This window comes from Paenibacillus sp. sgz302190, assembly GCF_059820445.1.
Genome location: NZ_JBZYAO010000029.1, coordinates 1 through 57,671, shown reverse-complemented (window position 1 = coordinate 57,671; position 57,671 = coordinate 1). Strand labels below are relative to the sequence as shown.

The window sequence follows — 57,671 nt, the reverse complement described above, 5'->3', positions numbered from 1 at the left end:
GCCTCGCCTTTGCCGAGCTTTTCTTCCAGCACTTCGAACACAACCTTATTGTACAACTGCGTGTAGTAGTTGTGCATCTTGACCGGATCGGAGCCGTCATGGTAGACGACATCTGTCGGAATCCGCTCGCCGAAATCCGTCTTGAACGAATCGACGCCCATATCGACTAGCTTTCTCAGCTTGCTTGCATACCACTCGCAGGCCGCCGGATTCGTAAAGTCGACGATGCCCATGCCCGGCTGCCACATATCCCACTGCCAGACGTCGCCGTTCGGCCGCTTCAGCAGGTAACCGCCCTGCATGCCTTCTTCGAACAGCGGGGACCGCTGGGCGATATAAGGGTTGATCCAGACGCAAATTTTCAGCCCTTTATTTTTGAGGCGCTGCAGCATCTGCTCCGGCTCCGGGAAAATCCGTTTGTCCCACTCGAAGTCGCACCAATGGAACTCCCGCATCCAGAAGCAGTCAAAATGGAAAACGTGAAGCGGCAAATTCCGCTCGGCCATCCCGTCGATAAAACCTGTCACCGTAGATTCGTCGTAGTTGGTCGTGAACGAAGTCGTCAACCAGAGGCCAAATGTCCATGCTGGAGGCAGCGCCGGCTTGCCGGTCAGCGTCGTATAATTGCCGAGCACTTCTTTCAAATCGGCGCCGCCGATGAGGAAATACTCCAGGTATTCGCCTTCTACGCTGAACTGCACTTTGGACACTTTTTCCGAAGCCACTTCGAAGGACACATTTTCCGGATGGTTGACAAAAACTCCGTAGCCTTTGTTCGTGATATAAAAAGGAATGTTTTTATACGACTGCTCGGAATTCGTGCCCCCGTCCCGGTTCCAGATGTCGACGCTTTGGCCGTTTTTCACAAACGAAGTGAACCGCTCGCCCAACCCGTAAACGCTTTCTCCGACGCCGAGATCGAGCTGGTCTCTGACGAAAGCCCCTTCATTTTCGGAGATGACATAACCCATATTCTTAAAGCCGCTGGAAGTTAGTTTGCGGCCCTTGTAATCGAATTTCAAATTCCACGGCGTATCCCGGCGAATGCTGGCGCGCAAGCTTCCGCTCGTAATGCTGGCCTCTTGCACATCCTCCCGAACCTCAACTGCCGCCTGGTCATCCGAGTGAATTTGGAAAAACGGCCCGACCTGGCGCTTGCCTTTATGATGAAAAATTTGCACGCGAATCACGTCTTCTAGCGGCGAAGACAGCTTCACCTCGATCAAAGGCGTATCCAGCTCGCCGGAGCGGTTAACGATCGGTTTGGGCGGGCCGAACAGCGTGAGCGAACGATCGGTTGCATATACGTCATGAACTTCAACCGGACTAATAATCTGATACCCTTTGCGGGTCATCCACTGGCCGTCACTAAACTTCAAAGAAGTCATCTCCTCGTCAATTATGCTTATAAAAATATTGATCCAAATGGGGTACCTTAAGTAAAATAGTAATAGCTTCCCTATATATTTGTCTTGCAGAATGCTGATATCGGCATATAACAATTTTGATAATCGAGGAGCCTCCGCCTATGAACTTAGAAGCGCTGAGAGAAGGCCGGATTCACGGCGATCTGATGTTTCCGCTGAGCGTGTACCAGGTGGAAAAAATAAACGAAACGTTCTTCAATTACCACTGGCACCGGGAAATCGAACTGATTTACATGACGGAGGGCAGCGCCCTGTTCCATATCGGAGCCTCCGCCGTGGAACTGCAGCAGGGCGAAGCTCTGCTCATTCCGAGCGGCCAGCTGCATGCGAGCTATCCGCTGGATGAACGGCCCGCCTATTTTCACGCCGTCGTCTTTGATCCGCAGCTTCTCGGCAGCGGCGTCTATGACGCCATCCAGAGCAAATACATCGAGCCCTGGCTGGAGCGCAGGCTTGTTCTGCCGGACATTTTCCGTCCGTCCAGCCCTTGGGAGCAGCGCGTGCTGTTCTTTCTGAGCGATATCATCGAACAGTACAAGGCAAGGCCGAGGGGCTTCGAGCTGAAAATAAAAGCGGATTTGCTGGCGTTCTTCGCAGAACTCCTGCCGCACGGCGAGCGGTCTTCCGACCTGCCCCGCAGCTCCTCGGATTCCGACAAAATCGAGCGGATCAAACCCGTCCTGCAATACATGCACGACCACTGCCGGGAGCGTATTCTCATTCAGGACCTCGCTTCCCTGATTCCGATGAGCGAAGGGCACTTTTGCCGCTTTTTCAAATCGATCGTGAAAAAGACGCCTGTCGAATATTTAAATTTCCTCAGGGTGGAGAAAGCGATGAAATGCCTGGAAAACCCGCATCTCAAAATTATCGACGTCGCCAGCGAGGCCGGCTTTGAAAGTCCGAGTTATTTTATTAAAACGTTCAAAGCGCTCAAAAGCATGACACCGACGGAATACCGGAGAGCATTCACAAGCAAAGGAGCGGAAACGTCATGAATGGCGCATCCCCTTACGGCGTCTACGGCTACCGGTTCTCCGATCCGCTTGAGGGCGCTCTGCACCAGCTCTATGCCGTGGGCTGCCAGTATGTCTCCGCAGAGCAGTCCTACGAATGGGACGGCATGGAGCGGATCGACGGCCCGCTTTTTCTGTTTCAATATACCGTGTCCGGCTGCGGCTGCCTGGATATGGACGGCCGCAGCTTCGACGTCGGGCCCGGACACGCGCTGATGGTGGAAATTCCAAGCAAGCACAAATACTATCTCCCTGAGCATAGCTCGCATTGGGAATTTTATTTTGTGCAAATCCGCCCGTTTCATTTGGAAAAGCACTGGTCCGATTTCGTCCAAAGCCACGGCTTCGTGCCGCAGATCCCGCCCGAAAGCCCCGTTATCCGCACGCTGCGGGATATGTACCACACAGCCAGGAAAGACCGGATCGCCGACGCTTTTCAGGCATCATCCCTGGTGTATCAATTTATGATGGAGCTGTCCAGACATAACCGCGCCGCCAAAAAAGAAAAGTCGGCCTGGCCGGACGGCATCCGGCTGGCGGTAGAAGCGATCGAAACCCGTTACGCCTCGCTGCAAAGCCTGGAGGAAATCGCGCATGTCGCCGGCTTGTCGAAGTATCATTTTACGCGTTCGTTCCATGCTTTGACCGGTTACACGCCGATTGCCTATTTGACGAAAATCCGCATGCAAAAAGCCGTAGAACTTCTGCACAGTACTACGCACAGCGTGGAGCAGATTGCGCAAATGATCGGCTACGCAAGCGGCAGCTATATGATCAAAGTGTTTCGGGAATGGGTCGGCTCCTCGCCGGGCGAGTTCCGCACGAGGTCCGAATTCGCCGCCGTCAGCCGCCTGCAGTTCGACTGAACAGGCAAAGCGCGGCAGGTGTGTCCGGCATGCAGACCGGGGAGCCGTTGGAGCAACGCCGAGAGCTGTTAGGGCAACGTCGGGAAACCGTTAGGGCAGCGCCGAGACAGCAATATTTTACAATCGGCAGCAAAACATTATTGTGGATGAATGCGCCGGGTTCTTTTATCATACGAGAGAACACGCTTATTTGGCGAAGCTCGCTTATTTCGCCTATCTCTCGCCAATGAAAGGAACTGATCCTATGCAGCATCACCGGACCGCACAGACGCCGCCAATGGGCTGGAACAGCTGGGACTGCTACGGCGCCAGCGTCACCGAGGAAGAAGTGCTCGGCAATGCCCGCTATATGGCCGAACATTTAAAACAGTATGGATGGGAATATGTTGTCGTCGACATCCAATGGTACGAACCGGGAGCCAATTCTTCCCGTTACCGGAACTTCGCACCGCTCGAAATGGACGCGTACTCGCGGCTCATTCCGGCGGTCAACCGGTTTCCGTCCGCCCGGGACGGACAAGGCTTCAAGCCGCTGGGCGAGCAAATCCACGCGCTCGGCCTGAAATTCGGCATTCACATCATGCGCGGAATTCCGCGCCAGGCCGTCCATGCCGATACCCCGCTCCTGGGCACGGACCGGACCGCGCGCGAAATCGCGCATCCGAATTCCATCTGTCCGTGGAACACGGACATGTATGGGGTGGATGCCTCCAAGGAAGGCGCGCAAGCTTACTATGATTCCTTGTTCCAGCTGTACGCGGAGTGGGGCGTCGATTTCGTCAAGGTGGACGATATCGCCGCTTCCCGTCTGTACCACATCCACCCGGAAGAAATCACGCTGATCCGCAACGCCATCGACAAATGCGGCCGCGACATGGTGCTGAGCCTGTCGCCTGGCCCCGCTCCGCTGGAACACGCGGAGGATTTGACGGCCAACGCCAACATGTGGCGGATGACGGACGACTACTGGGACCTGTGGCCGCTGTTGTACAACATGTTCGAGCGCTGCGAAAAATGGTACCCGCATGTCGGACCCGGCCATTGGCCGGATTGCGACATGCTGCCGCTCGGCCATCTCGGCATCCGCTCCGTGGACGGGGGCGGCAGCGACCGCTTCACTCGCTTCACGCGGGATGAGCAGGTCACGATGATGACCCTGTGGTCCATCTTCCGCTCCCCGCTCATGTTCGGCGGCGAGCTGCGCGACAATGACGACTGGACGCTGTCGCTGCTGACCAACGACGAAGTGTTGGCCGTTCACCGCGACAGCTTCGGCGGCAAGCCGCTCTACCGAGACGGCGACCGCATCGCCTGGACCGCGCAAGACCGGCAGGGCGGCGTCTACGTCGCGCTGTTCAACGCAGGCGACGAGCCTGCGGACGTACAGGTGACGCCGGAGCAGCTCGGGCTGTCCGGCCCGGTCCAGGCGCGCGACCTGTGGAAGCGCGAGGATCTCGGCAGCTTCGGCGGCGCCATCGCCCGGACTGTGCCGCCGCACGGCGCAGTGCTGCTGAAGCTGGCCTGACGCCGTCAGCCTGCAGGCAGCAGCGCGCAGACGCGCGAACAGAGTGTCGAGAAAATCTCGGCACTCTGTTTTTTTGCCCCGAAGCGCAGCCGCAGGCGAAGCGAAAGACGGTGCAGCCGTTCGCAAAGCGGCTCGACCGCTCGTCAGCCGCAAGCCTGCAAAAGTCACAACGTTGAAAAAGTCTCCACACGCTGTTAGGACCGTTTCATAGACGCCCCGTACCTGGCGCCCGACAAAACCTGCGAAAGTGCAGGCTTTTTCCGCGAAAGTGACTCGTTTTGGCGAAAAGCCTGCGATTGTGCAGGAATTTCCAGTCATTGTGGCACCAAGCGTGAGTTTTGGCGAAAAAACCTGCAGTTTTCAGGCTGTTGAGAAAGTCTAACGGGTTTCCTCTCAGATCAATTTTTATGTGGGGGCACTCATCTTGAAGAGAAAAAATTGATTTAAAACGATCTGAGAGGGGTATTTGGCTCATGCTTTTGGTGCTTTTTTTGAGCATCCAGGAAAAAAGGGGGTTTCTCAACAGCCTGAGTTTTGCAGGAATATTTCGAAGCAAGCGTGTCTGCGGGCAAAAAACTGTACTTTTGCAGGTTTTTCCCCCTTGCCATGCAGAAGTGCTGTCTCCTGGCGGACAAGTTTCTTGAGAAGCTGAAAAATGCAGGCTTTCCGCTGGAAACGGCCCATTTGGCGAAAAATGCCTGCAAGTGCTGCAGGAATTCCCCTTCACGAGGGGGCCTGAGCCCTAAGTGCTAGCAGCAAAGCCTTTTGCAGGTTTTCCTTGCGTGGCCAAAGAATTGCCGGCGCGGAAGGCTTTCCTCGCATCGTCAGGGAGGGGGGACGCCGACGGGCGTAGGCTTTCTCAGCACCGCCAAGCTAAGCCGGCGGGGCGCGGTTTCTCCAGCCCCGCCAGAGATACACTGGCGGGGCGTGCCCCACACTACTCGTTCCAGAGCTTCACTCTGTCTTTGACAAGCTGTGTCCATTGCTCGTTCATTTTTTTCACGCCGGCTTTGTCGAGGTCGGCCATGAACGCATCCCACACTTTATCGAAATTTTCCGGTTTGGCGAGAACCGCTTCCGGAATGCGCTTTTTCATAATGTCCTGGCATTTTTGGTACGTGACCTGCACGTCCGAGCCTGTTTCCATTTGAATGCCCCATGCCGCGCCGTATTTGCGCACCGGGAATTCTTCCGGCTTCGGCCACAGGTCCAAATAAGTGATCGCATTGTACGCCTTAAGCGTGTCATGGTCCGATTGTGAATAGTTTTTCAGGTACTGTTCCGTGAAGTTCTTCGTATAGTAGTTGCCCGTCGGATCCTTCACGCCGTCGCCATAACGGGCGGAGATCCAATAGTTGCCGATGCCGATGTCCTTTTTGTAACCGCTCGGATCGTTGGTCTGTCTGTTTTGCGTTTCCACAGTGGCGATGCGTTTGCCGTTGTCCATTTTGTAGTCGATACCTTCAACTCCCCAGTTGACCAGCACCTGGCCTTCGTCGGAAGCGAGCCAATCCAGAAATTGAATCGCCCGAACCGGGTCCTTGCATTTGGTCGTAATCCCGGTCCCCCATCCGGCCATATAACCGGTGTCCTGGAAGGCGTGATCCTTTATATTTTCGTTCATCGTTACCGGAAAATGCGCATAAGTCTGATCGAACTTGCCTTCCTTCTTCAGCACGTTCTCCCCTTCAACGTAATCCCATTTCTGATCGATCAGACCGAGTACGCGGCCGGAGGCGATTTTGGCTTTGTATTGGTCGTATTTTTGCACGAAGCTTTCGGGATCGATGAGTCCGATGCTGTTCATGTGGTTCAGCCACCTGAAATATTCCTTTTCCTCCGGGCGCTGGTAATGGAATTTGGCTTCGTACGTGCTCTGATCGATATAAAACTCCCCGTCGTCCGGCGCCCCTGTGGCGTAAAATGCAGGGTTCGTCACCGAGATGAGCATGTGCCAATCGTCCGCATTCAGGGACAAGCCGATCGTCGGCTGGCCGTCCGTCATCGGATGCTTATCCTTATAAGCTTTGATGGCGTTTTCATAATCCTGAACCGTTCTGATTTTCGGATATCCAAGCTCTTTGAGCAGGCGATGCTGCAGCTCGAAGCCGCCTTCCGAGTCAAAATATTTCTGATTCACCCCGACGAACGGCAGTACGTAAATCGCATGGTCGTTTTGGCTGTAGCGCAGACGTTTCATGTAGTCGCCGTACACCTTTTTCAAATTCGGGCCGTATTTGTCGATTAGCGGCGCGAGGTCGACCATGGCTCCGGCATCGATCAGCTTTTGCGTGTCGCCTTTGCCCATAATGAGATCCGGGTATTCCCCGCTGGATGCCATCAGGGCGATTTTCTGATCGGCTGCTCCCACCGGAAATTCCACTTTCAGCGTGACGCCCGTTTTTTCTTTAATCACCTTGCCGACCCGGCTCTGCATATCGTCCCAGTCCGGGTTCTGATCCGCGGCGAACATCGTGAAAGTAATAGGAGCCGCCCCTTTCGCTCCTGCCGCCGTACTGTTCGGCGTGGAGCTGCCCTCCGGCGCGCCCGATGAGGACGGCGAAGCGTCCTTGGAGCAGCCTGCTGCGAACAGCATTACTGCGGCAAGCAGTGCGGTCGTAGTTTTTAACGCTTTCTTCATGAACAAAAATCCTCCCTCTATTGTGGTTTTCTCGATTTTTCCAAATTACGTCAGCTTTTTACGGCTCCCAACGTGACGCCTTTGACAAAATATTTTTGCAGGAACGGGTACACGATCAAAATCGGAAAAGTCACGACCATCGTTATCGCCATGCGAACCGACTCGGGCGAAACTTTGGCAATGCTTTGCGAGGCGTTCGGATTGCGGGATTCATTGCCCGTCTGCGTGCTTTGAATCACCTTCGTCAATTCATATTGCAGCGTCGTCAATTTGATGTTCGTACTGTTGTACAAAAACGTGTCAAACCACGAATTCCAATGCGCAACCGCGATAAATAAAGCAATCGTCGCCAACACGGGCTTGCACAGCGGCAAAATGATTTTCCAGAAAATCGTCCAATCGTTGGCCCCGTCGAGCTTGGCCGACTCCTGAAGCGCATAAGGCAGGCCGTCCATATAGGAGCGGATGACGAATACGTTCCAGACGCCGAGCAGCCCGGGAATGATGTACACCCAGAAAGAATTGAGCAAATGAAGGTTGCGCATCAGCATGTAGACGGGAATCAGCCCGCCGGAAAAGTAAAGGGTGAGCGCAAACAGCATCGACATCGGCCTGCGCGCCTGAAAGTCCGTGCGCGACAGCACGAAAGCAACCATCGAAGCGCTTGCTACGCCCAGGATTGAGCCCAGGATCGTGCGCAGCACCGAGTTCTGAAAGCCGATTATAAGTCCCGGGAAGCGGAAAATTTGCTCGTAATTTTGCAAGGTAAACTCGCGGGGCCATATGTGAATGCCGCCTTTTACCGTATCCGATGAGTCGTTGAGCGAAATCGCCAGCACATTGAGAAAAGGGTACAAAGTGGCGGCGGCCGCGAACAGCATGATGACGTAGAGAAGCAGATCGAAGACTGATTCGGTTTTGCTTCTCCCTACGCGCACTGGCATGAGCGTACCTCCTAAATAATCGTTTCTTTGGTCACTTTTTTATAAATCGTATTGGCCGTCAGCACCAAAACGATACTGACCACGGAGCTGAAAATGCCGATCGCCGTACCGTAAGAGAAGCGGCTGAGCTTGATCCCGTAATTCAGCGCGTACAATTCGAGCACTTCCGAATAGTCGGTAACGAGCGAGTTTTGCAGCTGAAACTGCTTTTCAAAGCCGATGCTGATCAGATTGCCGATCGAGAGAATGAACACCACCATGAACGTAGCGCGGATGCCCGGCAGCGTAATATGCCAAATCCGCCGGAAACGGCCGGCGCCGTCCACCGTAGCCGCTTCGTACTGCTCCTGATCGATTCCCGCCATCGCCGCAAGGAAAATGATCGAGTTCCAGCCCGTTTCCTTCCACATGTCCGAAGCGGTAACGATGCCCCAGAACCAGGTCGGCTTGGCCATAAACTGAATCGGCTGGTCGATCACATGCAGCGCCATCAACAATTCGTTGATCGCTCCGTTCTCGACGGCAAGCATCTTCGTGACGATGCTCGCGACGACCGCCCACGATACGAAGTGCGGCAAATACGAAATCGTCTGCATCGAACGCTTGAACAACTGGCTGCGAAGCTCGTTCAAAATGACCGCAAATACGATCGGAACCGTAAAGCTCACGATCAGCCCCATGACGCTCATGCCCAGCGTGTTGCGCAGCACAAGATAAAAGCGCTCGTCGGCAAACAGCTCCTTGAAGTTGTCGAGCCCCACCCACTGCTGGTTGAGAATCGGCTTACCCGGTTTAAATTTTTGAAAAGCCATCAGCCAGCCCCACAAAGGGACGTAGCTGAATATGACGATCCATATGACGAAAGGCACGGACATCATGTACAAATACCGCTGCTGAACCATTTTCCGAAAAAACCGCGAAGACGGCTTTCGCCCCGCAAGAAGCAGTTCCCGATCGGCAGGCAGCGTTTTCATAAACTTCCCTCCCCCTGGTTGTGCGGCCCGCTTTTCTCAAGCCTCCGCTATGTATGTATTCATCATACTGGAAGACGGACATGTAAAAAACCGTATAAATTCGTCATCAAATCATGTCAAAACAGCGCTTGCAAAAAGACAAAAAACCCCGGAGCCTCATTTGCTCCCCGGGGTCCTTTTTATGCAGTTGTCAGTCTCAAAGCAACGCTCATGCATGTATGCTGTTGTCCGCCGGAAACACAAGCCCTATTTGCCTCCTGGCCTCGTCCATAATTTCCAAAGTGATTAAAGAATTCGCATGGGAATTCGTAGCGGATTCCAGCCTGCCGCTTCGGATCAGGCCGATAAATTCCGCAGCTTCGTACATCATCGCTTTGCCGGTTTGCGCCTGCGTCAACTCCTCCACGCTTCCGTTCCGATAGCGGATTTCCACCTTGCCGGGGGTGTTGATCTGATCAATGATCATCGTCCCGTCCTCCCCTTGAATTTCTACAGGGGCATACGAACTGCTAATTTTCGAATGCATGAGCACCGCGTCCATATCCTTATAGCTCAGGAGGAGGCTTCCCTCTCCGTCGACACCGGATTCCAGCAGCAGTCCGCTCGCCTGAACGCGCTCAGGCTTGCCGAACAGAACAGCCAACGGATAAATGCAGTAAACGCCAAGGTCCATCAAAGAGCCGTTGGAAAAAGCGGGATTAAAAGCGTTCAGCACTTTACCTTGCTTATAGGCATCATAACGGGAGGAATACTGGCAGTAGCTTGCAAAAAAGCGGCGGATTGGCCCCAGCTTGTGCAGGTTGTCCCGAATAGCCCGGAAATTCGGCAGCAGCGTCGATTTGAGAGCTTCCATGAATACGACGTTGTTCTTGCGCGCAGCCTCAATTATTAAGGCCAGCTCGGCGGCATTGGAAGCAGCCGGCTTCTCGACCAGCACATGCTTGCCATGATTCATGAGCAAAACGGCCTGCTCCGCATGAAACGAATTCGGGCTGGCAATATAAACCGCGTCGAACTCACCGCTCCCCGCGAACGCCGCCAGATCCGTGAACACGTGCGGAACCTCGTACTTTTCGGCAAACTCCCGCCCCTTCTCCTCCGTACGTGAATATAAAGCAGCCAGCACAAACTCCCCCGTCTGCCTGGCCGATTGAATGAACTCCTCCGTAATCCAGTTGGTGCCGATAATAGCAAATCGTATCATATCTTGGACTTCTCCTTCGCGCATTTGATTAGCATCCTTTCTAAGTTAACTATATCATTTTTTGCGGAAGAAGATGAGATTGCCGGCTTTTCGATATGAACGTTCGCGCCTCTCCGGACAGGGAGCTGAATGCCATTTCACTCCGTTTCAATACTGAAAACAACGAAATAATTCAAGTTTTTTGTATCCCGTTCCTCTTTATCTATAATTCTGAACTCATTTGATGCGGGATCCTGGATAACAAAGTACGACTGGCTATTCTCTCTGAAAAGCTTCTTCGCAATATCGATGGCATACTGCTTGGTCATATAAATATTCCCCCTCAATGAAATTATCGGTCTTGGATATTTTTAAAATAAGCGAAAAATACGGGCAAGCCCCCTTTTATTCATCTATTTTAAATAGTAAGATTATACCATATATTTTAAGAGAGTGGCAGACCGCAGATAAGCACAAATGGGGTGATATTATCCGTTACATAGCAAATAAGCTTGTATATATCTTGGTGTTTTCAGCAATTTTCTATATCCTTTTCAGGATATTTAAAATGTTTGCCCAAGATATGTGGTTCCACTCACTAGCCATGACTTCTTTAATACAGATTATTGCATTATTTGTACTAGCTATTATATCTTTGATTCTTTCAACAACCATAATAAAATTCAGCAGAAAAGATTAGTCATGAAAATAATCGGTATGTGGCAGCAAACAATACCCAATGATTTCAATCAACGTGTCAACGGCATCCTCTGAAACAATATCACGCATAAACTTCATTAATGTGCTCATCGTTCGAGGCAGGATCGTACTTGACAGATTTATGCATTCACTATGATGCTTATACTCTCTGGGCGGTTATTTGTTTAACAGCGACATAGCGGCGGATAAAAAAACCTGCGAGGGTTAGTCGCAAGGTGGTTGAGGATGTATATAACGTAATTTCCTTCTTAATTATTATTAATCACCAGCAACATGAACTTTGAATACATTCCCTTGACTTAGTTCATCGATTACCTCTTGCAAAGCTGCCTTATAACTTGGTGATACGAATATCATAACCTGTCTCAAATCTAAAACAAGCTCCTCCACTTCTTCTTTCTGAAAATATACATCGGTTCTGTAATAGTCTTTAATTTTTCTTAGATACAAATAACTTCGCCAATTCTGATTCTGCGTAAATATTGCATTGTGTAAACTAAAAGGAATTTCGCTTACACTAACTCTAATGTTATTAATATCATACGTAACAATATCTAATCCCATACGCCCTCCAAGGTCACTTTTATTACTTCCGATCTTTTTGAGGAACATAACTTAAAGGATTATACTGCACATACGTATAAAAATTCAAACTTATGGGATTATTAACTTGTCCCTCGTCGTATCTTGGAATATAAAGCTTGATTGTCCAATAGTTATAGTTAAGGCGGGATTGCTCCCGCCCATAAATTCAGTCTGTATGCTGGTGTTGGTGTCTTAATGCTTCAATATAACAAATACGTTTGTCTTCCGAAAACGAATAATACACTTTGTATTTATCGACCAAAATCCTGTACGTTCCCAGCCAAGATGGCTCATTTGCTGGAATAGCCTCCAATAACACAGCTATCTTTTGCTCAATCTTACGAACCAATTCAACTTGATAACGCTTCGTTTCTTCTTGGGTAAAATGGATGCTTTGGATTTGCTTTAAACTCTTCCTTGCCGAAAGTGTCCATTTTATGTTCATTATAACTGCCCTTTTTCAATTGCCTCTATGATGTCCTCAGTAGAATATACCTCGCCGTTAGCGATATCCTGTTTCGCTTGCATAATGAGAGCTTTCAGTTCCTCATCGCTCTCAATGTCCTCTTGGACAATATTTTTCAACGGTTTGACCAAATAATGTTTGCCTTCAATATCTACAATCGTATTCTCATTGTCGTCAATCCACGCCTTAAACAATTCTGCGTGATTGCCTTCAAGCTTTTTCAGCATTGTGGGAGTTCCCCCCTTGGAATGGTTCTTATTTCAATATTATATCACCCTGTATACAGTTTCGATACAGGCACGATATATTCCGTCTTATTCTTCATCATCTTATACAAGATATTGACCAGCTTTCGCATGATACAAACAATTGCCTGCCCTTTCGTCTTGCCTTCCGCCTGCTTCTTGTTATAATACTCCAGAAAGATCGGATTCCGCGGCTCTTGATGTCTTCTGGACAACGCCAATTGACGGCACGCCAGTTGAAAGAACAACTCATGCAAGGCGCGATTGCCCTGTCTCGTCTTCGCATGCTTAACTTTGCCCCCAGAACCGATATCAACAGGGGCTATTCCCGCGAACCGCGCAAGCTGATTGGCAGAAGCAAAGCGGTGAATATCGCCTATTTCAGCCACTAGATTTGCTGCACTGACTAAATCAATCCCCGTCATGCTTTCCAACTTGAAACCTAATTCCTTCATTAACGGCTTGATTTCGCTCTCTACCTGCGCGATTTCCTTCTTGTGGAATCGAATTTCCTTCACTAAACTTTTGACGATGAAATCACGCTTGTCCTGAAAATCATTCTCCTGCTGCCCATCGCTTTGAATCAGGGACATTATTTGTTCTGCTTTTTTCGTAGAACACGCGTAATTGCTCAATTTCCGCAAGAAATGGGTTAGCTCATCCAATTCAATGCTCTGCAAGTGCCTTGGCGAAGGGAAACGGTGAAAGAAGCCCAATGCCGTCTTGCCATCCAATTCGGAGAAAAATTTGCGGTATGTAGGGTAATGGTGCTGTAACTGAGAATGAAGCTTTTTGATGGAAAATGCCTGTCCCTTCATACTCGCATTCCGCCTAGATACCAATTGCTTGATCGCCCAGTAATGGTCAATTGGATTCGCAACAGGTAAACGATCCAAGTCCTCCATCAGCACTGTAGCGATACATTGCGCATCCCATGAATCCGACTTCTTAACCGTGTTTTGACTCTTACGCTTGGCACTCGAAAGCTTGCTGCTGACTTCCTTGACTATGTATTGCTTTTTCTTGAGGAATACGGTCAGCGTTCTTCCGTAGTTCGTTGTATCCTCCAGCCCAAATATGATCTTGGTAAACTCCGTTTTAGTTCGCTGTTTTTCGATGACCTTGAGCAATTTCGGAAAATCCGATGGCTTGTTTGCAAACGTAACCTCAAACAGCTTCTCACGGTAAAAGTTCATACCTACAGCGGTATGCTGATGCTTATGCGGGTCTATCCCCACATATAAATACTCAATTCGTTCTTTCATCCTATCCATCCTTTATATGTAAAATAATTGCATTTGAGTGATTGATAAAGGGCAGTTCGCAACTTCCGATTTCGAGCGTTAACCGTAGCGATTCGCAAAGATACAAGAGCAATACCACCCTTTAGCAATCACTCAACAAGGATTCTATTGTCAAAGAACAGGGTAGAAGGTTGGATTCGCAACTTGGAAACAAGCGTTCACCATGTTTCTTACATGATGCGCAATGATACTACAGCAATATGCCAACCCTCACAGGATTCTTTCAGCTACCTACTGGCTTTCATGTCACAAGCCAAAAAGGCTTTTTCCATTCGCAAATGAAGCAGTTCCAAACGCACATTGGCTTCAATCTGATGAATAGCAAGCAATACTTCTTCCATCAACAGTTTTTCAACATATTCTCCGTACTGAAAAATGTGGTCATACATCGCTAACGTACACATTTCAGCGGTTCTCAGTTGCTTGGAATAGGCATCTTCTTGCTGCACTAATTGACGATACTTTTCAATCAAAGCCTCCATCCTATGACCACCTTTCATATAATGGCTTGATGCTTGCCAACCGCTTGAACATTGGCATAACGGTACATGCCGCTATAGAAATCTTTGCGGTCAAGAATACGTTTGACTTGGACTTTGGTAAAAGAGTTCCCTTGCCGGGTAGTTAAGTTTTCAAGGTTCAGTTGACTTGCAATTTCCGACAAACTCCATGTCGGGTATAATTCCTTTAATTCAAATACACGTTGTACAACAGCGGCTTGTCTCTCGTCAATCTCAATGACTTTAGAACCTTTTTTTGCTGTGTAGCCAAATGTCGCCCTTCCTCCTGCATAACCGCCTTCCTTGGCTTTCTTGTTGCGGCCTTTGCCTAATTTCATTGCAATTTCTAAGCGTTGGTAGGCGTCTAACAATTCCATCAAGCCATTAATCAGGAAGTCGGAAGGGTCTTTCTTATAAATGCTGTAGGTTGGCTGCTCAATGGATTTTACATCGACGTTATGTTTCTTAAACTCCCGATGAACCAACACTTTAACAATATCGCTGCGCCATAGACGATTCGTGTTCAAAACGACTACAGCATGAACGGATTGAGTAGAAATGAGGGAAAGCATGTCTTGGAACCCCTGACGATCAACCTCCAAAGTATCCTCATCAACTTTTGCGCCGCTGATACCTTCATCACTAAATACATGTAGCAGGTTCCAGCCTTGTTGCTGGCAATAGGATTCAATTTCTTCTTGCTGATAAGATAAACTGTAACCATCCTTGGCTTGTCCTGATGTTGAGACTCGAATATAGCCGATGACATTCATTGAAATTGCCCTCCGTTACAGAAATTAGGATTTATGTAACCCTTAAAAGATATAAATCAATTATATATCCTTTAAGAGATATACACAATGTTTTTTTCTCTGTAACGTGATATATTTATGCTAAGATTTATACTGGAGGAAACAATAAATGAAAGTTAAAATTCGACTTAGAGAGATTTTAGCGGAGCGGGGCATGTCTCAACGCCAATTAGCTCTCTTAATGAATATAAGACCAAATACAATCAATCACCTATGCTCTGACAACGTTGATAGAGTTTATATTCGTACACTCGAACACATTTGCGAAGCGTTGAATATTAGCATTCATGAATTAATCGAAGAAGAAACCGAATCGTCCAATTCCTAACGTCGATAAATGTAAGCATCAGATACGGAGTATACAGCCATTTTCAAGCCTTCAATCGATGTAAATTACCCCCGACTATCAATTAGAAAATAAAATTATTATTTTAATGGTCATACAATCGCGGAAATCGTTTGTTTACTCGTGTTTACTATTGATTACAAACGTTTACTTATGTTTACTTGCAATTCATATGTATGTTCAAGATAGGTCGAAAAAACCTTTTAAACATTGGCTTTATGCTCATTTCAAACGAATTTGAAATCGCAATCGTATCGCTAACAAATCGGTATGTATAGATGACTTCTAACTCAATTTTGAATAGTCTATGTACAATGGTTTCAACTGAGTCTGGCTTGGGAATTGCATTTTCCCTGCCTGACTTTTTTTGCTTGCATATGTAGAAACCCGATAAATTTGTTTTAATTCGGTTTCACTGAACTGAGCATGAAGAACTTTGAACCCAAGTATACGTTCAATTTGATTAATTTGATGCGAGTGAGATTGCAGCCAGCTAATCGTGAGACCTTCTAAAGTTTCGGGCAATTTGATATGTTTCAGAGTCTGCTTCGTCGTATGCTGGAAAAATTCTTTGGTCAGCAGGTCTATAGCCCGTCTTTTCGATGAATATTCCTTCATCTCCTTATAACTTGGACTGATTTCCATTCGGAGCAATCCATGAGCTTGTTCTATAATTTCCCGCGGCGTTTTACGAACGATACATTCCTTTTGCTTGTTGTAGAATGTAACGCGTCTGCTTTCGTTTTTATGAGTTACAGTTTCCATATAGCCATCCATATGCGGCTTTATAAATGGAATTTGGATCATGCTAATTTGCTTCACATATTCAGATACTTGCTCATGGACTTGAAAATTCCAGCATACGTCAATTCGTGTTAAATACCAGTCCTCCGTTCTAACGTGAATGTCAAACAATTCGTGTAACCTTTGATGCAACCTTTGGAAGAAAAGGGGGATATCGCTTTCTTTCAGGAGGCGTACATTGTTACCGTAGAGAAACTTGGGGATGGAAATTTGAATTTTGAGCAGTTGAATATGTTCTTTGTATTCGATGTACGGCAGATATGTGTCATGAATGATGTATGTAGATTTATGTAGACCTGTATCATGATCGTAGTAAGTTATCGGTTTATTTTCGTATGTAAAGAGTAACTGACGGTCAATAGGGATATTCGTTTTCAAAGTTATGGTATCGAACAAAGGCATCCTCCAAGAGTTTGATAGATTCTAAAAAATGAGAGAAGATTCGGCATGTTATAAGAACTCTCAATACGCATCACCCCTTTCAATGTTTTTACTGTACTTGACGCGGGATACGTTATATCAACTCAATAAAATTAACTTATTTTATTTTTAAATTTAACATATTTTACGTTTAATCATAAAAGTAACCTTCGGCAAATTTCCCTAACATCTTCTCTTACTTTCCTCTTGCTGGTAAGTTTATCCTAACAAATTGTGCATGTACAAGTCAAGAAATTTTTTAACTTTTTTTATTTTATTGTTTTTGGAGAAGAATCAAATAGAGTACATCTCCTTCATCTTCTCTTCATTCAAAAATTCATGCCGGAGTCGGAATAGAGTTTGATTTTCTCCAGCTTTTCCAGCAATGCCGAATTGTTTCAAAATACGAGGATAGGCTTTTTTCGTAATCTCGCCTTCCTGTAAATAAAACTTGTGCAGCATAGCCAGCATGCCCGAATAAGCAATGTTTCGTGGGATGAAGTCCATCTCACCAATGTCTTCCGCAAGCATGGCAATTCTCCGATGAACCGTGTGCTTATCCGCTCGATCCATATTTTTAGTTTGCGTAATCGCGGGTCTTACAACATAATCGCTTTCAGTTAATTGCGCTGTAGGAGCCTTACTATTGACGGCTTTACCGTTTTTCTTTTCATAATAAGTTTCATGGAGTGCCTTGTCACATAAGCGGATACAACTTTCTGAAACGGTCACGATTCTAGGCTCGTTTCCAGCATCGTCGACTACATGTAACTGACTATTCTCCGTATCGATATCGTCCTTGGTAAGATTTAATATTTCGCTGTATTGTTTCCCGTATACACCGTTGAAAATCAGAGAGACAATGACCGCATCCTGTGCATTGACACATCGATTCATAATTGAAACAATTTCATCCTCAGTCCAAAGCGTTTTGTTACGTCGAAGGATAAATTGTTCTTTCCATTCTGTGGAAACTCCATCAATCGGATTGTTTTCTTTCCAGTATCCCATGGCAATTGACCACCGTATATACAAATCAATCCACCGGACATTGTTCTTAGACGAATGCTCGGTAGTTGGCATAAGCAGAGAGAAATAATGAATAAGCTGCTTCTCATTGAACGAGTATAAGTCCTGATTGAGTGTATATTCGATGGAAGCTGCTACCTTAAACAAACGATGTATGACTTTCTGACTACCTTCATTGTACTGGATCATGAATTTTCGTTTTATTTCTTCATTGAACATTCGATCTTCATAAATGACATTTGCCATGAACATCAACTCTTTTAACATATTTTATTTTTATAATACCATGTATCATCCTATTTGCAAAATATTCATCTGCATAGGTCAGTTCCTTAAATCCTGACGAGCAAAAACGAATCTCTGACATTGTGGAGTTAATTCGGTGGAGTTGATGAACAACGCAACGTAGGATTCAAAGAAGGAAAGTTGTGAGTTCAGTAGAAAATGCACATGTCTAGTTTTATTTTACTTTGCTGTGCCGTACTTTTCGTTGCTAGCGATGCCGCGGCAGACAAAAAGAAACCACCAAGCGGTGGTTAGTCGCAAGGCGGTTGAGATTATATTAATAAGTTGTCAGGTAATCGTCCATTTCTTTACCTTCGAGTGTACATAATTTAATGTAGTCCTTTTCTATACCAGTCAAAAATGTACTGTTCTGCTTTTTGTTGCTCGTCAGTAATACACACCAAAACTTACATACGTTAGATTAACATAAGCATTACAAATTTGAGAGGAGTAATATGGCTGCATATTGGGTATAGTTCGCTCGGTAACAAATAATCCAAATTCTTTTATATCCTCATTGTCCTGCTCGTATTTTATTACTGCCGCATCAGTGTCATCATTTCCTGCAATAAAATCGATTTGCAGCGATATTGTTTTCATAATTTCTTCATAAGCATAAATCAATTTGTCTATATCATCGTATATCTTTTCTCTCGAAAAGACCACGTCAAACAAATCAATATCTACCTCACGATATTTTCTGTCATCATAATAGTATTTATAAATTTCATATTTGTTGTTAAATTGGCTTAGAAGAATATCAGTAGCTTTAGAAATATCGCTATCTGACATTTCTTCTGTCGTCATCATGGATGTTACTAGTCTCATTTATCTAACCACTCCTGTCTCTATTAAGTATTTGAATTGCTCATCACTTAATTTAAACGCAGTATTAAATGTATTATCCGAATTGATAAAAGCCCATTGTTGAGTAGATGGATTGTAAACATGAGTACCTTGATTACCATAATAAGTGCCGCTTTTTTGAGTCCCAGTCTCAATTAAATTCTTTACATCATTTTTGAATAATTCAACACTTGCATTTTTACCATCAGGATAGTCACCAAAATCCGCTCTATGCTTTCCAAAAGCTTTATCTATTGACTTTTGATTGAAAACTACATCATCGGCATTTTGTATTATCTTATTAGCAGCATTACCCGCACCCTTGTTAACGATAGATGCCTCTTTACTAAAGAACTTCCCTTCTGTGCTCATCGAAAGGTAAACAGCCCCTTCACCGAGAGCTTGCCAATCCTTAGAATTAAGTTCATCATCGGTTAATGCATCATAGTTTTCTGGCCCTACAACGCCTTCTCTAACAAACATTTTCAGACCAATGACAAAATATTGCCAATTGGTGAGGTCTGCACTTCCACCTTCACCAGCTGATCCCTCGATCATATGTCCAGTAGGATCAACATGGGTCAACGGGTTATTATGCACATAGGTATAAAGGTTCAAACTCAGCGGGTTATTTATCTGCCCCTCGTTCGTATCTTGGTCAATAAATCGCTCTTTTTAAAGATGCCACGGCTGAAAGAAACCGCCAAGCAATAGTTGCAAGGCGGTTGATACTTGACTAAAACTTTGAGATATTATTTCGCTAACCAAACCAGAATTACTTTTTACCTTTTAATACATCAAGTACCTCGCCACAATATAGCGGCTTGGTAACAATTCCAACGGGTAAACCGAAAGTTGAAAAAAATTTCTCTCTCTTTTCAATAAACTTCTTTTTGCTTCTTAACAACTGCAACTCATTACTAAAATCTAAATTCTCATGCAATTTCATGTCTAAAACATTCAATTCAAGTCGCATTGCCATTTCCCTGCATAGTTCTATTGCTTTTTCAAATGTGCCCTCCGGGTTACAAACTGCAAACCTTACTGAAATCTCATCAACTTTTTCTGATTTTTCACCTGAATTAATTTGTATTTCAATAATGCTTGTTTCATCCCTGTAAGAATAATAACACTCCGAATCGTCAGTCGACCATTTATCTTTAGGGATATATACATTGACGTTCAGATTCGATTCAAGGACTGTGGTGACATTTGTAAATAATACGGAATCTTCACCAAAAGTCTCCCAACCGTCATCAGTAAGCTTAGCTGTATTCTTTTTGGGGTATAGTAAAAAGTTATAGGATTCTAGCCCCATTCTATCTGCCTCCTGCTTCATAAGTCTGTTCTACTAATTCATCAGGTGTTACTTTCCATGTGTTTTTCAATTCCTCTTCAGTAATATACTCGACTGGTACATTTTTAAGCCCAGCTTGCCTTGCGGCCGCCGCACGATGGTGTCCATCAACAATAATTGTCTTACCATCTACTACATACGCTTTGATTGGAGGACCATCCCAACCATTTTCTTGCATAGATTTAGTCAATTTTTTAATTTGGTTTTTACTCATTTCATCTCTAGTTTGACGTCCTACCAAATCAAATGGACTTATTATATCACACGCTCCGGTATTATGAACCCAAATTCCAAGGTCACTGACGAAGTAAGTGTGGAAATCAGCAACTGCCATGTTGTAAACCATAGCTCGCTTATGTTTCAGTTCGATACTCTCAATCTTGAGTGTATTTCCATCACTCTGAACAAGCAAGTCTCCGACCTTCAAGTCCTTGACAAACGTCCATCCCTTTCCATCTACATAGAATGGATGGTTGAAAGTTGATTCAATCACTTGATCGCCCACATGGATCTTGTAAATCTCATTCGTTTCGTGATTGAACGTAGCCGTAACCTCTTTGTATGCTACCTCTCCCGTCTCTTCATTCTTGGAAAGAACCTTATCTCCGATCTCAATGTCTTCGATATTTTTCTCCCCATCTTCTGTCTGGACTTTTGTCCCAGCTACAAAGCAATTGCAAGCTAGGTTTTTACTATATTTAATCGCGTCTTCGCTAATATCAACAGCCTTTTGGGCATACCTCTCACCATTTGAAAGTCTTATCCAAAGTTTACCACCTTGAAGTACCTTTCCATATGGAATGAACCCTGCACCCGCTAGAACCTTATCAGCCATTGAAGCATCTTCGTTAAGTAAAGTTTTAATATCACTAATAAATTCGTTACTTATAGCCATTTCAACTTCTCTTTGAAGAGCACAACTGCTATGATTCTGTGCACATGCCCAATAAGATGCGGGCATCGGCCAATGCCCGTTAGGATCAGTATGCGTCAATGGATTATTCTGAACATAAGTATACAAGTTGAGAGTTAAAGGGTTATCAATTTGCCCCTCATAGCTATCTTCACTCAGGAACCGTCCCATGCTCGGGTCATACCATCTCGCACGCAGATACTGTAACCCCGTCGAGCTATCCCACATTTCGCCACTATAACGGAATGGTTGTGGCACCGTTTCTTGCGTCGTTAGCGGATTGCCCCACATATCATACGTATACGAGTTCAGTGTATTTCCTGAGCTATCCGTGAGTCCCACAACGTCTCCGTGGCCATTTGACAGGTAATATTGTTTATTTCCATTTGCATCTGCGCGGGCAACTAGTCCATTGCCTCGAATGTATCTGGCCTTCAAAGTTGTTGCACCACCTGATACTATACCCTCGGCAATCATATTCGCGCCATCGTAATAATAACGTATTGTCTGCCCGTTTTCCGTGCGCTCGTACAGCAACCCATCTCCATTATAGCGGTAGGATACGTTTTTGCCACCGTCATTAGCAACTTGAGTCAGGCGGTTGCGGTCATCATACGTATAGCTCGCTCCATTTAGACCCATTGCACCACTGGATTGGAGGGTTTGACGGTTGCCGCGGGTATCATACGTATACTGCTCGTTAAACTGGGTGGACGTAGAAATTCGGTTCAATTTATCATATGTGAACGAGTTGGTTGTACCATTTTCTGTTTTGGTTTTCTGATTAAAGTTATCGTCATATTCATAACCAAACGCATTGACGACTGTCCCTCCTGATTTTTTTTCGGTCAAACTGGTCAAGTTAGCTCCGTCATAATCAAACGTTGAAGTTAGGTTATTGCCTTGCCAGATGGTAGACAACAAGTCATTCTTCTTGTACGTGTAGCTGGCATCCCAATTATTCTTTGCTGCGCCAACATCCGTTAGCCGGTTACGAACATCATAGCCATATGCCGTATTGTTGCCAAACGGATCGATCATTTGGGTTCGATTGCCCTGATCATCATATTGGTACGATGTTGTTTTTCCATCTGGATAGGTGAGCGTGTTCAAGCGCTTCGTTATAGGATAATAGTCATAATTTGTGATTCCTGTTCCATCTTGCATCGTCTTACGTCTGCCAGCAGCATCATAGCTGTATGAAATCGTTTCATTGCCAGAAACGCTGCTTGTCAAGAAGTTCCGATTATTATAGCCGTATGTCTGAGTTTGTCCCTTGCGATCCACGTACTTGCTCAAGTTGCTATTTGCATCGTAGTAGTATTTTTCAATTAGTCCCGCGGGATCGGTCTTCTTAAGGAGTCTGCCCAATTCGTCATACTGTTTTTGTAATTTGTTTCCATCTGCATATTGGATTTGAGTCAATTTATTCGCAAGGTTATACGAATAAGAAGTAGTCTGAGACAACGCATCCGTTACAGATGTTAATCGGCCTAACACATCGTACACGTAGGTTGTGGGATAATTTTTACCGTCCGTGCTTGTAAGTACATTACCAACATAGTCATATGTGTAATCTGCAAGCTTAGTCTCTTTTGTTTTCAACCATTCTTTCTTTATCAGGCGATTTAACAGATCATACGTTTCCTTGGTCTGGTTGCCCTCTGCATCCGTAGCCGTCTTGGTAAAGTTGATATCGTCGTAGGACACCTTCGCGGAAAAACCGTCAGGATAGTCCGTTTGTTTCGGTCGATCCCATGAATCATACTGGTAATTGGTGGTATGACCGAGAGCATCCTTGCTCCACATCATCCGTCCGTAGGAATCGTAGCCATAAGTCGTAAAGCCGCTCCCGCTGATTCCTTCGGAGATTTTCCAGCCAAGCGGGTTCCATTGTGTAATTGTTGTGAGTCCCGTCTGATCTGTTGACGTAATTTTGTTGTTCACATCGTCATACGCGAGTGTCACAGTGCTATTATCCAGGAATGTCGCTTTCGTCACTCGATCCAGAAGGTCATACTCATACTTCGTGACATATTGTTTGCCATCCGTATACTGAGTCAATCTACCCGTCGTCGTATCGTAGATCATGCCTTGCTCAATATTTGATTTATTCCCATCTACATCTGTCACTTGTACCGATTGTTTAGTCAAGAATGCTCCGTTATTCGGTAGGTTTAAATCATATGATTTTGCTGCAGACGTCGTGCTTCGATTGTCTGTAGCCGTCACTTTGGTTTGATTACCGAATTGATCGTAGTCATAATCGATTTTCAGAGCAATTGAACCATTCGGATCATCATTGTCTTTGACCGTAAGAGTTGTAACGCTGCCCTTGTCATTTCTTTGATAATTTGTATACTGGGTCAGGTTATTATTTAATTTCTTTATAACCTTGGTAAGATAAGATTCACCTGTTGCAAACTTTTGATATTGATAAGTTGTATCGATATTATTCGGATCAGTCTCTGATGTCAATTGTCCATAATTATTATATGTTCGCTTAACGATTCTTGGTATGGAAGATTGATTTTTCGTAATATCCGTATACCTCGAGTTGATTACGATCGGATCTGGTATATTATTAGGAACATCATACGTATAGTCAGTACTGTGCTGCAAATTATTTGCGGTTTCCGTCACATTTGTATTATAAAAGTAAACGGAATTCGATGTTGCAACACAAATGTGAACGTGTACAAAAGGGGTATCACAATCTGGTGTATAGGGTATTTTCTCGAAATCAGTAAAATGTTTTTGCACTTTACTGATCGACGTCTTTCCTCCAGTAGTAATAGTAGTGCTTATAATGGAATCATTTGGCATATTCGCATTACTGTATGAACCGCCTACGTCTCCGCTATACGTGTAATTGGTCAAATTGTAAGCATTGCCATCACCTACCTGATCCTGTCTAGATGAAATACGATATTCTTGAATATAAGCATACTTTCCAATCCATCTTGTAATCGGATTGCTTTCAAAAGTATAAATCGTCTTTGCCCCCGTCGTATAGCTTACTGAGCTTAACAAAGCATGCTTTAATCCTCCTTCACTATATCCATCAGATTTATCTGAAAAGGAAAATGAAGTCGTATTATTTGAAGGTAAATAAAAATATGAAGTAGTTATGCCTGCGGTATTCTGAACAGACGTTAGATAAGCGTTGTTTGTATTTAACCATGGTTGATCCGGAAAAATGTTATCCTGTCGGGTTAAATTATAAATAACCGTTTTGTTGCCTTGTGTTAGAGTAACTTTTGAATCAGAATACGTAATATTTATTGTATTGCCTATGGCATCTTGAATTTTATTTAGACCATTTGTATCATAAAAAAATTGAACAGTGTTATTATAATTATCGCCATACTGAAGAAGCTGCCCGGAAACACCGAAGTAGTAGGTTATTCCATCCGTTTTAGAAAATACTTTGAATTGTGATGTGTTGTTGCCGACTTTAATAGGGTTATGACTTGAACCACAATATAATGAAATATCTTGATAAGCATAATTCCTCAAATAACATCCATCATTTGTAAAAGACAGTTGTATGGTTTTTCCATTTGTCAAATGTAACGAATTATCGATGTAGGGTATGTCCCATTTCCACCCTACACCTATTTGATCTGGTGTTTTATTAACTAAGCTATGTATGTAATAAGCTGTCGGAGAAGGGTCGTATTTTGGAACCGTGAGTTCCGGCCTGGGCGCTATTCCCTTCACTGTTCTTGTGTAATTTCCATTCGAATCAGGTCCTGACAAACTTGAGTAGGATACTGCTTCATTTGGATGGTTGTTAATCCAATCCTTTGCTTTCGTAAAATCCCCTAAAGTCCCAAAACCTTTCCATTCGGTGTAATAATAAGGCCCAGATTTATTAATAACTACGCCACCATTGTTCAATGTCTCTGTTAACTGATAGGCGTTATATTGGATTTCATAACGGCCAAGATAGATCCTCTCTACTTCTCGCTTAAATAAATTTGATGCCTGGCTATCATAGACCCTTCTTAGTGCAAATGAAATACCATTTCGACCAGGCAGCGTCAAATCAGTTTCTTTTCGCGTCAATGCCCCTGATAAAGCAGATACTTGTTCTCCTGTATTGCCGATGTTGAAAGGAGATTGATCTGCTTTGAGATTAACATTATTAAGTGATGCATTATCATAAGAGGACATGGTATTTAGAACAGAAGCCGATACTTGAGAATCAAAGGAAAATAAGCTCTTGGGCGCTATTACTTTTAAAATTTCTTCGAGACTTCTTCCCGATTGTCTTTGAAAAGTCAACGCCTGTTCGATTTGTTCTAAAGAATAACCTTTAATCAAGTTTTCCTCAATTATAGAAACTTCGGTTTGGAACGTAATGCTAAGATAATTAATTCTTTGATTCAGATAAACCGAATCATAAACTGACTGAGTGCCGGTGCCACCATACACATGATCTGTTACCGAAGGAGAGCCGCCTGCAGCAGGTATGCCCAACACCCCAGAGGCATTGACAAGTCCGTGGCCATATTTCGTTGAATCGCCAAGAGGCTGCGCACTGTTATCCAAAGCTTGACGAATCTCTTGATTTCTGTATGTTGCATTGCGTCCTTTCATAAGCGCCGCGACACCCGCAACTTGCGGAACCGCCATCGATGTACCGCTCATTGTGATGTAATTGCTTCCTGATAGTGGCAAACCTTGAATATCTACACCCGGAGCAACCAGTTCTACTTCTGCCCCAGTATTAGAAAATGATGCGATTTGGTTATTGCTGTCTACAGCTCCCACACCGATTACAGAACTAAATTTTGCTGGATAAGAGACTTTATTTAACCCGTCATTTCCAGTTGCGGCAATTAGAAGAATGCCGTTGTTATAGGCCAGTTGCATAGCTTCCTCAAGTGCGATGGAATAGTCGGCTCCGGCAAAGCTCATCGCAACGATGTCCATGTGATTATCAATGGCCCATTCAATCCCTTGGATTACTTGGCTATATGTTCCGTTACCATTTGAATCCAAGACTTTCACATTATATAAGCTTACATGAGGAGCGACTCCCACAAATCCGCGATCATCTTTTAAAGCCGCTAAGATTCCAGCGACAAAAGTACCGTGACCATTGTTATCGTTTAATGAAGCGTCATTCAAAACAAAAGAAACGCCCCCTGCCACATTTAGCTCAGGTGATTGTGCATTAATGCCTGTGTCAAAAACAGCCACCTTCACACCGTCACCATAGATCGCCTGATTATGGACTTCAGGAACATGGATTTGGTATATGTTTTGCGTTACTGTATCGCCTGTTTTACTAACAATACTATCTTTTTCAATATAGGCTACATTCGGGTCCTTTTTTAACTCTGCAACTTCGCTAGTTGATAGCGTTGTAGAAATGTGAGAAGGAAGATGGTTAAATCTCTTCTCTTTTTTTTCAGACTGCAAGCTTCGCTTGGTTCTTTTGCCAAGAGCCTGTTTCCCTTTTTCCGCATCTTTGAACTTGACGATATAAGCTCCATCAGGGAAACTATTGCTTGATTCTTGAGCCGCGGCATCTTGTGCCATTGCAAATGTAGGTAAGACCAGTGTTAATAATAGGATGATACTTAGCAAGAGCGGCAGAAATCTTTTTTTCATGATGACCTCCAGATTCTATTGAATTGCAAGGAAAACACTGATAGCTCCGTTGTAATACGATTATTGCATCATTTCCAATTCTCCAATGCTTGTCCACCAGTGACCGTTATTATCGCTGATGTTTATTCTGTACTTACTAAACATTCCCGGATTTTTCACAGTAAAAGTTTTTGCTTCGCTAAGATGCCATCCGGTTATATCTGTTTCAGTTGACAACACACGCCATTCCGTTCCGTTGAATCCTTCGAAGGTCCAGGTTTTTGGAGCAGATGCTAATGTTGATTCATCATATCTTGGAGTGATTTTGTAAGATCGCACCAGTGTGGGCAGAGGGAACTGATAAGCCAACCAACCTTGAACTGTGCCGTTTGTGATCCAGCTTTGTTCAGAATTCAAGTGATCAAACGCCTTGTAAGCTGCATAACCTTCACCAAACTCGCTTTCGGCACTAGCCGTACCATTTGTACTCACATTACTGGTCATAGCAGGAATAATGTTGTACTCTCTCGTGCCGCCATCTCCCTCCATCATCTCAACCTCGCCAACGCTCGTGTACCAATGTCCATTGTTTCCCGTTATATTAATTCGGTATTCTTTATAGCTTCCGCTTGAGTTAACATTAAACATTTTAAACTCTCTGATTTTCCAATCCGTTACATTCGTTTCGCTAGACAAAATGTTCCACTTGCTTCCATCGAATCCTTCAAAAGTCCAAGATTTGGGTGAAGCGGCTATAGCGCTGATTTCATTTCGAGGAAGTATTTTATACGAAATGACATGTCTTGGAGTCGGAAACTTAAATGAAAGCCAGCCCTCAACTACACCATTCGTAATCCATGCCTGCTCAAGGTCAAGATGATCGAATGCCTTGTAAGGAGCATAATTAGAACCGAAGCTGCTGCTAGCACTGGCAGTACCGTCAGGAGAAACATCTTGAAACATGATAGGAATAATGTTCTGGTCTCCCCATAAATTAAACACCTTGTTATTGACCCTTTTCGCCAGATTTCCGTTTTCATCATATAAGTATGAAATCCGATATTTTTGATCGTCCTGAAAAAAGGTATACCATTGCAACTTGTTGGATATATCGTACTTATACTGGGCTCTGTCCAACAAATAATCGAATTCGACAGAATTACTGGCTTTTCCGGCTTTGACTGCAATGGCTTTAATTCTTGTATCCTTGGTTATACTTATGGGTGAGCCATCGTATACTTGCCCAGAAGATAGAGCAGGCTCTCGGCCATCCAATGTGTAAATGATAGAGTCCGCACCAACTGAGCTTAATTGTACTTGTTCATTATTTTTACGCAGACCGGGAGGTACGCTGCTTTCGATAATTACAGGTTGCCTCCAACCACGCTGTTTCACTTGAGGATAGGCCCACACATACACCTGTGCAAACCTCATATTAATACCGTCATTTATAGCTTGATCGATATTTTTCCATATGGAATCATTATTTGTAGAATCCGCTCCCGATAAATAATGAATTTTGCTGGCAGGGTAGTTCAGTTTGCGCTGAGCTACTGTTAGGGCTTGTCTATGTTTCTCCATATTGTTGGCAATTAAATAATCGTAATCTTCGATCATAAAAAAGTCTAAGTTTGGCGATTTCCATTGCTCCACAGGAAAGTTGACTTTGCTCATCATACTAGGTGCCAACTCCTTGTCAACTACCGTAGGGATAAATAGCAGTACCGTAAATTGGCCTGTTGGATGGACGCTTTTCAACGTGTCACGAAGCATAAGCGAAAATTTCCCATTCTGCTCGCCTAACCATTTCAGCAATTCTTCATGACCGATCGTCGAGTCATATGCCGATTTAAATTCATGCATCGGTTTTCCAAATTGTTGCTGATACAAAGCTCTCGTTGATTGGTCATAAAATGTAGGGGGACTGCCTGGCAGACTATCCATATACCACCACCAAGGTTCTCCAAATTGAATAATAGGAGTCTGGTTGTTGTCCTTTTGTATTTTAGCTAACCCCAATATGTATTGCTTGTAGTAAGATTGAACTTCCTGATTGGTGAAGCTTAGAAGTTTAGGAGTCGGGGACCATAACGTCTCTGCCCCAATTCCATCCCAAGTTCTTTGCCACCAAGAGGGGGGCGCATCAACGTTTTCCATTGAAATTGAAGCGATTACTTTAGTATTACGCACCGATAATTGCTTCACATAGCTCGTGTACCAACTCTCAAATGCTTGATTGAACGGATGCTCCTTAATAATCTCCATTCCATTTTGGCCGTTGTAACGCTTATCGTAGTAGTGAGATGCGCCTACATAAAAATCGACTATATCGCCAAAGCCTAGTCTACTGTAGTCACTCACAAGTCGTTCAGGGGTTAAATTGTATGAATCATCGTACCCCTCGCTAATTCTTACTTTGCCGACAGGCGCCACTGCTTTCTCATTCATCAGAAATGTATTTCCATATACGTTCCAGTTAGAAAACTCAATCTTAAATGGTTTGGAATCTGCAAAATAATTCACATTTGTTTCATTATAGTTATATTCTTTCGGGACAAATGCCCATTCCAATCGCTTAATATCAGTAACCGGAACTTTGACCCATTCTGGATTCGGTGCCCATGCACTCTCGGAACTACTTATCTCATTTTGAACGAAAGGAACCCATCCGGAATAGAGATTGTTAAAATCGATTCTTATTTTCCCGGTTGTACCATTCGCATTTCCCTTCTGTCTTCCAATTGGGAATACATAATCTGTACCTATATCCTCACTTACAGCAGCTTCCCAGTTTTCTTGCGGGCGATCTACCACATAATTCCACAGTCGAACATAATATGCTTTATCATCGGTAGTTACAATGGTCAGCGTTGGTGATGGGGTGCCGTCCATGGGAACCGCATCGCCACTGATTTTGTAATTGTACTCAAGCACAACATTGGAAAAATCATGATTCGTCGGGTACTTTAAATCAGGGTGGCTGTGGACATCCTCCGTTTCCCAATACATGACGTCAAAATCCTTGCTTGTCCGAAAATTTCCGGTGGTCATAAAGTTATGCTCATCGTTAGTTACAGTTGCTGACATCATATCGAAATTAGAGTTATTTATAAGATACTTTGGCTTAAGCTTATAAGCTTGTTCTTCCCCAGCAGCGAAAGATTGATTATTGCAAAAAACGAAAAACATTACTACAATACCAATTGCAGCAATCCACTTCACTCTCATTTTGTCCCCCCTGTGATGATTTCAGCTTGTTTGTGCATTACTTCTTTCGAATAAATTTGATAAACTCTCGCATATTCTTGTTTGGCCTCTTTAAGACCAGGATTTTCTCCGAAAAATTTGGTTGCAAGTTCAAATGCTGCCTCATATTGCTGTTTCTCTATGGCAGCATTAATTTCTTGTTTCAAGTTGTCGATATTCGACTTCTTGTCATTACTCTTTGGATTATTTCCATTGTTCGAATCCCCGCTGTCGGATGATTTGATATTCGACCTGTTGGACTTCGTTGATTTAAAGGAATTGTTTTTGTCTTTAACACTCTCCCACTTCGACATGATTTCAGCATATGTTTTGTTGGTTTCTTGAAGGCTTGCTTCGTTTTCTTTATGTTTAGAACTGTTCATTGACTGTAAAGGCTGCATTCCTTTAGAAACTGCATGGGTAGAGTTTTCTTCTGTAATTTCATCGCCTGACAAACTTTGTTGAGGTTTCAGCTCTTTGTCATTTCCTGCGTAAACGATCGTGTCATAGACTAACCAAGAAAGCATCATAACTAGCATTGCTGATACAATTAATCTGATTTTTCTTTTCATTGAAATCTGCTCCATTCTTTTAAAAAATCTGCCATTTCATAATAAGTTACTTTATTAATAGATTCGTGAAACGTTATGGTTCGTACAAATAGTATCTCTCCCTCCGCTACTAGATAGCCTCTCAATATTCGCCACCCAACACTAGAGGCAATTTCGCACAAATTCTAGATTACTCTATTTTCCCATATGTTACTTTAGCAAAATTTGTCGAAATATAAGAACATTTGTCGAATATTTCAAAAAAACAAAAAAGACGCCCCGAAAATGGCGCCTCTTGAGTAATTTATACGTCACTTCCCCCCTTTCCCTTTGTATGATGACGGCGATTCGCCGACGTATTTTTTAAATTTGCTGTGGAAATAATCGGCGTTGGCGTAGCCGACGCGCAGGGCGACCTGGTGGACTTTGAGTCCTTCGCCGAGCAGTTCGATCGCTTTTTGGATGCGGACTTGATCGAGGTAGGTGTGGAAGTGGGCGCCGGTGTAGTTTTTGAAAATTTTGCCCAGGTAGCCGCTGGTGTAATTAAACAGCTCGGCCAAGGTGTCGAGCTTCAAGTTTTCGTAGTAGTGCCGTTCGACGAAGTCGATGATTTGCTTCAGGACGGGCTCGTTGCCCGATGAGTTGATTCGGACCGTCAATTCAAGCAGCTGCTGCTTGACCCGCTTCATCAAAGCTTCAAGATTCGGCTGCTCGTAGATGTCGGCGATGAGGGGCATGAATTCCCGAACATTCGTGTACGTCTTGTCATGCATGCCCGCCAGCTTGTTCAATACGATGGAAATCAGCTGCGCATAGTTGGTCTTGATGCTGTGCTCGCTGCAGTCAAATGCGGCGATTTCGGCACCCGCCCTTTGGACCCACTGGTCCAGGCAATCTTTTTTGCCCATGTCGATGGCGTAGTACAGCTTTTCTCCGAGCGCTTGAAGGTCGAGGCTTTCCGTAGTCCGTGCAGTCTCGCCTGCACGGCTCTGGTCGATCAGCTCATTTCCGAACAGGAAATGCCGCTTCAGCAACTGCGCCGCCGCTTGAAAGGACGCGCGGATGTGCACGAGCTGCTTAACCGGGTCTCCTATCGCCGCATAGAATGGAGTTTCTGTCAAGCCGCTTCGAAGCTCCTCGTATAAGCTGAGCCTTGTTCGTTCGTCCGCAACCGGATCAAAGAGGAGGACGCCGTGATAGGCGTTGGCATGAAAAACAAAGCCTCGCCCCTGCTCTTCAAAAAGGGCAGACAGTGCCCGTCTCACGGACGCATGAGCGCGCGAATCCGCCCCCAGCGTCTGCGGAGGCTGCAGCAGCAGCACCTGGTAAGCGCCGGTCGGCGAAGCGATGAGCCGCTCGATCTCCGAAGGCGGGCGGCTCCTTCGGGCCGCATGGCTCCGGCCCTCGCCGGGCCCCGCTCCTTCGCCGCCGCTCAGGCCCTCGCCCAGCCCCGCTCCTTCGCCGCCGCTCTCATCGCCCAGCAGCATCGCGCGAATCCATTCCTCGCGCCGATTCTCTGGGCGGTCGGCCTGCAGAAGCTCGCTCAGCTCTCTCTGCTTGTTCAACTGCAGGCGGATTCGCACCAGCGCCGCCATAACCTCTTCTTCGTCGACCGGCTTCAGCACGTAGCCGTCGACTTGGCCGACAATCGCCCGTTTGGCGTATTCAAAATCGGCGTAGCCGCTCAAGATCAGAAAACGGCATTTGGAATCGGTTTTGCGGATTTCCTCGATCACCTGCAGCCCGTCCATGACCGGCATGCGAATGTCTATGATCATCAAATCCGGCGCCAGCTTCGCGTATTGAACCAAAGCCTCCCTGCCGTTCATCGCGTCGCCGACAACTTGAAAACCGCAGCGTTCCCAGTCGATCAGCGTTTGCAATCCCCCGCGAATGGCGGGTTCATCGTCCACAATCAATACTTTATACATGGCTTGTTCACCTCTGGACAGGTATTGAAAAAAAGATACGCGTTCCCGCACCTTCCTCCGTTTGAATGTTCAGCCCGCAGCCATCCCCATATAAGAGGACAAGCCTCTGGTGCACGTTGCGCATCCCGATCCGATGCTCCTCGCTATCCTCCATGTCGCCCAAAGAACGCTCGATCTCCAGTAGCTTGTGTCGGCTGATTCCTGCTCCGTTATCGGAGACTTCGATATGCAGGCGGTCGCCTTCCAGCGACGCGTTCACTTTGACGATGCCTTCTCTCTCGACACGCTCAAGGCCATGGATAACGGCATTTTCGACAAGGGGCTGCACGATCAGGGGCGTGATTCCGATCCCGCTCGCTGCCGGATCCACATGAATCTCGTAATTCATACGATCCTCAAAACGGAACGCCTGAATGTCCAGGTAGCACCGCACCATTTCGACTTCATCCTTGAGCGGGATCGTGCTGCCCCTGATTTCGATTTTTTTGCGCATCAGCTTGCCCAGCGTTCGGACGATGCCGGATATTTCCGTTTCTCCTTTCATATGCGCCTTCATGCGGATCGATTCCAGGGCGTTGAATAGAAAGTGCGGGTTGATCTGGCTCGCCATCATTTTCAGCTTGATTTCTTTTTGCCGCAGCTCCAGTTGGTTGTTGATCCGGTTCGACTCGTGGACTTCGTCCATCAGTTCCCGAATGCTCCTGACCATGTTATTGAACTGCCGGGACAGCATGCCGATTTCATCGTTCCCGTCAATTTCCGAAGACACATGCAGATGCCCAAGCGCGACTTTGTTGATCTGCTTGTTCAGCTGGAGCAATCTGGACGTCAAAATCCGGGCGGAAAAATAAATCAACACGAAAGCGATCGCCAGGCTGACCAAAATAATCGTCAAACCCATATTGCTGATTTGATTCGCTCTGCCGACGATGCTCTTGACGGTGAACACGGAGACGATGCGTAGTCCGCTGGCGCTCAGCTGCGGGATTAAATCGCGAATGACAATTCTCGAATCCTGCCCCTGAAACAGCGTTTCATACGTGCCGGCCGGTTTGTTCAAAAAATCTTTGGCAAAATCGAGATCGCTCACGTTATGTCCGACCCAATCGGTGTTTTTGGCCGCTACAATGCTGCCTCTATCGTCAAAAATCATCGTATCGAACTGCTCCTGGCTCACGATGGAATTCAGTTCGTCGGGATTGACGCTGATCACCAGCACGCCGCTCGAACGATAGTTGGAAAAATAAATTCTTTTTACGAGACTTAAATACCTCTTGTTGTTCTTCGTTTCGTCCTCCACGGCATACCATCTGATTTTATCGTTTTTTTTGTACTTCGCTTCCTGATACCAGAAAGATTGGAGGATTGCTTCCGAAGGCTGGATGAAATTCCAATTGTTCAGTATGGTCGGATTGGTCGTATAAAACCGGACATTGAATATTTCCTTATAAAGCTTGATAAAATCGGTGAAATCCTGAAATTCTTTATAAGCGCTTACAACTTCATAAATCGACGTATACTCCGTATTGACGACCCGCTCCAGCCGCGGATCAATCATCAGCTTGTTGGAAATTTCGATCGGTACCCTCAGCACGTCCAGCGCATGGTTGTTAATTTTTTCCACATTATTGGAAGTTTGGCCGATAGCGTCATTGAGAACCGTCTGTCTGAATTGGCTCGTTAAGAAACCGCCTACAATGATAACCGGAATGACGACGACCCCGATAAAGGCGAGGATCAGTTTGTTTTTGAGCCGAATGTTGTTGATTTTGTTGATGATGAAAAGGAGCATGGATATCACCGCCATATAATTCCATTATAGCATACAGGAATATCCAGATATTGATTCTTTTTTCATGTCAAAAATGAGAGACGGCCGCCAATCGACGCCGCACAACAAAGCCAAAAAGCGTCCCCCCGGCCGCCCATCAGGCAGCAGGAGAACGCTTATGGCAAGAGTGCCGCTATATTGTCCGCAACCTGCGTCATACACGCGAGGCCGGACTATCGCCATCCATCCTGCGGCAAGCCGGAACTACTCCAGCAGCTGCCGATGGATTTTGACGACGACTTTTTTGATCGGTCCGTCGACGCTTACCGAGCAGCAGGGGCGGTGAATATCGCTTGGGAAAAAGACCGCGAACATGCCCGGCTGCAGGACGATCTCCGACTCCCGCGGACTCTGCGCCTTATCGTAAAATGCGATGTCGCGTGCTTCAAACTGGTCGTCGATCGGCCTGGAGCCGGAATCTTTTCTGCTGACACCCAGTCGCTCCTCGCCGCTGACCAGCAGTTGAATGTCCGTGTAGACTGCGTGAGATTCCGGCTTTTGCTCCGCGAACGGCCGCGTGACGACCTCTTGGACCAAAGCGAACATCAAATCTCCTTCAAGCTCGTATTTGCCTGGGGCCGAGTTGGACAGTTCCTGCTTAAGAACGTAGTCGAGCCCTCTCTGTACGGCAGCCGGCAGCAAATGCCGCTCCTGCTCCAATGAATGAATGTCGTTTACAATCATTGCTTTAATCCCCTTTGTTAAATGGCGTATTTTTGCGAATAGGCCCCGGTAATCCGGTGCATCTGCACGACCTCAAGGCGATCCGTGGCCGAGAATTGCGTATCGTCTTTCGATCTGCAGCGGTAATTGCTCAAGATTCCCTCAAGCATAAGATAGTACTTGGCATTGACCGGGTACAGCTGTTTTTCGATCCAGGAAGCCATGGTCAGGAAGCTGATCAGATCCTCGGCCTCCTCCGGACGGGAAGCGTAGCTGCGCATCAGCCATACGTACAAATCGGGATGGAAATTGCCCATGACGCCGACGTACCCTGCGATGCCCGAATTTAACGTTTCCAGCAAAGTGGCCGAGTTGGCGTTGAAAATACGGAGGGCCGATCCGGCCGTCGATTCCCGCTTCGACCGGATCAGTTCCGCGTCGCAGCAGGTGTCTTTCAGGAAGTAAAACCGGCCTGTCCCGGCGCACCATTCAAGCAGAGCGGGAGGCAAGTTCCGCTTGTACGGTGACGGACACTCGTACAACCCGAGCTTAACCTCCCCGGGAATGTGCTCCAGCAGCCTGGTCAAATTGCTCTTCAGCACTTCGTCCGATTCATGCTGCGCGGCAAGCCGGTTCGTCACCAGCACCAGGGCGTCGATTCCCGTCTCCGCCATGGCGTTCAGCTCCGCCACCTGGTCCTCGAACGCGGCGGAGATATGACCGGAGGCGACAACCGGCACGCGCCCCGCCGCTTTTTGCTTGACAAAAGCAGCGATCTTCACTCTTTCTTCCAGGCTCAGATAAAACATTTCGCTTGACTGGCATACGGCGAACAAGCCATCTGCCTGGTTGTCCAAATACCACTCTACCAAGCGGCCCAGCGCCTTATAATCGACTTCATCCGACTCCGTGAACGGAGTCAGCATCGTAGGCCATACGCCCCCGGCAATTTGGGTATTCATCGAAAGTCCTCCCGTTATCCTTTATAGATCCTGATCTGGTGATTACCCGTTTTCGCCCGTACTGGCTGGCAACGCTGGTGCACTGTTTGACGGTGATCATCTCGTCCACCTGCTCCATAAGTATATCAATTCCCGGGATATGCTGGTATCGGTAATTAGACATAATCCCACCGCACACCCTCTTTCAGGGAAATGACTGTTAAAAAACTCGCCCGCCAGGGAATTAGAAATGCAGGAAAAACCAATAAACTCATATCACATCACGATCGCCACTCCACAGAATGAAAAGGTCTACTAGAAAAAAACTGCAAAAGTGCAGGCTTTTCCAGTAAAAAAGGTCCATTTTGGCGAAAAGCCTGCGATTGTGCAGGAATTTTCGGAGAAAACGAACCTGAACCCCTGTTAGCGGCGAAAAGCCTGCACAATTGCAGGAATTTTCCGTAGCCGACGTATCCATCGAGCAAAAACTGCATTTTTGCAGGTTTTCTTCGTGCAACCAGGCAGATTGTGCGACCAGCTCGGGCGGAATGGATTCAGCTTGCGATTAAAGACAACGGCATTGGATCTCTGCATGGCGGTCGTATTGGGGTACGGAGCAAACAAGGGGCGAATGCCGAATTTTATTATTTTATATTGCCGGTTGTCAATGAGGATTGAACCTCTCCTTGCGCTTGGACTGAACCCCTGCCTTATCGCTGCTAGCGATGCTCTTTCAGGCTTTCCAGTCTTTACCCAAGGATTGTCGCCATATCACGCCATGTTCAGAATAGAATCTCCAACTGCTTATATTCTTTCAATGGTTTCTTATCAACTAATATCTCTTTATTATTACAATTTGAATTATATACGTTTAATATGTTTAGCTGATATATCCATTCCCCTGCATCATGGTGAACCAATCTTCCATTATAAATAATTCTCCCATATTCGTTTTTATTAAGTTCAAAAGCCATTTCCGACAAGTAATTATATCTTGAGTCGTATCTTATCGGTTTTCCGCAATAATCGGTATATTTAAAATAAATAAGAAGACGATCTTCATTTCTTTGTATTTCAACACACCCTATCTTCCAATCACATAAGTTAGATTCAACAAATTCTACTTTATTATTTTTGATCAAAATACCTTGTTCGTTTTGAATTAAACCAATTCGATGAAATGGTATTTTTGAATCAGATTTATAATTTATCATTGATTCTGGAATAGAGAATGATTTATTATAATGATTTCTTAGAGCAGAATAAGGTGCGCCTCTAGTCTTTTTCCCCCACAATAATGTAATACTCTGTACAATCACTCAGGTTCGCTCCTGTTTCCCAATATAAAATTCCTTCAAAAGTTGTTTCGTTGATATTCGTTGAAACAATTACATTATCCTGCCGCAATCCCCCGCAATATGCAATGGATTGGCAAAAAAGCAATCCAAAAGAAACTCCGGGTCATTTTTCGTGCTATAGTACAATTAAAGACGTCTATACTACTACTGCAAGGGAGAGATTGCTATGGTGAAAGAGTTTTGGTTAAATCTTCCTGTGAAGGACATCAAGAAGTCAAGAGAGTTTTTCACCAAACTTGGCTTTGCATTTCATCCGCGGCACAACAATAGCGACGAAGCCGCCGGCTTGCTCATCGGAGACAAGAATGTCATCGTGATGCTTTTTCCGGAAGCGGCTTTCAAAAACTTTACGAGAAACGAGCTTGCAGACACCAAGCAAGGTACGGAAGTGCTGCTTTCCATCGATGCCGACAGCAAAGAGGAAGTAGACGAGCTGCTGAGGAAAGCGGCCGAAGCAGGCGGCACCGTATATAGCGCGCCCCACGGCCAAGGCTGGATGTACGGCGCCGGTTTTGCCGATTTGGACGGCCATCGGTGGAATGTGTTGTATATGGATCAAAGCAAGATGCCGAAGGAATAGTAATGAACCAAGGTTTTTTAATTTCCCCGGCAATATTTTCATAATAAAGTCTTGAACCTTACGTTACGTCATGTTTTATACTGAAGTTACCGGTACAATCGAGCACAGGATGAGCTGGGAGCGCAACCTCGACAATCTCGGGGACTTCCTAGCCGATTCGGCGGATGAAACCGATTAATCGAGGAACGTTAGTATGAGCGAAAGAATGGGAGGAACCGATATGACAGACAACAAACCGACAGGCAGCCCAAGCCCGGACCCGAGCGGCGCCGGCGAAAATGAACTGGTGGCTGCGCGCATAATGGATGCGCCGCGCGAACTCGTATTTAAGGCGTGGACAAACGCCGACGATCTGGCGCAGTGGTGGGGGCCAGCCGGCTTTACGAATACGTTTCACGAATTTGATTTGAAGCCGGGGGGCAGCTGGCAGTTTACGATGCATGGCCCTAACGGGGCTAATTATCCGAACAAGATCGTCTTCGGCGAGATCACCGAACCTGAGCGAATCGTACTCCGGCATATCTCGAATCCCCAGTTCCAAGTGACGGCCACTTTTGAAGATTTGGGCGGCAAAACCCGGGTTACTTTTCGCCAGCTCTTTGAGAATGCCGCTGTATTTGAACAGGTCAAATCGTATGCCGAACCGGGAAATGAGCAGAACTTGGACCGCCTCCAAGCGCATCTTGCCAAAATGAGCTTATAAACAGCAACCGCCTCAGACCAAATTCATGGCATGAGGCGGTTTTGCTATTTTTACACCAAATCGTTGAAAATACTGCTAAGCTGCTCGGCGATAAATGACGGTCCCTCATCCAATTCTTCGCTGCTGAACGAGAATCTGCCGACGGTTTCGTCCATATCGAGCATTTCGGCCAAAAATCCGTTGAATCCGCGGGCTTTGCGGTCCAGCTCCAAAATGATTTCAATCCCGCCTTCATTCGGATATGCCACGATTTCCAGTTCGTCTATTGTGTTTTTGTACCGGCTGCGCAGGGTCGGTTCGAATTCGAACTTTTGGATAAACGGCAGGGCGTAATTGTGCTGCGGGTAATACTCGTTTTCCGCTTTGCTCATCTGGAATCCAAGCAGTTCGAGCGCTTTGAACAAAATCGACGTGTACGGATGCGCCAATATTTCAACGTCATCCCGGTCCGTCGGATCGACCGCATTGTCGATATCAAGCCCGGTTCGAATCCAAATCGGGAACTCACCGATGGAAATAGGAGTATGATGCGGCAGTACAAGGCTGAAAGGAATTTCTTTCGTTTCGCCCGGCCGGAAAACAAGGCTTTCGCCCAAAACGAAATTCGCAATCTCGACGGTTTGCTTTTCATAATGAATTTCGGTGCGCCCGTCGCGGTTTGCGTCTCTTTCGACAGGTTTGTAATACTCAGTCATAAGCCGAAAATAGAGCTTTCTGACGGTCTGCTCCACGTTCCCTCCCGTGGCAACGACGACTCCGTCGACATACCCTCCGGGAATAAACTGCTCCGTATGAAACTGGGCGTCTATATCAATGTTGCCGATTCCGACCTTGGCCAGCATCTTTTTGAAAAATGACACGATTCGTCTCCCCCACTCTATCATTTAGGAAAAATTACCTATCTGAATCTTACATGATAGTTGCGGGTTCGACAATATGAAAAACGATGAATCGGCAAACTTGATTCAGTACGGCTTCGTTTCCTTGTACAGCTTGACGACAATATCCTGGTTGTAGTTGCCGAAGCCGGTGCCGAACAGGGTGAGCCCGCCCGGATTTTTGGCGTCAGGCAGGACAGCGATCCGCAGCGTCCACTGCTTTTGGCGAATGTCGATATCGTCAAGCGTCACGTCGGACATGCGCTGCCCGTCAAGGAAGGTACCGTCCTTGTTGATCGTGAACATTTTCAGCAAACCGAATTGGTTAAGCCCCGAACTCCACCAGTCCGGCGTGTACCTGCCCCGCTGCGAACCGCCGAAATCTCCCGGAGAAGTCCACTGCCCAAGAAAACGGCCGTTCAAAAAAAAGGTGATGTCGGAAGGCCAGTCGTTGTTGACGCTGGGTGCTTCCGAAGCCATCTCGAGCGAAATTTCCAGCTCTATCGGGTTTTCGCTGGCGAGCAGGTAATTCGGAATTTTGTATTCGACATAACCGCAGCCGATCCATAAAATTTTGGCATTCACCCGCTCCGGTGATAAAAAGCTGCGCGAATCGTCAAAGCTGCCGATCACTTTCTCCGTTGTCGCAAGACCGCAAGTAGGATTGACTTCAATATCCGTGTAGTGCCCGATCGGAATTTCAATATGAGTATGCTCGCGAATAAGCGGCTTGTCTCTTTGCGGGAGCAAAATTTCGATGCTGCTCATGTCCGGATTCATCGAACACAGCTTTTGCTGGCCGCCGCGTCCCGGAACGATCGCCGTCTTGATCAGCTTCGCTTTTTCCAGCTTTTTGACGTGCATGGTCATGATCGCGCTGCTGAGGCCCAAAGCCTCGGCGAGCTCTTTGATATTCATATCCTTTTGGGCGAGAAGATGCATAATATTAAGCCGGACGGAACTGGCCAGCGCCTCGAATAAAGGCAAGGAGCCGGGGGAAAGATCTGCTTTCATGAAAGCCTCCGAAAACGTATATTTGTTCTATCATATCGGTTTTTTCATTGTTTTCATAGTATCCGTCGGCGGACGGCGGTTCTAGGAGATGATTTTGGTGCGCCGCGCGTTTTCGGCCGACCGTTTCGTAAAGCCGCTTAACGGCTTCTTGAGAGCAAGCGCCGCCAAGTAGCTGAGCGCAATAAAAACGCAGAGGCCCAGCGCGTCCTTGATAGCTGTCTCCGGCCAAATGCCCCCGACCGCTTCCCGCAGCAAACTGATCGCATAAGTGAACGGCATGAAAGGATTCAGCGCTTGAAAAAATGGCGTTGCCGTACTGATCGGGAACGTGCCCCCTGAACTGGAGAACTGGAACACCATGAAAATGATCGCAATACCTTTCCCCGTATTTCCGAAAACCGACAGCAGCGTGTAAGTAATCGTAACGAATACTTTGCTGACCAGTACGGCGAAAAGTACGAACCAGATTTTATCGGCGACATAAGTGCCAAGAATCCAAATATCCCCCAGCGTCAAAATAAGCGCCTGAAAAAAGCCCAGGGTAAGAAACGCCAGCAGCCTGCCAAAATACATCTGATACCCTTTGTATCTGCCCCCGGGGTTGTCCAGATCGACCCGCAGCAGCGAAATCAGCAGCGTAGAGCCGACCCATAGCGATAAGACCGCGTAAAAGGGCGACATGGCGGAGCCGTAGTTCGGAATGGGATATAACCGATTCTCGCTGATTTGCACCGGCTTCGCCAAAAAGTCGCTCTCCTCGGCAATATCGCCGCGCAGCAGCTTCGCCAAATCCGCGAAATTGTTCTCGCCCTGCACCTGCCTGATCTTATCCGCTGCCTTGTGCACGGCATCTTCCAAAGCCGGAAGATCGCTCCGGACAAAATCCGCCGCCCGATGAACCCCGTCCTCCACTTCCGGAAGCTTGTTTTGCACGAAATCCGAAAGCCGGTGCAGCTGCTCCTCCGCTGCGGGCAAATCATTACGGACAAAATCGGCCGCTTGATGAAGCTTCTCCCCGACTTTCGGCAAATCGTTCTGCACAAAAGGAACCGCCGCATTCACAGCTTTGGTGAACTCGTCCATCTTGTCCTGCATGCTTGCCGACGCGTCCTGCACCCTGGCGCGAATTTGCGGCATATCTTTTTGCAGCGCGCTGAGCTGGGCGATGCCGAATTGGATTCCCGCCTGCGCATCGTTCAAAATTTCCTTTATATTCGGAAGCTGCGCTTTGGCCGTCTGAAGTACGTCCGCGGACGCCTTCGCCACAGCCTGCACCTGCCCGAAAGCTTGTTTCATCTTCGGTACGATCTCCGAATCGTATCGGGACAATATATCGCCCAAAATGCCGTCCGCCTCTTTGGACAACGTATTCAAGCTCTCCACCAGCTCTTTCGCCGGCTTCTCCCCGCGTTCAATAGCCGCCGTAATGGCGGCGATCGTCTGAATTTGCCGGTTCATTTTGGATTTCAGAGTGCCCAGGCGATCGATCATATCGGTCAAAACAGGACTCTGAACATACGTATTCAACCTGCTCAGCAAATCCGTAGTTCTATTCAGCACCTCGACGCCTGCCGTCAGACGGTCTTTCACAAAGGCCAGCGCATTCAGCGCTTTTTGCGGATCGATATTGGCATCCATCAAAAGCCCCGTAACCTCAGCCGCGTTCTGCGCGATTTGCTGCAGCAGCAGCAAATTTTGCTTCACGACAGCCGGGAGCGTCTGGAGGGCGGCATCGTTTTTCGCCAAAAAGTCCTGCAGGCTGTCCGCAAAAGCTCCGCCTTCCGTGGCGATCCGCTCAATTTGGGGCAGAGCCTCCTGCGCGGCGGCGACGATCTCTTCGGCTTTCTGCGCCTTGTCCATCGCCGCGTTCAGCGCGTTCTCCACTTGATCGAAATTTCGCGCCATCTCGGCAATGCGGTCCGCCACCTTCTGAATTTCCGGCAGCTTCTGCTGGAGGACGACCACCTGCTGGGCCGCTTCATTGATTTGCGGCCAGCGCTCGTCGATCTTGAGGATCGCATCCCCCGCTTCGCGGATTTGCGGAATCTTTTGCTCGAGGCTGACGATTTTTTGAGCTTTGTCGTGAATGTCCGGCAGCTTTTGTTCGACCTCGAGCACCTTTTGGCCCATACTGTCGATCTCAGGCAGGCTCTGCTCGAGGGTCAGCACGCCTTGTTCCACCTTGCGGATGGTCGGAAGCTGTTCCTCCAGCTGGACGCCGGCTTCGTTCAACTTTTTGAGCGCCGTCTCGCTTACCGTTTTCACAAAATTTTCGTTGATCTGAGCCGTCACGGCGGAAACTCCCGAATTCGTAATTTTGGGCGCGACCGCATTCATTTTTTCGTTGACCGTATATTCCACTTCCGGCTTTTGCACGTTTCCTTCCGCAATGCCTGTAATTTTCCGCGAGAAATCGGCGGGGATCAGCAAGCTCGCATAGTAATCCCCCCGCTCAACACCGCGCCGGGCCTCGTCCGCATCGACGAAAGTCCAGCCGAGCTTCGTATTGGCCTTCAGGCTTTCTATCACATCGCTGCCGATATTGATCGTTTTGCCGTTGACGGAAGCCCCTTCATCCTTGCTTGTGACGGCAATTTTGATTCCGCCGGTATGCGCGTAAGGATCCCACACGGAAGTAACGTTGACCCAATCGTAGATGGAAGGAATCAATATGAGGGCAACCATAAGAAAAATCCCTGTAGGTACTTTGAAAATATTTTTCCAGTCCGTAACATAAATGTTCCAAATACTTTTCATCTCTTACCGCCTATGTAACTTATTTGGTTTATTGTACCATGATCTCCCTCTTATGATACTACAAAAAAAGGCCCGTGGGATGCATCGATTCCCGGGCATGCCAAAGAACCTGACAGGCGCAAGCGACCCGTCAGGTTCCTTGTAAAGAATCAATATGCGGCTGTGAAACGGGCGCGGACATGCTGCGGATTCTCGGCTTCGTCCAGCAGGGCCATCGCGTAATCCTCCGCTGAAATTTTGCTGTTGCCGTTTTCATCGGTGACCAGCTGCTCGGTGCCCAGGCGGAACTTGCCTGTCCGCTCGCCCGGCTCGATCACTCCGGCCGGAGAGAACGATGTCCAATTGATATCGGACTCGCGCAAAATGCCAAGCGCGTTGCGATGCGCCAACGCGATAGGCTTCCACGCCTCCGGGAATCCGGGCGTATCGACGATCTGCACGCCTGGAGCCACCTCCAGGCTGCCTGCTCCCCCGACCGCCAGCAGCCTGTCGAGGCCGGAAATTTTCACGGCTTCGATCAACGTGCGGGTCAGATCGGCCAAAGCGCCCGGGTCTCCGGCCGGCCCGTAGGCGCTGACGAGAATGTCGTGGCCTTTTACAAGGGAAGCCAGGCTGTCCGCTTTGAAAATATCTCCCGTCACAACAGTCAGGTTCGGATGACTGACCGTGACTTTCGCGGGAGTTCTTACGATGGCCGTCACTTGATGGCCGCGGTCAAGCGCCTCTTTTACAATCCGCTGTCCAATCGTTCCGGTCGCTCCGATCAATGCTATTTTCATGTTCGTTTCCTCCCCGTTGTTTCTATTAACAGCGCTCGCGAATCCCGGGCGCGCCTTGCGTCGCCAGAGCATGGCAGCGGTCACCCCCAGCTCGGGCGACTCTAATCAGCAGTTGTTGTCATCGATACCGCAGGCCAAACCCGAATCCCCAGGCTGAACCTGCGCTTGTTGCAGCTCTTGCTGAATGATGCGCTCTATCGTTTCCTTGGACGCCATGCCTTGAATCACCTGGCTGCCGATCTTGATCGTCGGCACCGCCTGGATGCCCGCTTCGTGGTACGCGTGCTGCAAAGATTGCTGCTGCGCCTCCCGATATCGGCGCTCTTCAAGCGCTTGCTTGAACGCGGCCGAATCAAGGCCGATTTCTGCGGCAAGACGCGTCAATACGCCGATGTCGCCGATGTTTTGTTCTTCCTGAAAAAACGCCCGGAATACGCGGTCGTTATAGGCCGTTCCTTTGCCCTGCTCCTTGGCGAATTGGAAACCTTCGAAAGCGAGGCCCGTGTACGGATGCGGCGACAAGTTCGGCAGCCTCATCTCGAGGCCCAGTTTCGCGGCAGCGGGCTTGATATAAGAATCCCATGAAGCCCGTTTCGGGGCATCGTTAATCGGATCAATCGGAGGCGCAGGCTCCGGCCTCAGCTCGAAAGGCATCCATTCCAGTTCTACGTCCTTGCCTTCAACCGCTTGCTCTAAAGGAACTTTTCCCAAAAAGCAAAAAGGGCATACATAGTCAGAGTAAACTTGAATTTTCAAAGTCATACTGATCCCTCCGTTTTGTTTTGTAACTTTTTCAGTTACATGTATTGGCAAAAAAAATGAAAAACCCTTGAGTTTATCATTTTATGTTGGTCCTTGCTGCAGCACATTAGAGACGACCTGCTCCAGCGTTACGCTCGCCAGCTCGTTTTCCAGCGCCTGCTGGGCCTGATTAAAGCTGAGTTCAAGCGCACCTTGAATGTTGCGCCCGACGAGGCAATCCGGATTCGGCTGCTCGTGAATCGTAAACAAGGCGTCCTGATCTTCCGCTTGCACGGCATGATAAATGTCAAGCAGCGTGATCTCTCCGATCGGACGCATCAGCTTCGCTCCGGCGACTCCCGGAGTCGTATGCACAAGCTTCGCCTTGCTCAACATGCCGATGATGCGCCTGATGACGACAGGGTTCGTGTTCACACTGCCGGCGATATACTCCGATGTTATGCGCGCGCCTTTGTCAATCTCAAGAAGCGCGAGTATGTGTACGGCTACCGCCAACTTGCTGTTAATCGCCATCACTGTTCACCCCATTCATTTCACGGCTTGCATGTAACAATTATAGTTACATAACAATTGAAAGTCAACCAACCGTATAAGCTTTTGCAAATTGGGTAAAACATATATAGTTTCCATACAGACAGGAGGGATTCCTTTGGCACACGATGAACCCGTACAAGCAGCGGAGGCGGAAGAAGTCACTGAAGCCGTGAATGCCGCTGCAGAAGATGAGGACGACGAGGAACATGTCCACATCGAGTGGACCGGCTATATTTGAAAAAGCCGGCTTGTTTCGGCTCTCTGCTCACCGAGAGAAGGAGACAGCTGCCTTGCCGATGGGACTTGTCTGACAGGGTTCTTGCTCTTTCTGACCGCGCCGCGTGCAGAAAGACCTGCAAAAGCCCAAAAGCCAGGCTATCGAAAAACTTACTTGTCAGAGTCGATAGCCACAATCTGCGCAGCTCCCAGCGCGCGGTGTTGCGCTGCATGACGGCGGTCGGTCGACCGGCCCATTTCCACGGAAAAAACCTGCAAAAATACATGAATTTGCGCCCTTGATCCCTGTCCACGGAAAATTCCTGCAATTGTGCAGGCTTTTCATCGAATACATGGACTTAGATTCACTTTCAGCGAAAATTCCTGCACTTTTGCAGGTTTTTCGCCAAAACAAGCCAATTCCGCAGAAAAAACCTGTACTTTCGCAGGTTTTCTCCCTACTGAGCTGTCTCCTGCCCAGCTGTGCAGTTCCACGACCTACAGCCGGTAGAGGCGCGCGTCCAGAAAAGCGGCATTCCCCGCAAGTTCGCCTACTTGTGCGGGGCCGCCCCGCAATCGTTATTTAATCCGTCTCAACGCGGCTTCCTGATCGATGGAACGTCTTGCAAGCAAATCCAATGTAACATCATATCCGTTCAAAGTTACTTCAATACGTTGAGCGCTCTCACTAGTTACAGTGACTTCTCTATTTACCTCCGATACTGCTTGCTGAATGGCAGGCAACAGCTCTACATCCTGTTTCGTTGCCATCGTTTCTTTGATCGAGGTGACGCTAGATTCAAGGTGATCGATTCTTTGATTGGTTTGATCAATCCGCCGGTCGATTTGTTCGATTCGTTGATTCGTTTGGTCTAACTTATCGAGAATTTGCTGCAGCAATTGTTCACTCATTAGATCCGCTCCCTCACAATTGTATGTTCATTATCTCATCGAACGGGCATTTGAGACAAGGTCCTTTTACCGCGAGGCATCTTCGACTTCAAAAATCGAATCGACGACAATCGGAAGGTTGTCCCTTAACGAGTTTGCGCCCAAAACGGAACGGGCATGAGCACCCTTCTCCTGAAAAACCTCGAACAAGAGATCGGAAAATCCGTTAAGCACTTTGTGATGTTCTTCGAACTGCGGGACGGCGTTCACAAAGCCCTGCACTTTCACCGCTCTTTTTACTTTATCCAGCGTGCCAAGTCCGGCCTTCAAAACAGCGAGCACCTCAAGTCCGGCCTGCCGCGCAAACTGATACCCTTCTTCCGTCGTGTAATCCTGGCCGAGCTTCCCTTTGGGGCTTCCGGCCGGCCCTTTTCCCGAAACAAACAGCAGTCCGTTCACGATAACGAAGTTAGCGTATTTCGCCGCAGGCGCACTCGCCTCGGGAAGCACGATTCCCAACTCTTTTAACCTGTTTTCAATCACTTCTCCCGCCATTGACATGATGCAATCATCCTCCCTTTTACGCCTCATATTCAAAATCGCCGTAGGTGATTTCCTTAAACTTTTCTTTCCAGGGCGACAACGCCGAAATGTTTCCGAAAATTTCGTTGGCCTTTTGTACGCAAACCGTTTGCACGACTTCCGCATACTCCTTGCACCCGGAATTGTCTATGTAGGTTAAAAGCTGCTGCTTATGCTGCAAAAGCTCGTCCATCGTCATTTTATCTTCGTAATAATGCTTCAACCCGTCAAAAGTATCGTCTTCTATGGAGAGCAAATACAGGATGGGCAGCGTGCGTTTTTTGGCAAACAGGTCGTTTTTCAAATCATAGCGGGTAAAATCTTTCACGTCATTTTGAATTTGATGAAGAAGACCGATGCAATCCGCCAAATCGTTTAGTTGCGCGGCGGTATCCGGCGGGCAGGGTACGGAGGAGTATCCCATGCAGCAGGCAAGCCTAAAGAGAGAACCCGATTTCTCCTGCACCATCATCAGGTAGTCGTCCACGGTTCGGACGGATTGATTCAAATCTTTTTGCTGGCCGTTGATCGCTCTGAACAAAAGCTTGCTTGCCTCCGTGCAGACCCTTTCCTGCTGCTCTTTGCCGATGAGCGATCCCAGTTCCCCTATAAACCCGGCAAAAAGCGCCAAAATCGCATTTAACGTATACGCCTGCGGACATTTCATCCACGGCTTTTTATCGTTATCCTGATCCTGCAGATCATCGATAATATCCAAAGAAAGCATCATCATCTCGGTTGCCGCGGCAATCCGGTCGATATTCGGCGAATTCCCTCCCAACATAAAATGCGTAACGCGCGTAATGTCCGACCATCGGCTCTGTTCCTGCTCTTTATCCCGAATAAACGCTTTCAGCAGCTCATTCAAATCTTCAGTCGTGACGTACTCATCTACAATACTCAACATATGCAGCATCACTTCGCGGTTCAACTCTTGCGCCCCCCTTGATGACTACGTGAATTCTTTTCTCTGAACGAACTTCTCGACGGCTTCAATCTTGGACTTCGCACCCAGTTTGCCGTAAACCTTTTTCAAATAATTATCGATCGTTCTTCTGCTCATATGAATCTGCTCGGCAATTTGCTCGTGGGTCAGGCCCTTAACAAGCATATTCATCATCAAAATTTCTTCTTTCGTAAGCGGATCGCTTTCGCCGGTTCTCTCCGCGCTCAGCCTCATGTTCCGGAATAAAGAGATAGGCAGCATCGTATGGTTGTCCAGAATGCAGTTCACCATATTTTTGATCGTTCTCGCACCGGACTCCTTCGACAAAATGCCGCTCACTTTCAAACCGATGAAATTATTCAACAAATCGCTCGTATCGATTCCGGTAAAAATAACAATATGAATGTTCGGATACAGCTTCTGGATTTGCTGGGCAACTTCTGTGCCGGTTTGATCGGGAAGCCGGTAATCGAGAAATATGAAAGTGGGTTGAAGCTCCGCAAGCAGTTCCATGCAATGCTTTGCGCTGCCCGCTATGCCAATAACTTCAATACCTTCGATTTCTTCCAGCAAATTTTTCGTAGCCTGCGCGAATAGAGGATGATCATCGACCACAAGCGCTTTTACAGTTTCGACACCCTCACTCATGCGGATAAGACCTCTTTCATTGGAATTATGATTTGTATTCTCACGCCGCTGTCTTTGGAAGAACTCATTTCCCATTGCCCGTTCAGGTAATGAACGCGCCCCTTCATTTGCTTCATCCCGATTCCGGACTCGCCAATGTTCCCCGGACCGCTGGCTTCATGCTCAAAACCGACGCCGTCATCTTCGTAAATCAAATAAAAGTAGGATGGTTCCCTCATACTCATATTAAATGTGACTTGAGTGGATTGCGAGTGTTTTTTGGCGTTATTAAGAAGTTCCTGGACAATTCTGAAAATGTGTCTCTTCGTGGTCAGCTCTTTCGATTCGATTGTCTCCGCGTTTTCAGTAATAAACTCAATCTTGAAAGGGCTGTAGGAAGCTTCTTTATCCAGCCATTTTTGAACCGTTTGGATAAGTCCGAGCTCGCTGAGCATATACGGATTCAGCTCAAAACAATTTTGCCGCAAATTCGAGTTGATCAATTCAATAAAATTAATTATATCGTTCAGCTGCTCCCGATCCTCCGGATTCATCGAGTATTTGTTGAACAATGATACAAATCTCCGCTTGAGAAAAAACAAATCCTGCATCGTCGTATCGTGAAGGTCGGTAGCGATGCGGCTCCGCTCATCCTCCTGCAATTCGAACACCAGCTTGCGGAACCATTGAATATCCTGAGCATCCTGTTCGCTCGGCAGTTGTGCAGCCAAATGCTTCAAACGGCTGGTCAACTTCCGCATCAAATGAATATTTTCCAGGCTGACCGCCAGATAAGTGGTAATCATATGCAGCCATTGGATCTCTTCCTCGCTGAGAAGCGTATTCGTCTTCTTCCGGGTCAGGATCAAATAACTCGTATATTCTTCATGGCGATTGATCTCGATAGTTTTGTACAAGGGATGGTTCGCAAGAGAGGACGAACGAATAAGCTGTTCGATCTCCGCCGGATGAATGTCTCCTTCATGTATCGTTTCGATCGTATCCTGATATTGAAAGACGATGGCCCCGCCCTTGACTTCCAGCGTTTCAACGATATCAACAAGGATCAAATCTTTCAGCTCGCGAAAGCTTGAAATCATCTCCAAGCTGCGAGACATTTTCTTTAAAGCGGTTCGCAGCATATATTTTCTGGGAAATATAAAAGACTCCAGCCTGGTCGTTAAATACTCCACCGAATAAAGCACGCTTGCGACAAGAGCAACCGAAGCGAAGAAGATGAAAAGGAGCTGCTTGACATCCGCCTCTTGAGAAAAAACAAGGGCAAACAGTCCTGTAAAAAATCCGCAGGGAATGATAGCAACTGTTATGGCAAATAGCAGCCGTTTGAGCACTAGACCAATATCGTAAAGTTGATCCGAGGCAATGAGGTAAGCGAAAGATATAGGGAAGAACAAAATGAATATGCTGGTATAACTGCCCGCTATAATTTCATAACCAACAGTTAGATTAGGCAGGACCGATAAACTAATAAAGGGCATAAAAGAAGCAATCATGCTAATCAAAACGCTTTTAACAATCGTGGATAAGGTTGACTTTTCTTTTCGATGCTTTAAGTAGACGTAACATATTAGAGAAATATTCACCAGAAGCATTAGCATAAAAAATATTAGCACATGAGGATTTCCCTTGAGACGAATAGCATTTCGGATGACGGGGAATAAGCAAACCATGTTATATCCAAACTCAGTAATCACAATAGCGTACAAATACTTCAGTATCCTCCGAGGCAAAAGCAAATTTCCTTTTTCTTCAAAAAAGACGATTAAGAAATGTAAAAAAACAACCTGCAAAGCCATCATAAAGCTAGTTATCAATATAGTAGCAAGCATGTCTCCTCTAATGGATGCCCCTAAACTTAACCATATCACCCCGCACGTTAGAAAAACTAGGATGAGCATCCGTGCGGAAGGGGAATGTCGCATTTTCCTAAAAAGCAATCCAGCTATAATTAAACTCATTATTGCCCCAAATATAGGAGCAATACTTAACATTGTTATAGCACTGTTTTTATCAAAGAAAATCTCTCTTTCGTTACCGTTTCTTGAGATCGTAATATGTTGGGCCTGCTCAATCACACTTGCCCAGCGGATCATCGGGTGTTCGCCAGGCGCTTGCCCATCGACTTGCAAGATTCGATCGCCTATCCAAAAATCAAATTGTGTGTTAGCTCCTTGAGGATCCAGTTCCTTAATCACCCATTCTTGCTGCTCATCCTGTTTCAGGTTAATCCCGATATAGGGATAACGAAGAGCGACGGATAGACACCAAATTAAAGATGTAGCTAGAAGAAAGATGCCGCATCGTAACAATTTTATTTTCATTACAATCTCCCTCTAATGTTAATTTATTTGTTATAGTTTATAGAGTAGCGATTTCGACAAAAAAGGAGGTGAATCTACATATGTCCATTATTATTTTATCTCCTAATTTGCATTATATTATAAAAAATGTAAAAAAAAATAAATACGAGGGGGGACTACCCATCTCCTTCCAATCTCTTTCCAACATTGAAATCGACGCTGTTAACAACGTGTTTTATCTTTCAAACACGGCACTGAAAAAGGGGTCAAAAGAACCTCTCTCTAACTGGACACCATAACGAATAGTATTATTTTACCAAATTAAAGAAGGATTGTATATTAGTTCCGCTACTAATCGTACAACCTTCTTTTTTAACGGAACTTTTACATAAAGCGAGAAATGGATAGTTAGCTGCAGATTGTTTTGAAAACGCTTCAAAAATTACCATGTGACAAAGCCGATACCCGCAGCTTCTCGCATAGGTCTGCCAGACCAGATAGCTCCGACGAAAGAGATTGACGCCACGAAGTTCACTGCGTTTGGTGTCAAAATTATCGCCGCAAGGTTGGCTGTTTGACGCTTACGGGTACAGCCGAGATATGTGTAATTATCTTAACTGGCTTAATCCATGCTATCCATAGTAAACAAAGTAACGAATTTTACCGAAAATGTTACTTCGTTTACGAGATATCTTAACTCTGTAAACAGCGTATTCAACGTAGTGGTGCCTTTACAATGAGCAGGCATCGGATAACCTTTGCTAGGTAAACCGTGCCCTATGGGCAGCGAACACGAGTTTAGAATCCGATGCCGCGAGGCTCATTGTCAAGGCGAATACGTTGTTTACATATCATCAATGTACAACCCCTTGATTATCAAGGGGTCTCTAAACCTGAGTTAAGATAACGTGTAAAAATAGATCATAGACTGGATTTCATTTCCATTTTTAAAGACAGGCCCCCTTTGAATTCTCAAAGGGGGCCTCACATTGTTCTTATTAATATTTAAACGCAAAGAACCTTCATACTTGAAGGTCATAACATTCCAATCATTGCACTAGATTAATGTGAAAATGAGAATCGTTTAGTTACTTCTTCCTTTTGACAAGGGCAATCACTGTAGCAACCAAAAACAACAAAATAGCTAATAACCATCCTATTGTTGGCGCGAAGGTAGTAATGCTTTTTCCGGCAATACTAAACAATATTGAAGCGATGGCAAGAAGACAAAGAAAAACAACAATTTTATTCACAATCATCACCTCGGATAGATTTCATGTGCAAGCTCAAACATACGGTTAACATCCAAAATATTTATTTTTCTGTCCCCTACAGTTTTTATCTTTGCTGATTTGTCTAACAAGAAATTTATTTCTTTAGAAGTCCATGTTTCTTCTACAGACAAAATTGTAGCACAAACTGATGTAACGATCGGAGTCGCCGCGGAAGATCCGCTGAATAAAGTCATTGGATTCTCTTTGTTATTTGCAGTAGTTAATAATTTATCGCCAGGTGCGGCTATATGATGGAATTGATCGAAGTTAGTCTTGTAAGACAATTCTCCGTCTTTGTTAATAGTTGAAACAGCAATGACGCCCTGATAAGCCGCTGGAAATCCATTTACTGATTTATCATTATTCCCTGCTGCTGCGACTATAACAACTCCTTTAGATATCGCCTTCTCAACACTTTCCTCCAATTCTTTAGAAGGTTCATATGTACTAGAACTCACATTTATTACTTTTGCTCCTTTTTGGACTGCAATATTAATCGCAGAGGATAACTGATGTGGAGACATTCCAATATCCGTACCCGTTTGAATCGATAAAATTTTGGCGTTAGGTAACATGCCTCTCGGAGTGTTAGAACCATCACCATTCGCTGCAATTAAGCCTGCAACCATTGTTCCGTGTATTTTATTCGAACCTTCTGATATATCGTCAAGTACAATTTGATTAACATTGGTTTTATTAATATACGGATTATCAAGGTAAATACCACTGTCTATAATAGCGATTAAAGGCAGGCGAGAATAGCCATTAATTGGAAAAATACTATTTGCATTTATAACACTCTCGGGCGATTTATTTATAGCTCCCGTAGGGTTTACAGCATAGTACTTTTTATACGAATAGAACGATATAGAAAAGAGTACGATTGCAACGGACAATCCTAAAACTGTTATTCTAAATAGTTTTGTATTCATATGTTTTTTCCTTAAAAGATGATTTTTTAAGCTGGGGGATTGAGAACGATGGACAAGGTTATCCATCTTTTACAGAACAATGGATACTTAGTCTTTTCGTAACAATCCCCACAGCTTAGATAAAACTAGTAACTAGATGGATCCCTTTGACAGGTACCTGTGCAATATCCTACAGTCGCACCAGCACCAATATCAGCGGCTAGTAAACAACCATAACAAGCAACACCTGCTGTACCTATGCAAGCTACTGCACACAAAACACCTAAAGCTGCAATAGCCCACGAAGCAATACCTTGGGAAGCTAAACAGTTATTTACACAACTCCAAAATCCCTGTGGTTGTACCGTAGAAGCATCGATTTCTTGTTTCATACCATTTGTATTAACGGTATAACCAGAGATCAGATTTCCTTTATTATCAGCAATTGCATCAAGTACAATTTGGTTGTTTTTATATACAATTGAATGCACATTGTCTTTGTCCTTCAGACCAAGTAAAAGATAATCTTCAACAACGGTTCCTTTGTCGTTAAAAACCATTATGTAATGACTATCCTTCTCAGCACCATCTTTAATAGGAATGTACACGAAATATAGCGTTTGCTGATTGTTAGCAACCTTCATTATATGTGTCTTTTCGATATTGAAGTTTAATGATTTTGAATACTTCTCGAGAACCTCCTTTGCGGATACACGATTTTGTGAAGTCTGAACCCATTCATATATGTTCAGCTCTTTAGCTTGTTCAGTCGTTACTCTGCTGAGTTGATTGTCTCCTACAACATCTGCCTTTGCGTTGGTATTTGAGTTGAAAAGTGTTAAACCCAAAATGAGAAGAGATAAACATAAGGCAATATAGTGTTTACTTAACAATACCTTCCTAAATAATTTCTCCATTTTTCCACTCCTAACAATTAATAAAATAGTTAATCAGACTAGTTCTTGGTAAAGTATTTAGCAGAACAAATACCGTAGTTTTGTAAAATAAATCAATCCTCCACCCATTATTTGTTATTAAACCCAATAATAGTATATATAAACCTAAACCGATAATATATGGGTTATAAGAACCATTTATTTTCCATATTTCGCATTATCGAATGTAACGCTAGACATTAGGTTGTGTCCGTCCGATCATTTACATTCAATTCGAGCTCTATCTAACTGCCGAAACGACATGATACATAAAAAATTAAAGGGAAGCCTCGATCTAGTCCGTGTTCCTTTTTGCCCTAAGAAAATCTCCTTTTTTTGGGATTATCATGCATTTTTTATAAAATAATGGTAATAATTATCTTATCGTGACTTTGTGATACTTGGTTAGCAGAAGCCCACTCAAAGATTAATTATTTCCGTTTTTGTTCTGTTGCCCCCATCCCCCAATTTCACCCGTTAAAATCAAATGGATATATACGGGATTTTGTTGTAACTTTCTGCTCCATTGCTACTCGCCCCCCCCCCCCAAATTTACTAAACCAATTACATCTTTTCTTTAAGAGTTTCTACGATACTCGTGATGAGTTCGAAAAAGACATTTGGGACATGCGAAACATACCAGGGGCTAGAATTGTTGCGCATGAATCACAGTATCATCTCAATTTCACTGATGTTCCTTTCCCCTTTCGTAATTTGATAAAGCGATACATTATATGGTTTGTGTCTGATATTGCTACACCATTATTTTATGAAATCCCTATCCCGTGGGTTGTGGACGGAGAGGTAAGAAAGGAGATTACAAAGCGCTTTTTTTCCAACTTCTTAAACGGCTATTGTAAAGAAAATACTATAAGTCAAGTATGGTTAAAGAAAATACCTTTATTTATCGATTTAAGACAAGCTAGAGTTTTATCCGCGCTATATAGAAGCAGAGATTTTAATGCTCCTGATTGGAGTGAATGGAATGAACAAGCTCGACGCTTCTATTATTTCAAATTACTGAATAACACACCATATATTGATTTGGACTTTTCGCGAATGTAAAATTGTTTATTCCGCTAACAGGAGACAATAGCTCAACAACGACCGGCTGCCGCGGCAGCCGGTAATAGCGTCATTAGTCAGGATAATATTTTTCGTGAAGAGCTATACATTGTTTACATATAAACAATGTATAGCATAGCATGGGAACTGACATCTCATTAACGAAGTTAAGATAACGTGTAAAAATAGATCACAAGCTGAAAAAAATGCCTACAAATAGTGATTAATGACATTGAATCGTGTTCTAACTGTTAAAAAAATTCAAAGTCTGAAAACTAAAGAATCGACCTATAAGGTCGATTCTTTAGTTTATAAAGCCGATCTGGCTGACTCTTGATATCGTGCTCTTCTTAGAATGCCATCATTTTCTTTCCAAATGCCTTCCTATAGCTGTTGCACCAGTCTGATAAAACGAACCATGAGCACCTATTTCGTAAGTGTACTTGACCTCGGGCTCATCCTTATAAACTACTATAACACCATAACTACTGCTCTTAGAATCATAAAAATCATCGATTGACAGAAAATTATTTTGTGACACATCATTTTTGCTTTGCTGTATTATAAATTCTTTTACGGCTTCGTCCTTTTTCCACGGCAAACCAAACAACACAACATAACCTAGGATTACAATAAAAGCAATTGCAATAAACACCATTGAAGCTATCGACATTTTCGTTTTTAATTTTCTAACCATAAATGTCTCCCCTTCCTCAACGAATCAGAATGTTGGAACAGGACTGCCAAGAATAAAGTGAAACCTTTGAAATGAATGGCGTTTGGAAAGCAAATCAAGCTCACTTTAGAAAAGCAATACTCTGGTAATACTACTGTTTCTCGCTGATAAGAGATAGGACAAGTAAGCTTATCCCTTTTATCAGGCGATAAGCCTATGACATTACTCAAAGGAGACATTTTTACGCAAATGGAGATTGGCTTGTATGGTCGCAAGATGGGGTAATTTAATGTCACTTTCCAGCATCCTATCTTCTCCCGTAAATTTATACACATACTATTTGCGTAGCGTCAAAGAAATCCTGAAAAGCACGGGGGGCTGTGTTGGCAACAGCCCCCCGTGCTTAAATAAACAGTATATTATGAATCATTACAACCCTCGGAAAGTAACCTTTATGCAATTCTCCGTTTCACATCTAATAATATGCGCTGACCCATAGTCCTCAAAAAGAAGTTTACCTCCACAACGTGGACATGGAAGCGATGTACTACCATATCTCACGTAATCTTCAGCGACTTTATCGATATAGTCCGCTTCCTCTTCTCTGTTATGATTAGCTGAGTTAACTTTAATATCCATATAAAATTCTCCTCATGAACTTAGCGTTATTCAAGATATAAATTTCAAGCGTTGGTGTGCGTACAAACAAAATGGAGAAATCATTATACGGGTATTACATAACTCACATTGTGGCTTTATCGGTTGTAAAATTTAAACATTCTTCCTACTTGTTACCTTTGTTTCGCTTTGTTAAACCTAACCTATCTAATATATCACTTTTAGAAACATTTAAACGAACATGATAATCTCCGGTCGGACATACAATACTAGGATGCATACCGTTTTCTGCTCTTTGATAAATTAGGATTTGCCCACAATTAGGACAAGGAACTTTCTCTCCATTCAAAACCTTTCTATCAATATCTGCATCTTTGTTATTCATATTTTCCTCCTTAAGTTCAACGATACGGTAAATTAGGATAAAGATGTTTCACTTCATTGAGGATAGCGCGAATCTCACTAAACGAAAGATTTTCTTTTATATGCTTAGCTTCTCTCATAAAAGCAATAATCTCTTCACGTTGAGTATAAATAGGGTTTTTTAATGAGTTATGCGTAACTTCATGGATAATTGTTTGGGTAGTCCTAGTAACAGACTCTGTCCCTTTTACATATATTCTCACAGTGTTTGTATTAACATTTGCTAGTCCCAGGATTTGATTTCCAAATTCATCCAAAGGGACTTCACCATAATCCAAATTGATTTTTATATTATTCTGTTTTATTAAGTCTAGTGTTTCTTTTCCTACATTTGACCTATTCATTTCTCTATACAAATTCTTAGGTGCAATTCTTTGCCCATTTGGTGCAAAAGTGTCTTCCTTAAACAGATCGGTTGGTTTAGCATAACGCGTCCCCTCAGCTTGCTTCACCAGCGGAACAAGCGGGCTCTCCGCCTCTACTGCGGCAGTTGCCTTGCTTGCATTCGATGTGAGGACACTAGTTCCTCCGCACCCTTTGCACTTCGTACAACGGCCCCTAACGGTACAAAGACTTCTGCCGTTTTCTCGATGCCATAGCCCAGCATTTCCGCTTTCCGGTTCGGACTCGCTTCTTCAAATTCCTTTATCGTACTCACGATTGCTTTCGTTACTTGTCCCGGCAGCTGCTTCACGTTCGCGATCCCATTCTTTGCATCTTCTTGCAATGTATACAGCGGTTTTTCGCTGCGGATCGTCTTCAAGGCGTATTGTGTACTTCGCACTGCCGAGCTAAACGCATTGCCCTTTAGAGCTAATGATACCACACCAGATAGTGTCCCTATAA

52 protein-coding genes and 1 pseudogene (1 of these 53 running past the window's edge) are annotated in these 57,671 nt (G+C 45.6%); 9 read left to right on the top strand and 44 right to left on the bottom strand.

Annotated features, from left to right (window positions below; all coding sequences use genetic code 11):
* Window positions 1-1,379: the 5' portion of an alpha-xylosidase gene (gene yicI / locus AC6RNO_RS25905; protein WP_474686421.1), read on the bottom strand. It extends 949 nt beyond the left edge of the window; 1,379 of the gene's 2,328 nt are visible here — the first part of the coding sequence; its start codon is at window positions 1,377-1,379; its stop codon lies beyond the left edge, outside the window.
* Window positions 1,380-1,528: 149 nt separating this feature from the next.
* On the opposite strand from yicI, the gene AC6RNO_RS25900 reads away from it, so the two are divergent.
* The 3 genes from AC6RNO_RS25900 to AC6RNO_RS25890 all read left to right on the top strand — a co-directional run bounded on the left by AC6RNO_RS25900 (window position 1,529) and on the right by AC6RNO_RS25890 (window position 4,834).
* On the top strand, window positions 1,529-2,425 hold the full coding sequence (locus AC6RNO_RS25900) for a helix-turn-helix domain-containing protein (RefSeq protein ID WP_497107250.1): 897 nt from the start codon (window positions 1,529-1,531) through the stop codon (window positions 2,423-2,425).
* Window positions 2,422-3,309, top strand: coding sequence for a helix-turn-helix domain-containing protein (locus tag AC6RNO_RS25895; protein WP_497107249.1), 888 nt, complete (start codon window positions 2,422-2,424; stop codon window positions 3,307-3,309). The genes AC6RNO_RS25900 and AC6RNO_RS25895 overlap by 4 nt, the downstream gene beginning before the upstream one ends.
* A gap of 244 nt (window positions 3,310-3,553) precedes the next feature.
* Window positions 3,554-4,834 carry a glycoside hydrolase family 27 protein gene (locus AC6RNO_RS25890; RefSeq protein ID WP_497107269.1) on the top strand — a complete coding sequence of 427 codons (1,281 nt, stop codon included), beginning with the start codon at window positions 3,554-3,556 and terminating at the stop codon, window positions 4,832-4,834.
* 937 nt (window positions 4,835-5,771) lie between these two features.
* On the opposite strand, the gene AC6RNO_RS25885 is transcribed toward AC6RNO_RS25890, so the two are convergent.
* The 5 genes from AC6RNO_RS25885 to AC6RNO_RS25865 all read right to left on the bottom strand — a co-directional run bounded on the left by AC6RNO_RS25885 (window position 5,772) and on the right by AC6RNO_RS25865 (window position 10,905).
* Window positions 5,772-7,475 (bottom strand): extracellular solute-binding protein, encoded by a 1,704-nt coding sequence (locus AC6RNO_RS25885; protein WP_497107248.1) that lies wholly within the window; start codon window positions 7,473-7,475, stop codon window positions 5,772-5,774.
* A gap of 50 nt (window positions 7,476-7,525) precedes the next feature.
* A complete protein-coding gene (locus tag AC6RNO_RS25880) occupies window positions 7,526-8,419 on the bottom strand; it encodes an ABC transporter permease subunit (RefSeq protein ID WP_497107247.1) in 894 nt (297 codons plus the stop codon).
* 11 nt (window positions 8,420-8,430) lie between these two features.
* The gene (locus AC6RNO_RS25875) at window positions 8,431-9,321 is read right to left on the bottom strand and encodes an ABC transporter permease (RefSeq protein ID WP_474686485.1); all 891 of its coding nucleotides are present in this window, start codon (window positions 9,319-9,321) and stop codon (window positions 8,431-8,433) included.
* Between the two features lie 280 nt (window positions 9,322-9,601).
* A complete protein-coding gene (locus AC6RNO_RS25870; protein WP_474686411.1) occupies window positions 9,602-10,597 on the bottom strand; it encodes a Gfo/Idh/MocA family protein in 996 nt (331 codons plus the stop codon).
* 137 nt (window positions 10,598-10,734) lie between these two features.
* Window positions 10,735-10,905, bottom strand: a complete 171-nt coding sequence (locus tag AC6RNO_RS25865) for a hypothetical protein (RefSeq protein WP_497107246.1) — start codon at window positions 10,903-10,905, stop codon at window positions 10,735-10,737.
* Between the two features lie 32 nt (window positions 10,906-10,937).
* Here AC6RNO_RS25865 and AC6RNO_RS25860 point away from each other — a divergent pair, with 32 nt between their 5' ends.
* Window positions 10,938-11,276, top strand: a complete 339-nt coding sequence (locus AC6RNO_RS25860) for a hypothetical protein (RefSeq protein ID WP_497107245.1) — start codon at window positions 10,938-10,940, stop codon at window positions 11,274-11,276.
* Between the two features lie 278 nt (window positions 11,277-11,554).
* Here the strand turns inward: AC6RNO_RS25860 and AC6RNO_RS25855 are convergent, their stop codons facing one another.
* From AC6RNO_RS25855 to AC6RNO_RS25830, 6 genes are all read right to left on the bottom strand, one after another.
* A complete protein-coding gene (locus tag AC6RNO_RS25855) occupies window positions 11,555-11,860 on the bottom strand; it encodes a hypothetical protein (RefSeq protein WP_497107244.1) in 306 nt (101 codons plus the stop codon).
* A 187-nt stretch (window positions 11,861-12,047) separates the two neighbouring features.
* Window positions 12,048-12,326 (bottom strand): type II toxin-antitoxin system RelE/ParE family toxin, encoded by a 279-nt coding sequence (locus AC6RNO_RS25850; protein WP_497107243.1) that lies wholly within the window; start codon window positions 12,324-12,326, stop codon window positions 12,048-12,050.
* Entirely contained in the window at window positions 12,326-12,574 is a 249-nt protein-coding gene (locus AC6RNO_RS25845) for a hypothetical protein (RefSeq protein ID WP_474686393.1), read from the bottom strand. Before AC6RNO_RS25845 ends, AC6RNO_RS25850 begins: the two co-directional genes overlap by 1 nt.
* A gap of 44 nt (window positions 12,575-12,618) precedes the next feature.
* Window positions 12,619-13,857, bottom strand: a complete 1,239-nt coding sequence (locus AC6RNO_RS25840; RefSeq protein ID WP_497107242.1) for an IS110 family RNA-guided transposase — start codon at window positions 13,855-13,857, stop codon at window positions 12,619-12,621.
* Window positions 13,858-14,123: 266 nt separating this feature from the next.
* Window positions 14,124-14,378, bottom strand: a complete 255-nt coding sequence (locus tag AC6RNO_RS25835) for a hypothetical protein (RefSeq protein WP_497107241.1) — start codon at window positions 14,376-14,378, stop codon at window positions 14,124-14,126.
* A 14-nt stretch (window positions 14,379-14,392) separates the two neighbouring features.
* On the bottom strand, window positions 14,393-15,169 hold the full coding sequence (locus AC6RNO_RS25830; RefSeq protein ID WP_497107240.1) for a recombinase family protein: 777 nt from the start codon (window positions 15,167-15,169) through the stop codon (window positions 14,393-14,395).
* Window positions 15,170-15,317: 148 nt separating this feature from the next.
* On the opposite strand from AC6RNO_RS25830, the gene AC6RNO_RS25825 reads away from it, so the two are divergent.
* Complete coding sequence (locus AC6RNO_RS25825; RefSeq protein ID WP_474683025.1) at window positions 15,318-15,536, top strand: helix-turn-helix domain-containing protein; 219 nt, start codon at window positions 15,318-15,320, stop codon at window positions 15,534-15,536.
* A 303-nt stretch (window positions 15,537-15,839) separates the two neighbouring features.
* On the opposite strand, the gene AC6RNO_RS25820 is transcribed toward AC6RNO_RS25825, so the two are convergent.
* From AC6RNO_RS25820 to AC6RNO_RS25755, 14 genes and pseudogenes are all read right to left on the bottom strand, one after another.
* Window positions 15,840-16,754 carry a hypothetical protein gene (locus tag AC6RNO_RS25820; protein WP_497107239.1) on the bottom strand — a complete coding sequence of 305 codons (915 nt, stop codon included), beginning with the start codon at window positions 16,752-16,754 and terminating at the stop codon, window positions 15,840-15,842.
* Window positions 16,755-17,072: 318 nt separating this feature from the next.
* On the bottom strand, window positions 17,073-18,053 hold the full coding sequence (locus AC6RNO_RS25815) for a phage lytic cycle repressor MrpR family protein (RefSeq protein ID WP_497107238.1): 981 nt from the start codon (window positions 18,051-18,053) through the stop codon (window positions 17,073-17,075).
* 426 nt (window positions 18,054-18,479) lie between these two features.
* On the bottom strand, window positions 18,480-18,920 hold the full coding sequence (locus tag AC6RNO_RS25810; protein WP_488435617.1) for a hypothetical protein: 441 nt from the start codon (window positions 18,918-18,920) through the stop codon (window positions 18,480-18,482).
* Complete coding sequence (locus AC6RNO_RS25805) at window positions 18,921-19,310, bottom strand: colicin D domain-containing protein (RefSeq protein WP_497107268.1); 390 nt, start codon at window positions 19,308-19,310, stop codon at window positions 18,921-18,923.
* Window positions 19,311-19,484: 174 nt separating this feature from the next.
* Window positions 19,485-19,607, bottom strand: a pseudogene (locus tag AC6RNO_RS25800) (RHS repeat-associated core domain-containing protein); the annotation flags it as partial.
* Window positions 19,608-19,713: 106 nt separating this feature from the next.
* Window positions 19,714-20,256, bottom strand: a complete 543-nt coding sequence (locus AC6RNO_RS25795; protein ID WP_497107237.1) for a hypothetical protein — start codon at window positions 20,254-20,256, stop codon at window positions 19,714-19,716.
* 1 nt (window position 20,257) lies between these two features.
* On the bottom strand, window positions 20,258-26,833 hold the full coding sequence (locus AC6RNO_RS25790; protein WP_497107236.1) for a S8 family serine peptidase: 6,576 nt from the start codon (window positions 26,831-26,833) through the stop codon (window positions 20,258-20,260).
* Between the two features lie 60 nt (window positions 26,834-26,893).
* Entirely contained in the window at window positions 26,894-30,040 is a 3,147-nt protein-coding gene (locus tag AC6RNO_RS25785; protein ID WP_497107235.1) for a non-contractile tail sheath protein, read from the bottom strand.
* On the bottom strand, window positions 30,037-30,630 hold the full coding sequence (locus tag AC6RNO_RS25780) for a hypothetical protein (RefSeq protein WP_497107234.1): 594 nt from the start codon (window positions 30,628-30,630) through the stop codon (window positions 30,037-30,039). Before AC6RNO_RS25780 ends, AC6RNO_RS25785 begins: the two co-directional genes overlap by 4 nt.
* A gap of 290 nt (window positions 30,631-30,920) precedes the next feature.
* Entirely contained in the window at window positions 30,921-32,540 is a 1,620-nt protein-coding gene (locus AC6RNO_RS25775; protein ID WP_497107233.1) for a response regulator, read from the bottom strand.
* Between the two features lie 7 nt (window positions 32,541-32,547).
* A complete protein-coding gene (locus tag AC6RNO_RS25770; protein WP_497107232.1) occupies window positions 32,548-34,332 on the bottom strand; it encodes a histidine kinase in 1,785 nt (594 codons plus the stop codon).
* Window positions 34,333-34,575: 243 nt separating this feature from the next.
* Window positions 34,576-35,055: a YhcH/YjgK/YiaL family protein gene (locus AC6RNO_RS25765; protein ID WP_497107231.1), complete on the bottom strand. Its 480-nt coding sequence runs from the start codon at window positions 35,053-35,055 to the stop codon at window positions 34,576-34,578.
* A gap of 17 nt (window positions 35,056-35,072) precedes the next feature.
* Window positions 35,073-35,996 (bottom strand): dihydrodipicolinate synthase family protein, encoded by a 924-nt coding sequence (locus tag AC6RNO_RS25760; protein ID WP_497107230.1) that lies wholly within the window; start codon window positions 35,994-35,996, stop codon window positions 35,073-35,075.
* Between the two features lie 761 nt (window positions 35,997-36,757).
* Window positions 36,758-37,294 carry a hypothetical protein gene (locus AC6RNO_RS25755; RefSeq protein ID WP_497107229.1) on the bottom strand — a complete coding sequence of 179 codons (537 nt, stop codon included), beginning with the start codon at window positions 37,292-37,294 and terminating at the stop codon, window positions 36,758-36,760.
* Window positions 37,295-37,499: 205 nt separating this feature from the next.
* Between AC6RNO_RS25755 and AC6RNO_RS25750 the strand changes: the two genes are divergently transcribed.
* Window positions 37,500-37,913: a VOC family protein gene (locus tag AC6RNO_RS25750; RefSeq protein ID WP_474683013.1), complete on the top strand. Its 414-nt coding sequence runs from the start codon at window positions 37,500-37,502 to the stop codon at window positions 37,911-37,913.
* Window positions 37,914-38,133: 220 nt separating this feature from the next.
* A complete protein-coding gene (locus AC6RNO_RS25745) occupies window positions 38,134-38,616 on the top strand; it encodes an SRPBCC family protein (protein ID WP_474683012.1) in 483 nt (160 codons plus the stop codon).
* Between the two features lie 50 nt (window positions 38,617-38,666).
* Here the strand turns inward: AC6RNO_RS25745 and AC6RNO_RS25740 are convergent, their stop codons facing one another.
* From AC6RNO_RS25740 to AC6RNO_RS25715, 6 genes are all read right to left on the bottom strand, one after another.
* Window positions 38,667-39,476 (bottom strand): sporulation protein, encoded by an 810-nt coding sequence (locus AC6RNO_RS25740; RefSeq protein WP_474683011.1) that lies wholly within the window; start codon window positions 39,474-39,476, stop codon window positions 38,667-38,669.
* 105 nt (window positions 39,477-39,581) lie between these two features.
* Window positions 39,582-40,508 (bottom strand): ArsR/SmtB family transcription factor, encoded by a 927-nt coding sequence (locus AC6RNO_RS25735; protein WP_474683010.1) that lies wholly within the window; start codon window positions 40,506-40,508, stop codon window positions 39,582-39,584.
* An 81-nt stretch (window positions 40,509-40,589) separates the two neighbouring features.
* On the bottom strand, window positions 40,590-43,265 hold the full coding sequence (locus AC6RNO_RS25730; protein WP_497107228.1) for a YhgE/Pip family protein: 2,676 nt from the start codon (window positions 43,263-43,265) through the stop codon (window positions 40,590-40,592).
* Window positions 43,266-43,414: 149 nt separating this feature from the next.
* Window positions 43,415-44,044: an NAD(P)H-binding protein gene (locus AC6RNO_RS25725; protein ID WP_497107227.1), complete on the bottom strand. Its 630-nt coding sequence runs from the start codon at window positions 44,042-44,044 to the stop codon at window positions 43,415-43,417.
* A 105-nt stretch (window positions 44,045-44,149) separates the two neighbouring features.
* Window positions 44,150-44,806 carry a DsbA family oxidoreductase gene (locus AC6RNO_RS25720; protein WP_474683007.1) on the bottom strand — a complete coding sequence of 219 codons (657 nt, stop codon included), beginning with the start codon at window positions 44,804-44,806 and terminating at the stop codon, window positions 44,150-44,152.
* Between the two features lie 81 nt (window positions 44,807-44,887).
* Window positions 44,888-45,319 (bottom strand): Rrf2 family transcriptional regulator, encoded by a 432-nt coding sequence (locus AC6RNO_RS25715; RefSeq protein WP_497107226.1) that lies wholly within the window; start codon window positions 45,317-45,319, stop codon window positions 44,888-44,890.
* Between the two features lie 136 nt (window positions 45,320-45,455).
* Here AC6RNO_RS25715 and AC6RNO_RS25710 point away from each other — a divergent pair, with 136 nt between their 5' ends.
* Window positions 45,456-45,578: a hypothetical protein gene (locus tag AC6RNO_RS25710; protein ID WP_497107225.1), complete on the top strand. Its 123-nt coding sequence runs from the start codon at window positions 45,456-45,458 to the stop codon at window positions 45,576-45,578.
* Between the two features lie 557 nt (window positions 45,579-46,135).
* Here AC6RNO_RS25710 and AC6RNO_RS25705 read toward each other — a convergent pair.
* The 5 genes from AC6RNO_RS25705 to AC6RNO_RS25685 all read right to left on the bottom strand — a co-directional run bounded on the left by AC6RNO_RS25705 (window position 46,136) and on the right by AC6RNO_RS25685 (window position 50,944).
* Window positions 46,136-46,468, bottom strand: a complete 333-nt coding sequence (locus AC6RNO_RS25705) for a histidine kinase (protein ID WP_497107224.1) — start codon at window positions 46,466-46,468, stop codon at window positions 46,136-46,138.
* Between the two features lie 66 nt (window positions 46,469-46,534).
* Entirely contained in the window at window positions 46,535-47,008 is a 474-nt protein-coding gene (locus AC6RNO_RS25700) for an Atu1372/SO_1960 family protein (RefSeq protein WP_497107223.1), read from the bottom strand.
* 19 nt (window positions 47,009-47,027) lie between these two features.
* Window positions 47,028-47,960, bottom strand: coding sequence for a polyprenyl synthetase family protein (locus AC6RNO_RS25695; protein ID WP_474683002.1), 933 nt, complete (start codon window positions 47,958-47,960; stop codon window positions 47,028-47,030).
* 21 nt (window positions 47,961-47,981) lie between these two features.
* Window positions 47,982-48,623: a response regulator transcription factor gene (locus AC6RNO_RS25690; RefSeq protein WP_474683001.1), complete on the bottom strand. Its 642-nt coding sequence runs from the start codon at window positions 48,621-48,623 to the stop codon at window positions 47,982-47,984.
* Window positions 48,620-50,944 (bottom strand): ATP-binding protein, encoded by a 2,325-nt coding sequence (locus AC6RNO_RS25685; RefSeq protein WP_497107222.1) that lies wholly within the window; start codon window positions 50,942-50,944, stop codon window positions 48,620-48,622. Before AC6RNO_RS25685 ends, AC6RNO_RS25690 begins: the two co-directional genes overlap by 4 nt.
* Before the next feature lie 80 nt (window positions 50,945-51,024).
* On the opposite strand from AC6RNO_RS25685, the gene AC6RNO_RS25680 reads away from it, so the two are divergent.
* Window positions 51,025-51,222 (top strand): hypothetical protein, encoded by a 198-nt coding sequence (locus AC6RNO_RS25680; protein WP_497107221.1) that lies wholly within the window; start codon window positions 51,025-51,027, stop codon window positions 51,220-51,222.
* 789 nt (window positions 51,223-52,011) lie between these two features.
* Here AC6RNO_RS25680 and AC6RNO_RS25675 read toward each other — a convergent pair.
* From AC6RNO_RS25675 to AC6RNO_RS25645, 7 genes are all read right to left on the bottom strand, one after another.
* Window positions 52,012-52,176 (bottom strand): hypothetical protein, encoded by a 165-nt coding sequence (locus tag AC6RNO_RS25675; protein ID WP_497107220.1) that lies wholly within the window; start codon window positions 52,174-52,176, stop codon window positions 52,012-52,014.
* A 5-nt stretch (window positions 52,177-52,181) separates the two neighbouring features.
* Window positions 52,182-53,129: a S8 family serine peptidase gene (locus tag AC6RNO_RS25670; RefSeq protein ID WP_497107219.1), complete on the bottom strand. Its 948-nt coding sequence runs from the start codon at window positions 53,127-53,129 to the stop codon at window positions 52,182-52,184.
* A gap of 125 nt (window positions 53,130-53,254) precedes the next feature.
* Complete coding sequence (locus AC6RNO_RS25665; protein WP_497107218.1) at window positions 53,255-54,025, bottom strand: hypothetical protein; 771 nt, start codon at window positions 54,023-54,025, stop codon at window positions 53,255-53,257.
* 1,444 nt (window positions 54,026-55,469) lie between these two features.
* Window positions 55,470-55,805, bottom strand: a complete 336-nt coding sequence (locus AC6RNO_RS25660) for a DUF3139 domain-containing protein (protein ID WP_497107217.1) — start codon at window positions 55,803-55,805, stop codon at window positions 55,470-55,472.
* Between the two features lie 763 nt (window positions 55,806-56,568).
* Window positions 56,569-56,787, bottom strand: coding sequence for a hypothetical protein (locus AC6RNO_RS25655; protein WP_497107216.1), 219 nt, complete (start codon window positions 56,785-56,787; stop codon window positions 56,569-56,571).
* Between the two features lie 16 nt (window positions 56,788-56,803).
* On the bottom strand, window positions 56,804-57,277 hold the full coding sequence (locus tag AC6RNO_RS25650; RefSeq protein ID WP_497107215.1) for a hypothetical protein: 474 nt from the start codon (window positions 57,275-57,277) through the stop codon (window positions 56,804-56,806).
* 26 nt (window positions 57,278-57,303) lie between these two features.
* Window positions 57,304-57,671: hypothetical protein (locus AC6RNO_RS25645; protein ID WP_497107214.1), on the bottom strand; the 368-nt coding region annotated here is incomplete at its 5' end.

What these genes read in the sequence shown, in the direction of transcription:
- AC6RNO_RS25900 (WP_497107250.1), top strand. Translation starts at nt 1,529, where the DNA reads ATGAACTTAGAAGCGCTGAGAGAAGGCCGGATTCACGGCGATCTGATG.
- AC6RNO_RS25895 (WP_497107249.1), top strand. Translation starts at nt 2,422, where the DNA reads ATGAATGGCGCATCCCCTTACGGCGTCTACGGCTACCGGTTCTCCGAT.
- AC6RNO_RS25890 (WP_497107269.1), top strand. Translation starts at nt 3,554, where the DNA reads ATGCAGCATCACCGGACCGCACAGACGCCGCCAATGGGCTGGAACAGC.
- AC6RNO_RS25885 (WP_497107248.1), bottom strand. Translation starts at nt 7,475, where the DNA reads ATGAAGAAAGCGTTAAAAACTACGACCGCACTGCTTGCCGCAGTAATG.
- AC6RNO_RS25880 (WP_497107247.1), bottom strand. Translation starts at nt 8,419, where the DNA reads ATGCCAGTGCGCGTAGGGAGAAGCAAAACCGAATCAGTCTTCGATCTG.
- AC6RNO_RS25875 (WP_474686485.1), bottom strand. Translation starts at nt 9,321, where the DNA reads ATGGTTCAGCAGCGGTATTTGTACATGATGTCCGTGCCTTTCGTCATA.
- AC6RNO_RS25870 (WP_474686411.1), bottom strand. Translation starts at nt 10,597, where the DNA reads ATGATACGATTTGCTATTATCGGCACCAACTGGATTACGGAGGAGTTC.
- AC6RNO_RS25865 (WP_497107246.1), bottom strand. Translation starts at nt 10,905, where the DNA reads ATGACCAAGCAGTATGCCATCGATATTGCGAAGAAGCTTTTCAGAGAG.
- AC6RNO_RS25855 (WP_497107244.1), bottom strand. Translation starts at nt 11,860, where the DNA reads ATGGGATTAGATATTGTTACGTATGATATTAATAACATTAGAGTTAGT.
- AC6RNO_RS25850 (WP_497107243.1), bottom strand. Translation starts at nt 12,326, where the DNA reads ATGAACATAAAATGGACACTTTCGGCAAGGAAGAGTTTAAAGCAAATC.
- AC6RNO_RS25845 (WP_474686393.1), bottom strand. Translation starts at nt 12,574, where the DNA reads ATGCTGAAAAAGCTTGAAGGCAATCACGCAGAATTGTTTAAGGCGTGG.
- AC6RNO_RS25840 (WP_497107242.1), bottom strand. Translation starts at nt 13,857, where the DNA reads ATGAAAGAACGAATTGAGTATTTATATGTGGGGATAGACCCGCATAAG.
- AC6RNO_RS25835 (WP_497107241.1), bottom strand. Translation starts at nt 14,378, where the DNA reads ATGGAGGCTTTGATTGAAAAGTATCGTCAATTAGTGCAGCAAGAAGAT.
- AC6RNO_RS25830 (WP_497107240.1), bottom strand. Translation starts at nt 15,169, where the DNA reads ATGAATGTCATCGGCTATATTCGAGTCTCAACATCAGGACAAGCCAAG.
- AC6RNO_RS25825 (WP_474683025.1), top strand. Translation starts at nt 15,318, where the DNA reads ATGAAAGTTAAAATTCGACTTAGAGAGATTTTAGCGGAGCGGGGCATG.
- AC6RNO_RS25815 (WP_497107238.1), bottom strand. Translation starts at nt 18,053, where the DNA reads ATGGCAAATGTCATTTATGAAGATCGAATGTTCAATGAAGAAATAAAA.
- AC6RNO_RS25810 (WP_488435617.1), bottom strand. Translation starts at nt 18,920, where the DNA reads ATGAGACTAGTAACATCCATGATGACGACAGAAGAAATGTCAGATAGC.
- AC6RNO_RS25805 (WP_497107268.1), bottom strand. Translation starts at nt 19,310, where the DNA reads ATGAGCACAGAAGGGAAGTTCTTTAGTAAAGAGGCATCTATCGTTAAC.
- AC6RNO_RS25795 (WP_497107237.1), bottom strand. Translation starts at nt 20,256, where the DNA reads ATGGGGCTAGAATCCTATAACTTTTTACTATACCCCAAAAAGAATACA.
- AC6RNO_RS25790 (WP_497107236.1), bottom strand. Translation starts at nt 26,833, where the DNA reads ATGAAAAAAAGATTTCTGCCGCTCTTGCTAAGTATCATCCTATTATTA.
- AC6RNO_RS25785 (WP_497107235.1), bottom strand. Translation starts at nt 30,040, where the DNA reads ATGAGAGTGAAGTGGATTGCTGCAATTGGTATTGTAGTAATGTTTTTC.
- AC6RNO_RS25780 (WP_497107234.1), bottom strand. Translation starts at nt 30,630, where the DNA reads ATGAAAAGAAAAATCAGATTAATTGTATCAGCAATGCTAGTTATGATG.
- AC6RNO_RS25775 (WP_497107233.1), bottom strand. Translation starts at nt 32,540, where the DNA reads ATGTATAAAGTATTGATTGTGGACGATGAACCCGCCATTCGCGGGGGA.
- AC6RNO_RS25770 (WP_497107232.1), bottom strand. Translation starts at nt 34,332, where the DNA reads ATGCTCCTTTTCATCATCAACAAAATCAACAACATTCGGCTCAAAAAC.
- AC6RNO_RS25765 (WP_497107231.1), bottom strand. Translation starts at nt 35,055, where the DNA reads ATGATTGTAAACGACATTCATTCATTGGAGCAGGAGCGGCATTTGCTG.
- AC6RNO_RS25760 (WP_497107230.1), bottom strand. Translation starts at nt 35,996, where the DNA reads ATGAATACCCAAATTGCCGGGGGCGTATGGCCTACGATGCTGACTCCG.
- AC6RNO_RS25750 (WP_474683013.1), top strand. Translation starts at nt 37,500, where the DNA reads ATGGTGAAAGAGTTTTGGTTAAATCTTCCTGTGAAGGACATCAAGAAG.
- AC6RNO_RS25745 (WP_474683012.1), top strand. Translation starts at nt 38,134, where the DNA reads ATGACAGACAACAAACCGACAGGCAGCCCAAGCCCGGACCCGAGCGGC.
- AC6RNO_RS25735 (WP_474683010.1), bottom strand. Translation starts at nt 40,508, where the DNA reads ATGAAAGCAGATCTTTCCCCCGGCTCCTTGCCTTTATTCGAGGCGCTG.
- AC6RNO_RS25730 (WP_497107228.1), bottom strand. Translation starts at nt 43,265, where the DNA reads ATGAAAAGTATTTGGAACATTTATGTTACGGACTGGAAAAATATTTTC.
- AC6RNO_RS25725 (WP_497107227.1), bottom strand. Translation starts at nt 44,044, where the DNA reads ATGAAAATAGCATTGATCGGAGCGACCGGAACGATTGGACAGCGGATT.
- AC6RNO_RS25720 (WP_474683007.1), bottom strand. Translation starts at nt 44,806, where the DNA reads ATGACTTTGAAAATTCAAGTTTACTCTGACTATGTATGCCCTTTTTGC.
- AC6RNO_RS25715 (WP_497107226.1), bottom strand. Translation starts at nt 45,319, where the DNA reads ATGGCGATTAACAGCAAGTTGGCGGTAGCCGTACACATACTCGCGCTT.
- AC6RNO_RS25705 (WP_497107224.1), bottom strand. Translation starts at nt 46,468, where the DNA reads ATGAGTGAACAATTGCTGCAGCAAATTCTCGATAAGTTAGACCAAACG.
- AC6RNO_RS25700 (WP_497107223.1), bottom strand. Translation starts at nt 47,008, where the DNA reads ATGTCAATGGCGGGAGAAGTGATTGAAAACAGGTTAAAAGAGTTGGGA.
- AC6RNO_RS25690 (WP_474683001.1), bottom strand. Translation starts at nt 48,623, where the DNA reads ATGAGTGAGGGTGTCGAAACTGTAAAAGCGCTTGTGGTCGATGATCAT.
- AC6RNO_RS25685 (WP_497107222.1), bottom strand. Translation starts at nt 50,944, where the DNA reads ATGAAAATAAAATTGTTACGATGCGGCATCTTTCTTCTAGCTACATCT.
- AC6RNO_RS25680 (WP_497107221.1), top strand. Translation starts at nt 51,025, where the DNA reads ATGTCCATTATTATTTTATCTCCTAATTTGCATTATATTATAAAAAAT.
- AC6RNO_RS25670 (WP_497107219.1), bottom strand. Translation starts at nt 53,129, where the DNA reads ATGAATACAAAACTATTTAGAATAACAGTTTTAGGATTGTCCGTTGCA.
- AC6RNO_RS25665 (WP_497107218.1), bottom strand. Translation starts at nt 54,025, where the DNA reads ATGGAGAAATTATTTAGGAAGGTATTGTTAAGTAAACACTATATTGCC.
- AC6RNO_RS25660 (WP_497107217.1), bottom strand. Translation starts at nt 55,805, where the DNA reads ATGGTTAGAAAATTAAAAACGAAAATGTCGATAGCTTCAATGGTGTTT.
- AC6RNO_RS25655 (WP_497107216.1), bottom strand. Translation starts at nt 56,787, where the DNA reads ATGAATAACAAAGATGCAGATATTGATAGAAAGGTTTTGAATGGAGAG.